General features: G+C 70.8%; 52 protein-coding genes (2 of these 52 cut by a window edge). 30 read left to right on the top strand and 22 right to left on the bottom strand.

All coding sequences use genetic code 11. The features are described from left to right. Positions 1–996 carry the start of an aminopeptidase N gene (gene pepN, locus ACGFNU_RS30635; RefSeq protein WP_392599195.1) on the bottom strand. 1,593 nt of this gene lie to the left of the window's left edge, so 996 of the gene's 2,589 nt are visible here — the first part of the coding sequence; its start codon is at positions 994–996; its stop codon lies beyond the left edge, outside the window. 174 nt (positions 997–1,170) lie between these two features. Between pepN and ACGFNU_RS30630 the strand changes: the two genes are divergently transcribed. The 8 genes from ACGFNU_RS30630 to ACGFNU_RS30595 all read left to right on the top strand — a co-directional run bounded on the left by ACGFNU_RS30630 (position 1,171) and on the right by ACGFNU_RS30595 (position 7,233). Next, positions 1,171–1,785: a disulfide bond formation protein DsbA gene (locus tag ACGFNU_RS30630; RefSeq protein WP_392599193.1), complete on the top strand. Its 615-nt coding sequence runs from the start codon at positions 1,171–1,173 to the stop codon at positions 1,783–1,785. A 150-nt stretch (positions 1,786–1,935) separates the two neighbouring features. Then, a complete protein-coding gene (locus ACGFNU_RS30625) occupies positions 1,936–2,703 on the top strand; it encodes an energy-coupling factor ABC transporter permease (protein ID WP_392599191.1) in 768 nt (255 codons plus the stop codon). Next, the gene (locus ACGFNU_RS30620; protein ID WP_392599189.1) at positions 2,700–2,996 is read left to right on the top strand and encodes a PDGLE domain-containing protein; all 297 of its coding nucleotides are present in this window, start codon (positions 2,700–2,702) and stop codon (positions 2,994–2,996) included. The genes ACGFNU_RS30625 and ACGFNU_RS30620 overlap by 4 nt, the downstream gene beginning before the upstream one ends. Next, positions 2,996–3,763 carry a cobalt ECF transporter T component CbiQ gene (gene cbiQ / locus ACGFNU_RS30615; protein WP_392599187.1) on the top strand — a complete coding sequence of 256 codons (768 nt, stop codon included), beginning with the start codon at positions 2,996–2,998 and terminating at the stop codon, positions 3,761–3,763. Before ACGFNU_RS30620 ends, cbiQ begins: the two co-directional genes overlap by 1 nt. After that, positions 3,760–4,518 (top strand): energy-coupling factor ABC transporter ATP-binding protein, encoded by a 759-nt coding sequence (locus tag ACGFNU_RS30610; RefSeq protein WP_392599185.1) that lies wholly within the window; start codon positions 3,760–3,762, stop codon positions 4,516–4,518. Before cbiQ ends, ACGFNU_RS30610 begins: the two co-directional genes overlap by 4 nt. A gap of 94 nt (positions 4,519–4,612) precedes the next feature. After that, positions 4,613–5,575, top strand: coding sequence for an ATP-binding protein (locus tag ACGFNU_RS30605; protein ID WP_392599184.1), 963 nt, complete (start codon positions 4,613–4,615; stop codon positions 5,573–5,575). Positions 5,576–5,621: 46 nt separating this feature from the next. Next, positions 5,622–6,713: a hypothetical protein gene (locus ACGFNU_RS30600; protein ID WP_392599182.1), complete on the top strand. Its 1,092-nt coding sequence runs from the start codon at positions 5,622–5,624 to the stop codon at positions 6,711–6,713. 43 nt (positions 6,714–6,756) lie between these two features. After that, positions 6,757–7,233, top strand: coding sequence for a ribose-5-phosphate isomerase (locus tag ACGFNU_RS30595; RefSeq protein ID WP_392599180.1), 477 nt, complete (start codon positions 6,757–6,759; stop codon positions 7,231–7,233). Between the two features lie 51 nt (positions 7,234–7,284). On the opposite strand, the gene ACGFNU_RS30590 is transcribed toward ACGFNU_RS30595, so the two are convergent. After that, the gene (locus ACGFNU_RS30590; protein WP_392599179.1) at positions 7,285–7,479 is read right to left on the bottom strand and encodes a hypothetical protein; all 195 of its coding nucleotides are present in this window, start codon (positions 7,477–7,479) and stop codon (positions 7,285–7,287) included. Positions 7,480–7,646: 167 nt separating this feature from the next. Here ACGFNU_RS30590 and ACGFNU_RS30585 point away from each other — a divergent pair, with 167 nt between their 5' ends. The 6 genes from ACGFNU_RS30585 (at position 7,647) to ACGFNU_RS30560 (ending at position 13,631) form a co-directional block, all read left to right on the top strand. Continuing rightward, entirely contained in the window at positions 7,647–8,762 is a 1,116-nt protein-coding gene (locus tag ACGFNU_RS30585; RefSeq protein ID WP_392599177.1) for a PP2C family protein-serine/threonine phosphatase, read from the top strand. A gap of 44 nt (positions 8,763–8,806) precedes the next feature. Next, positions 8,807–9,010 (top strand): hypothetical protein, encoded by a 204-nt coding sequence (locus tag ACGFNU_RS30580; protein ID WP_392599175.1) that lies wholly within the window; start codon positions 8,807–8,809, stop codon positions 9,008–9,010. Between the two features lie 282 nt (positions 9,011–9,292). Beyond that, positions 9,293–9,823 carry an NAD(P)H-dependent oxidoreductase gene (locus tag ACGFNU_RS30575; protein WP_392599173.1) on the top strand — a complete coding sequence of 177 codons (531 nt, stop codon included), beginning with the start codon at positions 9,293–9,295 and terminating at the stop codon, positions 9,821–9,823. Beyond that, positions 9,820–10,329 (top strand): flavin reductase family protein, encoded by a 510-nt coding sequence (locus tag ACGFNU_RS30570; RefSeq protein ID WP_392599171.1) that lies wholly within the window; start codon positions 9,820–9,822, stop codon positions 10,327–10,329. Before ACGFNU_RS30575 ends, ACGFNU_RS30570 begins: the two co-directional genes overlap by 4 nt. 143 nt (positions 10,330–10,472) lie before the next feature. Further along, positions 10,473–11,846 (top strand): ATP-binding protein, encoded by a 1,374-nt coding sequence (locus tag ACGFNU_RS30565; RefSeq protein WP_392599169.1) that lies wholly within the window; start codon positions 10,473–10,475, stop codon positions 11,844–11,846. A 96-nt stretch (positions 11,847–11,942) separates the two neighbouring features. Further along, on the top strand, positions 11,943–13,631 hold the full coding sequence (locus ACGFNU_RS30560) for a Coagulation factor 5/8 type domain-containing protein (RefSeq protein ID WP_392599168.1): 1,689 nt from the start codon (positions 11,943–11,945) through the stop codon (positions 13,629–13,631). Between the two features lie 16 nt (positions 13,632–13,647). Here ACGFNU_RS30560 and ACGFNU_RS30555 read toward each other — a convergent pair whose 3' ends face one another. Further along, positions 13,648–15,045 (bottom strand): amidase, encoded by a 1,398-nt coding sequence (locus tag ACGFNU_RS30555; RefSeq protein ID WP_392599745.1) that lies wholly within the window; start codon positions 15,043–15,045, stop codon positions 13,648–13,650. A 116-nt stretch (positions 15,046–15,161) separates the two neighbouring features. On the opposite strand from ACGFNU_RS30555, the gene ACGFNU_RS30550 reads away from it, so the two are divergent. Next, positions 15,162–16,640, top strand: coding sequence for a carboxyl transferase domain-containing protein (locus ACGFNU_RS30550; RefSeq protein WP_392599167.1), 1,479 nt, complete (start codon positions 15,162–15,164; stop codon positions 16,638–16,640). A 13-nt stretch (positions 16,641–16,653) separates the two neighbouring features. Here ACGFNU_RS30550 and ACGFNU_RS30545 read toward each other — a convergent pair whose 3' ends face one another. Next, positions 16,654–17,544 carry a LysR family transcriptional regulator gene (locus tag ACGFNU_RS30545; protein ID WP_392599165.1) on the bottom strand — a complete coding sequence of 297 codons (891 nt, stop codon included), beginning with the start codon at positions 17,542–17,544 and terminating at the stop codon, positions 16,654–16,656. 72 nt (positions 17,545–17,616) lie between these two features. Here ACGFNU_RS30545 and ACGFNU_RS30540 point away from each other — a divergent pair, with 72 nt between their 5' ends. After that, entirely contained in the window at positions 17,617–18,027 is a 411-nt protein-coding gene (locus ACGFNU_RS30540) for a nuclear transport factor 2 family protein (RefSeq protein ID WP_392599164.1), read from the top strand. Here the strand turns inward: ACGFNU_RS30540 and ACGFNU_RS30535 are convergent. Next, positions 18,024–19,262 carry a PucR family transcriptional regulator gene (locus ACGFNU_RS30535; protein ID WP_392599162.1) on the bottom strand — a complete coding sequence of 413 codons (1,239 nt, stop codon included), beginning with the start codon at positions 19,260–19,262 and terminating at the stop codon, positions 18,024–18,026. The genes ACGFNU_RS30540 and ACGFNU_RS30535 overlap by 4 nt on opposite strands. A 207-nt stretch (positions 19,263–19,469) precedes the next feature. Between ACGFNU_RS30535 and ACGFNU_RS30530 the strand changes: the two genes are divergently transcribed. From ACGFNU_RS30530 to ACGFNU_RS30500, 7 genes are all read left to right on the top strand, one after another. After that, positions 19,470–20,273: an ABC transporter ATP-binding protein gene (locus tag ACGFNU_RS30530; RefSeq protein WP_392599160.1), complete on the top strand. Its 804-nt coding sequence runs from the start codon at positions 19,470–19,472 to the stop codon at positions 20,271–20,273. Beyond that, on the top strand, positions 20,270–21,115 hold the full coding sequence (locus ACGFNU_RS30525; RefSeq protein ID WP_392599159.1) for an ABC transporter ATP-binding protein: 846 nt from the start codon (positions 20,270–20,272) through the stop codon (positions 21,113–21,115). Before ACGFNU_RS30530 ends, ACGFNU_RS30525 begins: the two co-directional genes overlap by 4 nt. Beyond that, positions 21,112–22,002, top strand: a complete 891-nt coding sequence (locus ACGFNU_RS30520; RefSeq protein WP_392599157.1) for a branched-chain amino acid ABC transporter permease — start codon at positions 21,112–21,114, stop codon at positions 22,000–22,002. Before ACGFNU_RS30525 ends, ACGFNU_RS30520 begins: the two co-directional genes overlap by 4 nt. Beyond that, complete coding sequence (locus ACGFNU_RS30515) at positions 21,995–23,143, top strand: branched-chain amino acid ABC transporter permease (RefSeq protein WP_392599155.1); 1,149 nt, start codon at positions 21,995–21,997, stop codon at positions 23,141–23,143. The genes ACGFNU_RS30520 and ACGFNU_RS30515 overlap by 8 nt, the downstream gene beginning before the upstream one ends. Further along, on the top strand, positions 23,140–24,417 hold the full coding sequence (locus ACGFNU_RS30510) for an ABC transporter substrate-binding protein (RefSeq protein WP_392599153.1): 1,278 nt from the start codon (positions 23,140–23,142) through the stop codon (positions 24,415–24,417). The genes ACGFNU_RS30515 and ACGFNU_RS30510 overlap by 4 nt, the downstream gene beginning before the upstream one ends. Before the next feature lie 151 nt (positions 24,418–24,568). Further along, positions 24,569–25,525: a sensor histidine kinase gene (locus tag ACGFNU_RS30505; protein WP_392599152.1), complete on the top strand. Its 957-nt coding sequence runs from the start codon at positions 24,569–24,571 to the stop codon at positions 25,523–25,525. Between the two features lie 114 nt (positions 25,526–25,639). After that, the gene (locus ACGFNU_RS30500) at positions 25,640–26,692 is read left to right on the top strand and encodes an alpha/beta hydrolase (protein WP_392599150.1); all 1,053 of its coding nucleotides are present in this window, start codon (positions 25,640–25,642) and stop codon (positions 26,690–26,692) included. A gap of 9 nt (positions 26,693–26,701) precedes the next feature. On the opposite strand, the gene ACGFNU_RS30495 is transcribed toward ACGFNU_RS30500, so the two are convergent. Continuing rightward, positions 26,702–28,129 (bottom strand): aldehyde dehydrogenase family protein, encoded by a 1,428-nt coding sequence (locus tag ACGFNU_RS30495; protein WP_392599148.1) that lies wholly within the window; start codon positions 28,127–28,129, stop codon positions 26,702–26,704. 173 nt (positions 28,130–28,302) lie between these two features. On the opposite strand from ACGFNU_RS30495, the gene ACGFNU_RS30490 reads away from it, so the two are divergent. Continuing rightward, a complete protein-coding gene (locus tag ACGFNU_RS30490; RefSeq protein ID WP_392599146.1) occupies positions 28,303–29,235 on the top strand; it encodes an RNA-guided endonuclease InsQ/TnpB family protein in 933 nt (310 codons plus the stop codon). Between the two features lie 5 nt (positions 29,236–29,240). On the opposite strand, the gene ACGFNU_RS30485 is transcribed toward ACGFNU_RS30490, so the two are convergent. Next, positions 29,241–30,734 (bottom strand): PucR family transcriptional regulator, encoded by a 1,494-nt coding sequence (locus ACGFNU_RS30485; RefSeq protein ID WP_392599145.1) that lies wholly within the window; start codon positions 30,732–30,734, stop codon positions 29,241–29,243. A 105-nt stretch (positions 30,735–30,839) separates the two neighbouring features. Here ACGFNU_RS30485 and gabT point away from each other — a divergent pair, with 105 nt between their 5' ends. Both gabT and ACGFNU_RS30475 read left to right on the top strand, forming a co-directional pair. Next, positions 30,840–32,195, top strand: coding sequence for a 4-aminobutyrate--2-oxoglutarate transaminase (gene gabT, locus ACGFNU_RS30480; protein ID WP_392599144.1), 1,356 nt, complete (start codon positions 30,840–30,842; stop codon positions 32,193–32,195). 59 nt (positions 32,196–32,254) lie between these two features. Then, positions 32,255–34,510: a DUF4132 domain-containing protein gene (locus ACGFNU_RS30475; protein WP_392599142.1), complete on the top strand. Its 2,256-nt coding sequence runs from the start codon at positions 32,255–32,257 to the stop codon at positions 34,508–34,510. A gap of 37 nt (positions 34,511–34,547) precedes the next feature. Here ACGFNU_RS30475 and ACGFNU_RS30470 read toward each other — a convergent pair whose 3' ends face one another. From ACGFNU_RS30470 to ACGFNU_RS30450, 5 genes are all read right to left on the bottom strand, one after another. Then, on the bottom strand, positions 34,548–35,633 hold the full coding sequence (locus ACGFNU_RS30470) for a DNA alkylation repair protein (RefSeq protein WP_392599141.1): 1,086 nt from the start codon (positions 35,631–35,633) through the stop codon (positions 34,548–34,550). Positions 35,634–35,696: 63 nt separating this feature from the next. Then, a complete protein-coding gene (locus ACGFNU_RS30465; protein WP_392599139.1) occupies positions 35,697–36,704 on the bottom strand; it encodes an LLM class flavin-dependent oxidoreductase in 1,008 nt (335 codons plus the stop codon). 78 nt (positions 36,705–36,782) lie between these two features. Then, the gene (locus ACGFNU_RS30460; protein ID WP_392599138.1) at positions 36,783–38,291 is read right to left on the bottom strand and encodes a serine/threonine-protein kinase; all 1,509 of its coding nucleotides are present in this window, start codon (positions 38,289–38,291) and stop codon (positions 36,783–36,785) included. Between the two features lie 126 nt (positions 38,292–38,417). Next, positions 38,418–38,714, bottom strand: a complete 297-nt coding sequence (locus ACGFNU_RS30455) for a hypothetical protein (RefSeq protein WP_392599137.1) — start codon at positions 38,712–38,714, stop codon at positions 38,418–38,420. 301 nt (positions 38,715–39,015) lie between these two features. After that, complete coding sequence (locus ACGFNU_RS30450) at positions 39,016–40,197, bottom strand: tyrosine-type recombinase/integrase (RefSeq protein ID WP_392599136.1); 1,182 nt, start codon at positions 40,195–40,197, stop codon at positions 39,016–39,018. Positions 40,198–40,489: 292 nt separating this feature from the next. On the opposite strand from ACGFNU_RS30450, the gene ACGFNU_RS30445 reads away from it, so the two are divergent. Together ACGFNU_RS30445 and ACGFNU_RS30440 are read left to right on the top strand one after the other, a co-directional pair. Next, positions 40,490–41,623: a hypothetical protein gene (locus tag ACGFNU_RS30445; RefSeq protein WP_392599135.1), complete on the top strand. Its 1,134-nt coding sequence runs from the start codon at positions 40,490–40,492 to the stop codon at positions 41,621–41,623. 91 nt (positions 41,624–41,714) lie between these two features. Further along, a complete protein-coding gene (locus tag ACGFNU_RS30440; RefSeq protein WP_392599133.1) occupies positions 41,715–41,990 on the top strand; it encodes a hypothetical protein in 276 nt (91 codons plus the stop codon). Positions 41,991–42,059: 69 nt separating this feature from the next. Here the strand turns inward: ACGFNU_RS30440 and ACGFNU_RS30435 are convergent, their stop codons facing one another. From ACGFNU_RS30435 to ACGFNU_RS30405, 7 genes are all read right to left on the bottom strand, one after another. Further along, positions 42,060–42,353, bottom strand: coding sequence for a hypothetical protein (locus ACGFNU_RS30435; RefSeq protein ID WP_392599131.1), 294 nt, complete (start codon positions 42,351–42,353; stop codon positions 42,060–42,062). Between the two features lie 10 nt (positions 42,354–42,363). Next, positions 42,364–42,591: a DUF397 domain-containing protein gene (locus ACGFNU_RS30430; RefSeq protein ID WP_392599129.1), complete on the bottom strand. Its 228-nt coding sequence runs from the start codon at positions 42,589–42,591 to the stop codon at positions 42,364–42,366. A 237-nt stretch (positions 42,592–42,828) separates the two neighbouring features. Continuing rightward, entirely contained in the window at positions 42,829–43,116 is a 288-nt protein-coding gene (locus ACGFNU_RS30425; RefSeq protein ID WP_392599127.1) for a hypothetical protein, read from the bottom strand. Positions 43,117–43,176: 60 nt separating this feature from the next. Further along, entirely contained in the window at positions 43,177–44,007 is an 831-nt protein-coding gene (locus ACGFNU_RS30420) for a helix-turn-helix domain-containing protein (protein WP_392599125.1), read from the bottom strand. Further along, positions 44,007–44,519, bottom strand: coding sequence for a DUF6879 family protein (locus tag ACGFNU_RS30415; protein WP_392599123.1), 513 nt, complete (start codon positions 44,517–44,519; stop codon positions 44,007–44,009). Before ACGFNU_RS30415 ends, ACGFNU_RS30420 begins: the two co-directional genes overlap by 1 nt. A 749-nt stretch (positions 44,520–45,268) precedes the next feature. Beyond that, complete coding sequence (locus ACGFNU_RS30410) at positions 45,269–46,963, bottom strand: ExeM/NucH family extracellular endonuclease (RefSeq protein WP_392599121.1); 1,695 nt, start codon at positions 46,961–46,963, stop codon at positions 45,269–45,271. 69 nt (positions 46,964–47,032) lie between these two features. After that, complete coding sequence (locus ACGFNU_RS30405) at positions 47,033–47,908, bottom strand: NAD(P)-dependent oxidoreductase (RefSeq protein ID WP_392599119.1); 876 nt, start codon at positions 47,906–47,908, stop codon at positions 47,033–47,035. 113 nt (positions 47,909–48,021) lie between these two features. On the opposite strand from ACGFNU_RS30405, the gene ACGFNU_RS30400 reads away from it, so the two are divergent. Beyond that, complete coding sequence (locus tag ACGFNU_RS30400; protein ID WP_392599117.1) at positions 48,022–51,117, top strand: BTAD domain-containing putative transcriptional regulator; 3,096 nt, start codon at positions 48,022–48,024, stop codon at positions 51,115–51,117. Here the strand turns inward: ACGFNU_RS30400 and ACGFNU_RS30395 are convergent. Next, on the bottom strand, positions 51,071–51,898 hold the full coding sequence (locus ACGFNU_RS30395; RefSeq protein ID WP_392599116.1) for a ferritin-like domain-containing protein: 828 nt from the start codon (positions 51,896–51,898) through the stop codon (positions 51,071–51,073). The two genes, ACGFNU_RS30400 and ACGFNU_RS30395, sit on opposite strands and share 47 nt — an antisense overlap. 10 nt (positions 51,899–51,908) lie before the next feature. Between ACGFNU_RS30395 and ACGFNU_RS30390 the strand changes: the two genes are divergently transcribed. Beyond that, a complete protein-coding gene (locus tag ACGFNU_RS30390) occupies positions 51,909–54,689 on the top strand; it encodes a hypothetical protein (RefSeq protein WP_392599114.1) in 2,781 nt (926 codons plus the stop codon). Here the strand turns inward: ACGFNU_RS30390 and ACGFNU_RS30385 are convergent. Beyond that, the gene (locus tag ACGFNU_RS30385) at positions 54,686–55,048 is read right to left on the bottom strand and encodes a phage holin family protein (RefSeq protein ID WP_392599112.1); all 363 of its coding nucleotides are present in this window, start codon (positions 55,046–55,048) and stop codon (positions 54,686–54,688) included. The genes ACGFNU_RS30390 and ACGFNU_RS30385 overlap by 4 nt on opposite strands. Positions 55,049–55,137: 89 nt before the next feature. Next, a protein-coding gene (locus ACGFNU_RS30380) for a helix-turn-helix transcriptional regulator (RefSeq protein WP_392599110.1) crosses the window boundary here: on the bottom strand, positions 55,138–56,296 show its end. It continues 1,694 nt past the right edge of the window; only the last 1,159 of its 2,853 coding nucleotides appear in the window; its start codon lies beyond the right edge, outside the window — the gene reads right to left on this strand; its stop codon occupies positions 55,138–55,140.

Below are 56,296 nucleotides of genomic sequence, written 5' to 3'. Positions count from 1 at the left end.
CTGGCAGAGCACGCTCATGTACGTGGCGAACGACTCGTTCAGCCAGAGGTCGTCCCACCAGCGCATGGTGACGAGGTCGCCGAACCACATGTGCGCCATCTCGTGCAGGATCGTCTCGGCGCGCCGCTCGTACGCCGCGTCCGTCACGCGCGACCGGAAGACGTAGTCCTCCAGGAACGTGACGGCCCCGGCGTTCTCCATCGCGCCCGCGTTGAACTCGGGCACGAAGAGCTGGTCGTACTTGCTGAACGGGTACGGCTGGTCGAACACCCTCTCGAAGAACTCGAAGCCCTGCCGCGTGACGTCGAGGATGGCGCCGGCGTCCAGGTGCTCGGCCAGCGAGGCCCGGCAGTAGACGCCCAGCGGGATCACGCTGCCGTCCGCGCGCCGGTACTCGTCGGTGACCTCGTGGTAGGGCCCGGCGATCAGCGCGGTGATGTAGGTCGAGACCTTCGGCGTCGGATCGAAGCGCCACGTCCCCGTGCGCACCCCGTTGACGTTGAGGCGCTCGTTCGTGATCACCTTCCAGCCGGCCGGGGACGTCACGCTCAGCTCGAACGTGGCCTTGAGGTCGGGCTGGTCGAAGCAGGTGTACATCCGGTGCGCGTCGGCCGTCTCGAACTGCGTGTAGAGGTACACGCTCTGGTCGACGGGGTCGACGAAGCGGTGCAGGCCCTCGCCGGAGCGCGAGTACGCGGCGTCGGCGACGACGCGCAGCTCGTTGTCCGCGGCCAGCGAGGGCAGCGGGATCCGGCCCTTCCCGGCGTCGTAGGTGCCCGGGTCGAGCGCGGTCCCGTTGAGCGTGACCTCACGCACCACGGCGCCGTGCAGATCGACGAAGGTCGAGGCGCCCGGCTCGGCGCAGCCGAACCGGATGAGGGTGGTGGAGCCGAAGCGCTCCTCACCGGTGGTCAGGTCCAGCTCCACCGCGTACGACTCGACGGTGAGCAGCCGGGCCCTTTCCCGCGCCTCATCGCGCGTGAGGTTGCCTGCCACATGTACTCCTTGGTCGTCATAAACCTGGTTCCTCCATGTCTACCAACCTGCCGGGGGGTCAGGGCGGCTGGCACGGCCATAGGTTTGGAGGGAAGTGGTTTTCGAGGGGGAATCGACGGCCGTCCGTCAGGGTTGAGCTTGGTAAATGATGATCTGCCCTGAGGAGAGATGGCGTTGACGCAGGAAACCCGTGAGCCGGTGGACTTCTGGTTCGACCCGTTGTGCCCCTGGGCGTGGATCACGTCCCGCTGGGTGCTGGAAGTCGAGAAGCTGCGCCCGATCGAGCCGCGCTGGCACGTCATGAGCCTGTCAGTCCTCAACGAGGGCAGGGACGTGCCGCAGAAGTACAAGGATCTGCTTGACTCGGGCTGGGGCCCGGTGCGGGTCTGCATCGCCGCCGAGCAGAAGTACGGCCCGGAGGTGCTCGGCCGTCTTTACACCGAGCTGGGCACCCGCCGCCACAACCAGAGGCAGCCGTACGACAGGGAGACCCTTGAGGCGGCCCTGACCGCGGCGGGCCTCGACCCGGCGCTGGCGGACGCCGCCGACTCCACCGAGTACGACACGGCCCTGCGCGCTTCCCACAAGGACGGCATCGACCGGGTCGGCGAGGAGGTCGGCACGCCGGTGATCTCGGTCGCCGGGCATGCCTTCTTCGGCCCCGTGGTGACGCCGATCCCGCGCGGCGAGGCCGCGGCCAAGCTGTGGGACGGCGTGCTCGCGGTCGCGCAGACCGACGGGTTCTTCGAGCTCAAGCGCACCCGGACCCGCGACCCGATCTTCGACTGACCGGACTCCGTTCGATCGAGGAGGCCGTCTGGATGAGAAGGATCACGGCCTTTTCGCGCCAATCTCGTTGTTGCGACGAACTTGCAACTGCGACGCACCCGCCCCCAAACTGGACCTGTTGCTCACAAACAGGCAGGGACGGTGGGGTGCGTGCACGTACCGGACGGATTCTTCGACGCGCCGGTCTCGATCGGCGCGGGCGTCGTCGCCGCGGCGGGCATCGGGCTCTGCCTCAAGGGTGCCCGCCGCGAGCTCGACGACCGGACGGCGCCGCTGGCGGGCCTCACGGCGGCCTTCATCTTCGCCGCGCAGATGATCAACTTCCCGGTCGCGTCCGGGACGAGCGGCCATCTGATGGGCGGCGCGCTGGCGGCCATCCTGGTGGGGCCGTACACGGGCGTGCTCTGCATCTCCGTGGTCCTGCTGATACAGATGTTCTTCGCTGACGGCGGCGTCACCGCGTACGGCATCAACGTCACGCTCATGGGCATCGTCAGCGTGGTCGTCGGCTACGGGATCTTCCGCCTGCTGATGGGCGTCCTGCCGAAGAACCGCGGCGGCGTCACGGTCGCCTCGTTCACCGGCGCGGTGGTGTCGGTGCCCGCGTCCGCGCTCGCCTTCGTGGGCCTCTTCGCGATCGGCGGCACCGCGGACCTCTCGCTGGGCGCCGTGGCCACCGCGATGCTCGGCGTGCACGTCCTGATCGGCATCGGCGAGGGCGTGATCACCGCCGTCACGGTCGGCTCGATCGCCGCCGTCCGGCCCGACCTCGTCCACGGCGTCTCCCTCGCGCCCGCGGCGCCGCTCCAGCTGAAGGGCGACGCCGGCATGCCCGTCGATCCGCTCGTCGACACGCCCCCGGGTTCGTTCACCGACACGCCCGCGGACTCGCCCGCCACCGGAGGTGCCTCGGCATGACCAAGCGTTTCTTCTTCGTCTTCCTGCTGGTGGCCGTGATCGTCGCCGGATTCGTCAGCTTCTACGCGAGCGCCTCGCCCGACGGGCTCACCAAGGTCGCCGAGGACAAGGGCTTCGCGGCCAAGGAGAAGGACCACCGGCTCAAGGACTCGCCGTTCGGTGACTACGGCATCAAGGGCGTCAGCAATGAGCGGCTCTCGGGCGGGCTGGCCGGGGTCGCCGGCGTCGGGCTGACCCTCGCGGTCGGCGGCGGCCTGTTCTGGGTGGTCCGCCGCCGGTCGTCGGCGGGCTGATGGGCGCCGGGCACGCCCATCCGCTCTATCGCGCGGGCGGGTCGGGCGTCCACCGGCTGCCGCCGCAGTGCAAGCTGGTCGCGGCCGTCGCGTTCGTCCTCGCGGTGGTGGCCACGCCGCGCGAGGAGATCTGGGCGTTCGGGTCGTACGCGCTGCTGCTCGCGATCGTCGCCGGGTTCGCCCGGCTCCCGCCCGGATTCGTGCTGCGCCGGATGGCCGTCGAGGTGCCGTTCGTGGCGTTCGCGCTGCTGTTGCCCTTCGTGGCGCGCGGTCCTCGCGTCGACGTGCTCGGCATCGGCTTGAGCGAGAGCGGGCTGTGGTCGGCGTGGAACATCCTCGCCAAGGCCAGCCTCGGCGCGGTGGCGATGATCCTGCTCGGCGCCACGACGGAGCCGAGGGCCCTGCTGCTCGGCCTGGAACGGCTGCGGATGCCCGCCCTGCTCACCCAGATCGCCACGTTCATGCTGCGCTACCTGGACGTGATCGTGGGGGAGATGCGGCGGATGCGGGTGGCGCGGGCGTCCCGCGGGTTCGAGGCGCGAGGCTTCCGGGACGTCACGGTGCTCGCCCGCTCCGTCGCCGCCCTCTTCCTGCGCTCGTACGAACGTGGCGAACGCGTCTATCTCGCCATGGTGAGCCGCGGCTACGACGGCCGGATGCCCGTGATCAACGAGAGCGCGGCGACCGTCCGCCAGTGGACGGCGGCGGCTGCGCTGCCGGGGGCGGCGGCCCTGATAGCGACCGCCTCCTGGATACTCGCAGCGTGACGACCGCCGCCTCGCTTGAGATCAAGGGCCTCGCCTACGCCTATCCGGACGGGACGCAGGCCCTGTACGGCGTCGACGTCGTCATCGAACGCGGCGAACGGGTGGCGCTGCTCGGACCCAACGGCGCCGGCAAGACCACGCTCGTCCTTCACCTCAACGGCATCCTGCACGGCGGGCTCGGCAGCGTCCACGTCGGCGGGCTCGCGGTCGACCCCAAGGACAAGCAGACCCTGCGGGAGATCCGGCGCCGGGTGGGCATCGTCTTCCAGGACCCCGACGACCAGCTCTTCATGCCGACGGTCCGCGAGGACGTCGCGTTCGGCCCGGCCAACCTCGGCATGCGCGGCGCCGAGCTGGACCGCCGGGTGACGGACGCGCTCGGCCGGGTCGGCATGCTGGAGGTCGCCGACCGGCCGCCGCAGCACCTCAGCTTCGGCCAGCGCCGCCGTGTCGCCGTCGCGACCGTGCTGGCCATGGAGCCGGAGATCCTCGTCCTGGACGAGCCGTCCTCCAACCTCGACCCGGCCAGCCGCCGCGAGCTCGCCGAGATCCTGCTGGGCCTGGACGTCACCGTCCTGATGGTCACGCACGACCTGCCGTACGCGGCGGAGCTGTGCCCGCGCTCGCTGATCCTGTCCGGCGGCGTGATCGCGGCCGACGCGCCGACGCGGGACCTCCTGGCGGACGAGGATCTGCTGGCCGCGCACCGGCTGGAGCTGCCCTTCGGGTTCGACCCGGCAAGCCGGCACAGGTGAGTTCGGGGATTCTGCTTGCTTCCGTTCCGCCCGTTCGGGACACTCGTGACTCCTGAAATTGGCAACGGTTTTCATATCCGACTCGGGGGCTTTCGTGAAGGTTGCGTTCGTGGGCAAGGGCGGCAGCGGCAAGACCACACTGTCGTCGCTCTTCGTCCGGCATCTGGCCGTCCGGGGCCTGCCGGTGGTGGCGGTCGACGCCGACATCAACCAGCACCTCGGGGTGGCGCTCGGCCTCGACGAGGACCGCGCCGCCAAGATCCCGGCGATGGGCGAGCGGCTCACCGAGATCAAGGAGTACCTGCGCGGCGACAACCCGCGCATCGCGTCCGCGGCGAGCATGGTCAAGACGACCCCGCCGGGAACGGGCTCGCGGCTGCTGCGCGTGGGCGGCGACGACCCGATCCACGCGCTCGGCCACGACCTCCGGGCGGACGAGGGCGGCCACGCCATCACGCTCATGGCGACCGGGCCGTTCAACGACGACGACCTCGGGGTGGCCTGCTACCACTCCAAGACCGGCGCCGTGGAGCTCTACCTCAACCACCTGGCCGACGGCCCCGGAGAGTACGTGGTCGTCGACATGACCGCGGGCGCCGACACGTTCGCCTCCGGGCTCTTCACACGGTTCGACCTGATGTTCCTGGTCGCCGAGCCCACGCGGAAGGGCGTCGGCGTCTACCGGCAGTACACCGACTACGCGCGCGACTACGACGTCGCCATCAGCGTCGTCGGCAACAAGGTGCAGAGCGACGACGACGTGGCGTACCTGCGCGAACACGTGGGCGACGACCTCCTCACCTGGCTCGGCCAGTCCAGCGCCGTCCGCGCCATGGAGCAGGGGCGCGAGGGCATCGGCCTGGAGCCGGCCAACGAGGCGGCGCTCGGCCGCATGCTCGCGGCGGTGGACGCCCGTGAGAAGGACTGGGACGGATACCAGAGGCAGGCCGTCGAGTTCCACGTCAAGAACGCGCGCAGCTGGGCGAACCGCGCCGTGGGCGAGGATCTGGAGACCCAGGTCGACCCGGAGTTCCGCTTTCCCGGCGTGCCCGCGTGACAGTGGGGTCTAGCGACGCTGCGTGATCCCCATTAATCTGCGCGCCATGACGACGCGGCGGGTGCTGGGAACCCTCATCGGCGCGGTGGGCCCGGTGGCCCTGATCGCCCTGCTCCTCGGGAACCAGTGGATCTACGAGAAGTTCATCAGGTCCGACCTGGCGCGCGAGAACGAGACGTTCAGCCCGCTGCTCAGCTGGTTGTTCTATCCCAACTGGCGGCTGACGACCCAGGGCCGGTTCCGCGACTTCAAGTGGGTCGCGGCGCAGGACCTCAGCATCCTGCTGATGTTCGCGGTGCTGGCGATCCTGGTCGTCGTGGCCGCGCGGACGCTCGACCCCGACCGGGGCGCCCTGAACGTGGTGATCCTGGGCTGGTGGGCGACGGTGGTCGCGGGCGGCGTCTCCGGGTTCGTGAACGGCGTGCTCCAGGACGTCATGCTGGACTACCCGACCGGCTACGGCGACTCGTCCATCTACTGGCTCGTGATGTCGCGGGGCGGGACGTTCGGGCTGCTGTACGGGTGGCTCGCGGGTGTCGGCGCGCTGGTGGGCTACCAGCTGACCCGTCCCAAGACGGGCGCGGGCGCGATGCGGCCCGGGCAGCCCGCGCCTTCGGTGCCGGGAGCACCGGCGCCGATCCCGGCGGGCCATCCCGCCGCGACGCCGTACGTGCCGCCCGCCCAGTCGCCGTACGCGCCCGGCCAGCCAGGGATGCCGGGCCAGCCAGGGATGCCCGGTCGGCCGGGGATGCCCGGCCAGCCCTACGCGCCGGGTCAGCCGTACGCGCCCGGCCAGCCGCAGCAGCCGTGGAGCGGCGGCCCGGGCCAGGCCCCTCCGCCCGGACCGGCTGCTCCCGCCGGATACGCTCAGCCGCTCGGCTACCAACCGCAACCGCAGCCGCAGCAACCGCCGGCCGCGGCGGAGGCGCCCGCGCCGCCCGCTGAGGTGCCCCCTCCGTCGCCGCCGCCGGCGGAACCCGAGAAGGACGCCGACGTGACTCCGGCGCCCGAGCCCGCCGACGCCGACGACACGCCCGAACGCGCCGACGCGGCCGAGAGCGAGCCGGAGAAACCAGAGGACGGCCCTTCTCCCAGCGACGAGACCAGGACGGACGGCGGGCTGCAGCCGCCACGGTGACCCGGACGCCCGGCGGCGCGCGATACCTGGGAGAATCAGCCCCATGCGCGTGTTTCTTGGTAGCGACCATGCCGGCTTCGAGCTGAAGGAGCACCTGGTCTCCTGGCTGAAGGCGAACGGCCACGAGGCCGTCGACTGCGGGCCGCTCGTCTACGACGCCGTCGACGACTACCCGCCGTTCGTGTTGCGGGCCGCGGCGAAGGTCGCGGCCGAGCCCGGCAGCCTCGGCATCGTGATCGGCGGCTCGGGCAACGGCGAGCAGATCGCCGCCAACAAGGTCAAGGGCGTCCGCGCCGCGCTGGCCTGGAACGACGACACCGCGAAGCTCGCCCGCGAGCACAACGACGCCAACGTCATCAGCATCGGCGCCCGCCAGCACGACCTCGACACCGCGACCCGGTTCGTGCAGATCTTCCTCGGCACGCCCTACTCGAAGGAGCCGCGGCACACCCGCCGCATCAGGATGCTCAGCGAGTACGAGCACACCGGCGAACTCCCGCCCCTGCCCAGCGAGAGCTGACGCGGCAGGGCCGGCGCCCGGCCGGGAACGCCGAGGCCGGGAACGCCGGCGTCAGGAGCGGCGCGGGGGAGCGCCGCGCTTGCCCAGGCGGCGGCGTTCGCCCTTGGGCGGCTTGGCGGGTTTGCCGCTCTCGGCGTTCTTGGGCGTCCCGTTCGCGGGCGGCTCCTCGCCCTCCGCGCGCGGCCGCGACACGTCCCGTGCCCGCATCGCCGCGTCGACAGTGATCCGCATGCCAGGTTGACCCACGTGGCGCACCTCCCGGTCACTCAGGACACCATTGGACACCACGGAGCGGGGTTCCGCGCAAGAAGCGTCCGCGATCGCTGACGGCACGTGACTGGAACGTTGCAAAGTGTCATGGGTGGCGCGGATGCCCTTCGATCGGCACGGATGCTCGATACAGTTCCTGAGTCATGCTGCAACGTCTGGTCCACCTGCTTCCGCCGAGAGTGCGCGCCTTCCTGCGCAGGATTCCGATCCTCGTGCGGATCTACAGGTGGCTCCGGCGGGGCAAGCTGACGCGTGAACGCTACGTGTTCGTGGCCCTCGCGGTGCTCGCGATCGCCATCGGGCTCGCCGCGACGGAATCGAGCGCCTGGGCGCCGTCCGGCGCGCTCGTCCTGACCGTGCTCGGCGGCGGCCTGCTCCTCAAGGTGCGCACCCTGCTGGCGTTGCTCGGCGTGGTCGTGGTCATGCTGGCCTACGACGCGTGGCACGACCGTTCGGCGGTCGGCCCCGGGGTGATCGCGACGCTCGTCATCACGGCCGTGCTCGCCGTCACGCTCGCCCGCACCCGGCAGCAGCTCGGGGTGCAGGGGCTGCGCGGCGACTCGATGCTGCTGGAGCTGCGCGACCGGTTGCGGCGGCAGGGCCAGATGCCCGAGCTGCCCGAGGGCTGGGACTCGCAGGTCGTGATGTTGCAGGCCGGCGGGTCGTCGTTCGGCGGTGACTTCGTGGTCTCCACCTGCCACGGCGACACCCTCGAAGTGGCGCTGGTCGACGTCTCCGGCAAGGGCACCGACGCGGGCACCCGGGCGCTCATGCTGTCCGGTGCTTTCGGTGGATTGCTTGGATCGATCCAGAGTGACCGTTTCCTCCCGGCGTGCAATGCCTATTTGCAGCGGCAGCGCTGGGACGAGGGCTTCGTCACGGCGGTGCATCTGGTGATCGACCTGGCCACCGGCGAGTACAGCGTCGAGTCGGCGGGGCACCCGCCCGCCGTCCAGTTCGACGCGGGCACCGGCACCTGGCAGGTCAGCTCCGCCAAGGGCGTGGTGCTCGGGGTCGTTCCCGACCTGCGCTCCGAGCCCGAGCGCGGCCTGCTCCGCCCCGGCGACGCGCTGCTGGTCTACACCGACGGCCTGGTGGAGATGCCGGGCCGCGACCTGGACGCGGGCATCGACCGGCTGCTGGGCGAGGTCGAACGGCTCGTCCCCAAGGGGTTCCGCGTCGGCGCCCAGGAGCTCGTCGAGCGCATGGCCGCCGCCCGCGACGACGACTGCGCCCTAGTGCTCATCTGGCGGACCTGACCGATGCCGGATCTCGTCCTCGACCACCTCGCCTACGCCCGCTGGTGGCATGGGCCGCGGGCGAGGATCCCGGGCCGGCCGCCGACATGTCCCGGCTGCGGCCCGACGGCGAGCCGCTGAGCCGGCGGCTCACCGCGCCGCGGACGGGCGTGCTGCCGTTCCTGATCGACTGGGGCGGGACGGACCACCCGGCGATCGCGCTGATCGCCCGCCTGGACGGGCCCGTGGGGCCCGTCACGCTCGGCTGAGCGGCGCCCGGCGCGTCCGCCCAAGAGGAAACGTGATCGTCATTTTGATGTTTCACCCCGTGCACAGACGGCGGGCAGAGTGAGGGGCAGATCGGCAACCGGCCGGCCCCGCCGGACCCTCCTCGGCGGGCGGGGCGACGACGGTTGGCGGCACCGAAGGCGATGTCCGCGCGAACGGCACCCCAGGGGTGGGAGGCGCCGCCCGCGCGGACATCGGCCTTTCCGGGGTCCGCGCTTTTTCCCGACAAAACCTATTGACTTGGTATGGATCTGGGGATCAGGATGGGGACCGTGAGCTTCGTGGTCATCATCGGCAACCCCCGGTCCGGCTCCCGCACCGCCACCGCGGCGATCGCCGCGGCCCGCGCCGTCGCGGCGGCCGCCGGGATCGCCGCCGACCCCGAGATCATCGACCTGTCCGCGCTGGGCCCCCGGCTGTTGCGGGCCGAGCCCTCGGCCGCCGTCGAGGACGCCCTCGCCCAGGTCCTGTCCGCCGACGTGATCCTCGTAGCGAGCCCCACGTACAAGGGCACCTATACCGGCCTGCTCAAGGTCTTCCTCGACCGCGTGCCCGGCGGCGCGCTGGCGGGGAAGGCCGCGCTGCCGCTGCTCCTGCTGGGCGCGCCACGGCACGCGCTGGCCGTCGAAGTCCACCTGCGACCGCTGCTCGTCGAGCTCGGCGCCTCCGTCCCCACCCCGGGGCTGGCGTTGCTCGAAACGCAGCTGGACCGGCTCGACTCCCTCGTGGCGGAGTGGGCCGCCCAGATCTCCCCCGCCGTAAGGGGCGCTCTCACGGCGGGGGCCGCCCGGTGACCGGGGCGGCGACGGCACGGCCCGTCCCGGTCACCGGCGACTCGTTCCGCGCCGCGCTGGCACGCCACGCGGCCGGAGTCGTGATCGTCACCGCCCGGCCCGACGCGCAGGCGCCCGCGGGGCTGACGGCCACCTCGTTCACGTCGGTCAGCGTCGATCCGCCGCTGGTCTCGTTCTACGTGGCGGCCTCGTCGACGACGCTGCCGCGCCTGCGCGCGGCGCGGACGTTCGCGGTGAACGTGCTCGGGCCGGACCAGGCCGAGCTCGCCGCGCGGTTCGCCAGCCGCGAGGCGGACCGGTTCGCGGTCCCGACGCGCTGGTGGCGCGGGCCCGGCGGCGAGCCGATGCTCGCCGGGGCGGCCGCCCGGCTGCGCTGCGACTGGCACGCCACGCACCGGATCGGCGACCATCTGCTGGTGGTCGGCCGGGTGATCGGCGTGGACCTGGGCGCGGCCGACGCGCCGCTGCTCTACCACCGCGGGCGGTTCGGGCGTTTCGTGGCCTGATGGCCTCCCCTGGCGCCGGGCCCAGGTTTCGCCGGGCACCGTTCGGTAACAACCACATCTGCTGATCGTTCGCAGGTTCAGGCCGCGTAGCCCCCCACGTGGACGCCGTACGGCGTGCTGTCGGGGAGGGGGTCGCCGGGGCCATGGCCGTCCCGAGGTTGCGCTGGCCTCCGTCCCGCTGGACCCTGCAGACACAGGTGACGGTGGTGTCGATCGCCGCCGTGGGCTGCCTGCTGGTCCTCGGCGTCACGGTGTTCTACGTCGCCGTGCGCCGCGCGGTCTACGACGGGCTGAACGAGCGCGGGGCCATGGCCGTCGAGCGGCTGGTGGACGACGTCGAACGGTCCGATCCGCACGGGCAGGCCGCGCTGGCCCCCGACGTGCCGGGGTTCTCCCTGCTCCAGGTGGTGGACGACCGGGGCGTGGTGGTCGCGGCCAGCCCGATCCTCGCCGGCCGGCCCTCGATGACGCCGCGCCGCCCGGCCAAGCCGCACACGAGGCAGGCGCAGACCCTCAGCGTGCCGGGCGTGTCGAACCGGGTCTACGTCATGAGCGAGCGGGTGCCGAGCTCGCACGGCTGGCGGACGATCCAGGCCGGCTCCCCGATGGCCGACTTCGAGCACGCGCGGGGATTCTTCCTGGGCGCGCTCGGCGTCGCGGTGCTGCTGATGGTCGGCCTGGTCGGGCTGGCCGTCGGGCGCTCGGTCCGGCGGACGATGCAGCCCGTGTGCGTGATGAGCGCCGAGCTGGCGGCGATCACCGGCGGCGAGCCGATCCGGCGGGTGACCGTGCCCGACAGCGGCGACGAGGTCTCCGAGCTGGCCGATTCGATCAACCAGACGCTGCGCCGGCTGGAGGGCGTGGTCGAGCGGCAGCGGGGGTTCGTCGCCGACGTCTCGCACGAGCTGCGCAGCCCGCTCACCGGCCTGCGCGCCCAGCTCGAAGTGGCGTTGCAGCATCCAGAGGACGAGGACTGGCCGGCGGTCGTCCGCGCCGCGCTGGCCGACGCCGACCGGCTCCAGAACATCGTCACCGACCTGCTCATCATGGCCAAGCTGGAGGCCGGCCTGCGGATGGAGCGCCAGCCCGTCGACCTGGGCGAGCTCGCCCGCGCGGAGGTGGCGCGGCGGCCCCGGCGGGTGCCGGTCGAGGTCGAGGCGGACGACGGCGTCGTCGTCCAGGGCACCCGCATGCATCTGGTCCGGCTGCTCACCAACCTGCTCGACAACGCCGAGCGGCACGCCGCGTCCCTGGTGCGGGTGACGGTCCGCGCCGACGGCGGCACCGCCGTGCTGGAGGTGGCCGACGACGGTTCGGGCATTCCGGACCGGGACCGCGAGCGGGTGTTCCGGCGGTTCCAGCGGCTGGACGAGAGCCGCGCGCGCGACAGCGGCGGCACCGGGCTGGGGCTGCCGATCTCGCGGGAGGTCGCCACGGCGCACGGCGGCACGCTGGTGGCGGCCGACAGCGACCGGGGTGCCCGCCTGGTACTGCGGTTGCCGCTGAAAGGTCAGTAGGAACTGAACGTGAATGCCACTCACTTTCGGTGCGAGCGCGTGATATCGATCTTGAGAAGGTGAGAATCGCTCGCTCACTGAAAGGTCCCCCCGCCCATGTCCCGCACGCATCCCCTCGTCAGGGCCGCACTGGCCGTCCTGACCGGCTCGGCTCTCCTGGCCGGCCTCGCATCGATCGCCCCGCCTGCCGCCGCCGTCCCCGCCCTGCCCGCCACCCGCTCCGCCGCGCCCGCCACCCTTCCGGGGGACGGCGTGAACGTCACCGGTGAGCCTTTCCGCGGGACGACCGCGAACGGCGAGGTGCGCGGGTACGTGGACGCGCACAGCCACCTGATGTCGTGGGAGGGGTTCGGCGGCAGCGTCCTGTGCGGCAAGTCGTTCGACCCGCACGGCATCGAGGCGGCGCTGCGCGACTGCGACGACCACGGCAAGGACGGCTCGCTCGCCTGGTTCGAGAACTTCACCAGCAAGGGCACCCCGTTCGGCACCCACGACACCACCGGATGGCCGACGTTCAAGGACTGGCCCAGCCAGCAGTCGCGCACGCACCAGCAGGCGTACTACACGTGGCTCGAACGGTCCTGGCGGGCCGGGCAGCGGGTTCTGGTCAACCAGCTGGTCTCCAACCGCACGCTGTGCGAGATCTACCCGCTGAAGAAGTACCCGTGCGACGAGATGGGCTCGATCCGCCTGCAGGCGCAGCGCACCTACGAGCTGCAGGATCTCGTCGACAAGGAGAACGGTGGCCCCGGCAAAGGATGGTTCCGGGTCGTCCGTGACGCGGCCGAGGCCCGCCGGGTCATCGAGCAGGGCAAGCTGGCCGTCGTGCTCGGCGTGGAGACCTCGGAGCCGTTCGGATGCCGCCAGGTCGGCGGGCTGCCGCTGTGCACCAAGGCGCAGATCGACCAGGGCCTGGACGAGATGAAGCGGCTCGGCGTCAGCTCCATGTTCCTGTGCCACAAGTTCGACAACGCACTGTGCGGCGTGCGCTTCGACTCCGGCACCACCGGCGTGATCATGAACGCAGGCAACTTCATCGGGAGCGGCCGTTTCTGGCAGGCCGACACCTGCACACGGCCGGAGCACGACAACCCGATCACGCCCTCGAACGACCTCACCGCGCTGCTGGCCGGGCCGCTCGCGCGTCTGCGCCCGCTCGGAATCACGCTGCCGCTCTATCCGAAGGCACCGCACTGCAACATCAACGGCCTTACCGACCTGGGCGCGTACACGGTCCAGGGCATGATGAAGCGCCAGATGATCGTCGAGATCGACCACATGAGCGTCAAGGCCGCCGACCGGACCCTGTCCCTCCTCGAAGCGGCGAAGTACCCGGGCGTGATCTCCGGGCACAGCTGGATGGACGGCGGCTACGCGCCCCGCGTCTACCGGCTCGGCGGGATGATCACCTCGTACGGGCACCGGGCCGACGGCTTCGTCGAGGACTGGCGGCAGGCCAAGAAAGCCCACGGCGAGGGGTTCTTCGGCTTCGGATACGGTCTGGACGCCAACGGCCTCGGCCCGCTGCCGCCCGCCCGTCCGGACAACGGGTCGAATCCGCTGCGCTACCCGTTCCCCTCGCCGTTCGACGACGCCGTGACGCTCGACCGGCAGCGCACCGGCGAACGGACGTGGGACGTCAACAAGGAGGGTGTCGCCAACTACGGCCTGGTCCCGGACTGGATCGCCGACATGCGCACCATCTCCGGCGACGAGATCATCACCGATCTGGGCCGCGGCGCGGAGGCGTACCTGCGCATGTGGGAGCGCGCCGCGTCCTCCTGAGCCGTGACCTGCCGAGCTACTCGGCGAGTGCCGGGCGGCGATCCGCGTGGTGGGTGGCCTCTTCGAAGGCGTGGCCGATCTGCAGGACGGCGAAGTCGGCGCGATGCGGGCCGACGATCTGCAGGCCGACCGGGAGCCCGCCCGGGGTGAAGCCGCCCGGCACCGACAGCGCCGGGCACCCCGTCGCGGAGATGAGGTAGGCCGAGGCCATCCACTCCAGGTAGTCGAGCATCTGCCGGCCCGCGACCTCGGCCGGGTACTCCAGGGCGGTCGCGAACGGCACGACCTGGCTGACCGGCGCGAGAAGCACGTCGTAGCGTTCGAAGAACTTCCGCACGCGGTGGAAGAGCGCGGTGTGCAGCACCTCGGCGCGCGCGATGTCCGGCCCGGTGAGCGACCGCCCGACCTCGATGTTGTCGGTGAGCGACTTCTTGAGCTTGTCGGCGGGCAGCGAGCCGAGGGCCAGCTCGAACTGCCACGCCCGGAGCGTCCGGAAGACCTCGTCCGCGCCGCGCAGGTCCGGGCAGGCCTCCTCGACGACGCAGCCCAGCTCGCTGAACACCTTCACGGCCCGTTCGAGGACCTCGATGACGGCCGGGTCGGCGTGCGCGCGGCCGCCCAGGTCGGGTGCCCAGGCCACGCGCAGCCCGCGCAGGTCGCGATCGAGCGGCCGGGCGAACGTCCCGCCCGGCGTCTCCAGCGCGATCGGGCTGCGCGGATCGGGTCCGGCGATCACCGACAACATCAGCGCCAGGTCGCCGACGGTGCGGGCCATCGGGCCCTGGACGCCCATCGTGGCCCAGGCCGCCCGCGCCGGCCACGACGGAACGCGTCCCGGCGACGGGCGGAGCCCTGCGACGTTGCAGAACGAGGCGGGGTTGCGCAGCGAGCCGCCCATGTCGCTGCCGTCCGCGATCGGGTGCATGCCGCAGGCCAGCGCGGCCGCCGCGCCGCCGCTGCTGCCGCCCGCCGACCGTTCGGTGTCGTAGGGGTTGAGCGTCGCCCCGAACAGCGTGTTGAACGTGTGCGACCCGGCGGCGAACTCGGGAACGTTCGTCTTGCCCAGCGTGACGACCCCTGCCGCCTTCATGCGTTCGATGATGAGCTCGTCGCGCCTGGGCACGTTGTCGGCCAGGATCGGCGATCCCCACGTCGTCAGGATGCCGGCGGTCTCGTGGGTGTCCTTGTGCGCGACCGGGAGCCCGTGCAGCGGCCCCGTCTCCGCGCCGGACGCCAGCCGTTCGTCGGCCGCCGCGGCCTGCTCCAGCGCCCGCTCGGCGACCAGCGTGACGATCGCGTTGACCTTCGCGTTGGTGCGTTCGATCTGGGCCAGATGCGCTTCGGTGACCTCGCGCGCCGACACCTCGCCGGAACGCATCAGCCGGACGAGCTCGCGGGCGGAAGTAAATTGGATCAAAACGTCCTCCGAGGGATCGTACGGACAAACTACTCCCGGCCCGGCGCCGATGTGGGGCGTACCACCATCGGGGCGGCGATCGTTCCGTGTGCGCCCGCTGACAGGATGGCAGCATGGCGACGACCCGTGCGGGGGACCTGGTGCGCCGCGTCCTGGACGGCGGCGCCTGGACGTCCTGGGACACCGAGCCGGTCCAGGTCGCCGAGCCCGGCTCCGCGTACGCGGCTGAGCTCGCGGCGGCCCGCGAACGCAGTGGCTGCGACGAGGCCGTCATCACCGGCGAAGGTCTCCTGCGGGGCCGCCGCGTCGCCTGCGTGGTCTCGGAGTTCGGGTTCCTGGCGGGCTCCATCGGGCTGGCGACCGCCGAACGCGTCGTCGCCGCGATCGAACGGGCCACCGCCGAACGCCTGCCGTTGCTGGCCGCCCCGTCCTCCGGCGGGACGCGGATGCAGGAGGGCACGGTCGCGTTCGCGCAGATGGCCCGCATCACCGCCGCCGTGACGCGGCACCGGGCCGCCGGGTTGCCCTATCTCGTCTACCTGCGCCATCCCACGACGGGCGGAGTCTTCGCGTCGTGGGGCTCGCTCGGCCACGTCACCGCCGCCGAGCCAGGTGCGCTGATCGGGTTTCTGGGGCCGCGCGTCTACGAGGGCCTCTACGGCGAGCCGTTCCCTTCGGGTGTGCAGGTGGCCGAGAACCTCGCGGCCAAGGGCCTGGTCGATGCCGTCGTCGGTCTGGACGATCTCCCCGGCATCGCCGCTGACGCCCTCGACGTCCTCGCCGCCCGCCCGCCCGCCGAGGCGGAGCTCGCCTACGAAGGGCCCGGCGTGCCGGCGGAGACGTCGGCGTGGGAGTCGATCGAACGATCCCGCGAGCCCGACCGGCCGGGCGTCCGCGAACTGCTCCGGTACGGCGCCACGCGTGTCACCCCGCTCTCGGGGACGGGTCAGGGCGAGGCCGATCCGGGCCTGCTCCTCGCGCTCGGCCGCTTCGGCTCCGTCTCGTGCGTCCTGGTGGGCCAGGATCGCCGCAGCCAGCGCACCGGCCACGCCCTCGGCCCGGCCGGTCTCCGCGTCGCCCGCCGGGGGATGGGCCTCGCCGCCGAACTCGGCCTCCCGCTGGTGACGGTCGTCGACACTCCGGGCGCGGTGCTCTCCGCCGAGGCGGAGGAGGGCGGTCTGGCGGGCGAGATCGCCCGCTGTCTCGCCGACATGCTGACCCTCGCCGCCCCGGCGGTCTGCCTGCTCATGGGGGAGGGGACCGGTGGCGCCGCGCTGGCCCTGCTCCCGGCCGACCGCGTTCTGGCGGCCCGTCACGCCTGGCTCTCGCCCCTCCCGCCCGAGGGCGCGTCCGTCATCGTCCACCGGACCCCCGAGCGTGCGCCCGAGATGGCCGAAGCTCAGGGCGTGCGCTCGTCGGAGCTGCTTCGGAACGGCATCGTTGACGAGCTCGTGGACGAACGCCCGGACGCAGCCGAAGAACCCGAGGCGTTCTGCCGTCGCGCTGCCGCAGCCCTGGAGCAATCCCTGTTCAACGTGCGCGCCGCCGACCCCGCCGCCCGGCAGGCCCGCTTTCGCGATCTCGGTCGCTGACCTACTCCGGCCGTCAGCGCAGTCTGCGGCGGAGTTCGGCGGCCAGTTCGGCGGCGGAGTCGCGGAGGGCCTCCACGAAGGGACGCCGGAGGGCGCCGTCGCCGGGCGCCTGAGCGATCGCCGTCGTCCGTACCGCCGAAGGATGATCGATGCGCACCAGGGCGACCGTGGGCGGCACCATGGGCACGGCGAGGCCCGGAACCACGGTGACGCCCAGTCCGGCTGCGACGAGCCCCAGCTTGGCGACCCAGTCGCGAGCCACGAACGCGACCTCGGCGTCGTCCGTCCACGCCCCGAGGAGGGTGGTGCCCGGATCGGTGCTGCCGGCGATCCATCGTTCGTCGCGGAGCATGTCCGGCGTGACGCTGGCCCTGCCCGCGAGCGGGTGATCCAGGGGGACCGCCACCAGCAGGGGGTCGTCCAGCAGCGGGATCAGCTCGATACCGTCGGGGGTCTTGCGAGGAGGGGTCACCACCGCCAGGTCGAGGCGTCCCCTGGCGATCGCCGACAGCAGGCGCGGGCTCAGGCCCTCGCGCAGCGGCACGCGCAGGTGGGGGGACGCGGCGATCGCACGCGGCACCAGTGCCGCCATCGCGGTGGAGAACGCGCCGACGCGCAGGCGCCGGGGCCGGCGTGCGCCGAGATCCGCCAGCTCCTGGCGGGCCGTGTCGAGCTCGGTGAGAACCGCCTCGGCGTGCTGGAGAACGAGGCGTCCTGCCTCCGTGGGCTGGACGCCTCGTGCCTGACGTTCGAACAGCGGGCGCCCGGCGGCCTGCTCCATGAGCGCGATCTGGCGGGAGACGGCCGACTGCGTGTAGCCGAGCCGCTCGGCGGCCGTCGAGAACGATCCGTGCCGGGCCGCCTCCCGCACGACGCGCAGGCCGACCACCGTGAAGTCACTCATGCGGTATAGGAATATCAGATATGCGAGACAGTCGTTTGTGGCATGTCTGGTCGGCTGCCTAGCCTCGTCCACATGAGTGCTGAAGAGAACAAGAAGCTGCTGCGGGATATCTTCGACCAGATGGCCCAGGGCAATACCCGGGCGATGAGCGATGCCATGGCCGACGACTTCCGGTGGGTCTTTCCGGGCGACTGGTCATGGTCAGGGAGCTGGGGCCCCAAGAAGGTCGCCCTCGACGGATTGCTGCGTCCCCTCATGGAGCAGTTCGCCTACTACCGCAGCGAGGCGGACCTCATCCTCGCCGATGGCGACCGGGTGATGGTCCAGGCGCACTCCACCGCGACCACCACGCGCGGCGAGCCCTACAACCAGACGTACTGCTTCATCTTCCGTGTCGCCGGCGGCCGCCTCACCGAAGTGGTCGAACACTGCGACACGTCCCTGGTGGAACGCGTCCTCGAACCAATCCCGGCGAGGGGTTAGGCCGTCGGCCTGGTGCCGGTCACCAGGCGGGCGGCGTCGAGGGCCAAGGCCAGTTCCACGACGTCCCTCGGGCGGTGCAGGGAGCGGGAGGTGAGCTGTTCCAGGCGGCGGAGGCGATTGAAGACGGTGTTGCGGTGGCAGTAGAGGCGGCTGGCGGTGTGGATGGCGGAGCCTTCGCAGTCCAGCCAGGTGGCCAGGGTCTCCAGCAGGATCTCCCGGTCGGACGGGTCCAGGTCTGCTAGAGGGCCCAGGACTCGGGTGCCCAGCAGGTCGCCTAGCTCGGGCTGGGCTACGACCAGGGCTGCCGGGAGGTTGCCGTCCAGGCGGACGATCCGGTGGTCGCCCGGACGGCAGGTGCCGAGGGCCACCTCCGCCAGCCAGCGGGCCCGGCCCAGGCCGGCGAGGCCGTCGATGACCGCGCTGATGCCCGCCTCCCCCCGGACGAGGGGCTGGAGGGCGGTGACGACGTCCTCGACGTCGTGCTCGCCCAGGGAGACCACGCCCACCTCGGCATCGGTGCGCATCCGCCAGATGAAGCGCATCCCGTCGATGTCCTCGGGGCGTTCGAAGCCGCTGTCGCGGACGGACACGCGCAGGACGACGACGGCGTAGCGGCCGTGCTCGGGCAGGTCGAGGGCCGCTGAGGCGGCCTTGGCCAGGCCCGGGTCGGCGCCGCGGCCTTCCAGGAGGGCGTCCAGGAGGGCCTGGACGCGCTCCCTGCTGCGCCGGAGGAGCTCGGACTCCGTACGGCGGTACGACTCGGAGACGACGGTCGACTGCTGCTCGATCGTGTGCCAGACGGCGCTCGCGTAGCGCAGGAGGACCTGCAGGGATTCGGGGTCCTGCTCGGAGACCACCTGGATCAGGGCCTCCCAGATGATGCGGCCGCCCATCCGGTAGCTGCGCAGGAGGGACTCCAGGGGAAGCCCCTGCTCGCAGCGGCGCCGTCCGATGCGTTCGGCCACGGACAGATCGGCGCGCTCGCCGGCGATCTTGCGCCGCATCAGCTCGATGCCGGCGTCCAGGCTGTCGCGGGCCGACTCCCAGAACTCGTCCTTGGGCACGAACTCCCCGTAGGACGGATCCTCTGCCAGAACCTCGGCGACGAGGCTGTCGGCGAGGTCGGGCACGCGCTGCTGGAGTACGCCGCTGGCCGAGGCGGCCAGGGCGTTGGCGGCCTTGAGACCGGGGTCCTGGACGCGCGTCACGAGGGCATCGGCGCTGGTAGGCGGCATGGACGTCCTCCCATCAGTGATCCGCATCACCTTGTCACGGGTCGCCCCGGAATCACCAGGTGTGAGTGCGGATTCACCCCCATCCTGTGCACCCCGCACAACCCGAATGCCGTTCCGTTGGACGCCCGCCCCGACTTGGTCCCGCCCCATGGACGCTGTTCGGTGCCGCGTGTTGTGGTGCCTGCCACACGACGATGGGAGGCGCCTATGGCGAGCGGAGCGCTCGCTGTCCGCGATCTTTCGGTCAGCTATGGCAAGGCCGTCCGGGCGCTGCGCCGGGTGTCCCTGGAGGTGCCCGAGGGGTCGGTGACGGCCGTCCTCGGGGCCAACGGAGCGGGCAAGACCACGCTGCTCAGGGCCATCTCGGGCACGCTGTCCTTCCACCGCGGCGCGGTGGCGGCGGGCACCGTCAGCCTGGGCGGCCGGCCGCTGACCGGGCTGCGCCCGGCGGCGGTGGTGGCGGCCGGGGTGGTCCAGGTGCCCGAGGGCCGGCGGGTGTTCGGCCGGCTCTCCGTCGAGGAGAACCTCAGGGCCGGCGCGCTGGGCGCGCCGGACCGGTCGGGCGCGGCCGAGGCGCGCGGGCGTGTGCTGGAGCTGTTCCCGGTGCTGGCCGAACGCGCCAGGCAGCGGGCCGGGCTGCTGTCCGGCGGCGAGCAGCAGATGCTGGCCATCGGGCGGGCGCTCATGGCCCGGCCGAAGGTGCTGCTGCTGGACGAGCCGACCCTCGGGCTGGCGCCGCTGATGGCCGAGCGGATCAGCGAGACGATCACCGAGATCAACCGGCAGGGCACGGCCGTGCTGCTCATCGAGCAGAACGCGGCGCTGGCCCTGGAGCTGGCGACCACCGCGCACGTCCTGGAGGTCGGCGAGGTGACCCTGCACGGTGACGCCGCCGAGCTGGCCGCCAGCGACGAGATCCGGCGCCGCTATCTCGGTGTCGCCGCCGATGGGGAGGGCGGCGAGGAGCTGCGGCTGGAACGTCCGCCCACGCTGGAGAGGTGGGTCTCGTGAGCGAGCTCGTCGTCGAGGGGCTGACGGTCCGGTTCGCCGGGCTCACGGCGCTGGACGCGGTCGACTTCGCGGTGCCGGCGGGCAGCGTGCACGCGGTCATCGGGCCGAACGGGGCCGGCAAGTCGACCTGCTTCAACGTGCTGTCGGGCGTCTACCGCGCCACGGAGGGCAGCGTGCGGTTCGGCGGGACCGAGCTGACCACGCTGGCGCCGCACAAGATCGCGGCGCTGGGCGTGGCCCGCACGTTCCAGAACATCGCGCTGTCGGCACGGCAGAACGTGGAGAACAACCTCATGCTCGGGCGGCACCGGCTGACCCGGGCGGGGTTCGCCTCGGCGGGGCTGCGGCTGCCGCACGCGCGGCGCGAGGACGCGCGGCACCGGGGGCGGGTGCGGGAGATCGCCCGGTTCGTCGGCGTGAGCGAGTACCTGGACGCCCCGGTCGGGATGCTCCCGTACGGGGTCCAGAAGCGGGTCGAGCTGGCCAGGGCGCTGGCCATGGAGCCGCGGCTGCTCCTGCTGGACGAGCCTGTGGCCGGAATGAACGGCGACGAGCGGCGCCGGATGGCCGAGGTCATCGTCGCCGCCCGCGCCGATCTGGGGCTGTCGATCCTGCTCGTCGAGCACGACATGGGCATGGTCATGAAGCTCGCGGACCGGGTGACGGTCCTGGACTTCGGCCGCCGCATCGCGGGCGGCACCCCGGCCGAGGTCCAGCGCGACCCGGCGGTGATCCGCGCCTATCTCGGCGCCGCCCACACCGTCGACGCCGAGGAGCTCACGGCCGAGGCCGAGGGGCTCGCGGCGGACGCCGAGCAGCAGAAAGCGGAGGAACGGGCTTGACGACCTTCATCGAGCTGGTGGTCAACGGGCTGTCGGTGGGATCGGTGTACGCGCTGATCGCCCTCGGCTTCGTGATCATCTTCAAGGCCACCGAGGTGGTCAACTTCGCGCACGCGTCGCTGCTGCTGGTCGGCGGCTACGTGACCGCGATCCTGCACGACGACATCGGCTTCCTCCTCGCGCTCGGCGCCGGCATCGCCACCGCGGCCGTGGTGGGCGCGCTGGTGGAGTTCCTGGTGCTGCGCCGCGCCGCCGTCGAGAACCACGCCGTGCTGGCGATCGTCACGATCGGCGTCGACATCATGCTCACCACCGAGCTGACCCGGCGCATCGGCACCGAGGTCCTCACGCTGGGCGACCCCTGGCAGAACGGGATCCTCACCATCGGCGGGGTCAGCATCGCGCACACCCGGATCGCGGCGCTGGTCACCGCGTCCGTGCTCATCACGGCGTTCCTGCTGGCGTTCCGCTACACCTCGTGGGGCGTGGCGATGCGCGCGGCGGCCGAGGACAGCGAGACGGCGGCGCTGATGGGCATCCGGCTCTCCCGGGTGTCGCTGGGCGCCTGGGCGGTGGCCGGGGCATTGGCCGCCGTGGCCGCGCTGTTCCTGACCGTCTTCCCGACGCCGGGCCTGGACCGCAGCACGTCGTTCGCGGCGATGAAGGCCTTCCCTGCCGCGATCCTCGGCGGGCTCGACTCCACCACCGGAGCGCTGGCCGGCGGCCTGATCATCGGGCTCACCGAGTCGCTGGTCACCGGCTACCAGGGCGAGCTGGCGTTCATGGGCCGCGGCATCGGCGAGGTCGCGCCCTTCCTGGTGATGCTCGCGATCCTGCTCATCCGGCCCGCCGGGCTCTTCGGGACGAGGGAGCTGACCCGTGTCTGACCCGTCCGTTCCCTCGCCCGCAACCGCGCCGAGCCGGCTCGCGGCCCTGCGCCGTCCCGCCGTCCCGCTCGCCGTGGCAGGCGCGGCGGCCCTGCTGGCCTTCCCGTTCTACCTCGACTCGTTCTGGCTGCAGACCGGGCTGTTCGCGATCTCCGCCGCGATCGGCGCGATCGGGCTCAACCTGCTGACCGGCGCCACCGGCCAGCTGTCGATGGGCCACGCGTTCTTCCTCGCGGTCGGCGCGTACGGATACGTGTTCCTGGCGTCGGAGTCCGACACCAAGCTCACCGGGCTCGGGCTGCCCACGCCGGTCGCGTTCGCCGGCGCGATCGTGCTCGCCGGGATCGCGGGCGGGCTGTTCAGCCCGATCGCGGGACGGCTGCGCGGCACCTATCTCGGCATCGCGTCGCTCGCCCTGATCTTCATCGGGCAGCACGTGCTGTTCAACGCCGAGAGCGTCACCGGCGGCTTCAACGGCCGCGACGTGCCGCCGCTGGAACTGCCCGGGATCGTCTTCGACGACTCGCCGGAGCTGGTGCTCTTCAACGTGCCGCTCGGCGCGCTCGAACGGCTCTGGTTCCTCGGGCTCGTCCTGCTCGCGCTCGTCGCCTGGCTCGCCCGCGGCGTGCTGCGCGGCCGGCCGGGCCGGGCGCTCAACACCATCCGCGACCACGAGGTCGCCGCGGCGGTGATGGGCGTGCCGGTGGCGCGCTACCGGGCCGGCGTCTTCGTGCTCTCGTCGATGTACGCGGGCACGGCGGGGGCGCTGCTGGCCCTCATCTTCCGCCGGACCGTGCCCGAGTACTTCGGCATGTTCCTGTCCCTCGACTACCTGGCCATGATCGTCATCGGTGGTCTGGGCACCGCCGCCGGGGCGGTGATCGGCGCGGTCTTCGTGTCGCTGCTGCCCCAGCTGCTCACCCGTTACAGCGACGGCCTCCCGCTGGTCGCCGCACCCGGCTCCGGCGGCGTCTCGCCCGCCGAGGCGTCCCGCATCCTGTACGGCGCCGCCGTCGTCGCCGTCGTCCTGTTCCTGCCCGGCGGGCTGCTCGGCCTGGGAACCCGCCTCCGCCTGGTCCTGGCCGCCCGCCGGACCCCCCGTACCCTCCCCCGACTCGAAAAAGAGGAACAACCAGCATGAAGAGCAGAGTGCTGAAATCCACCGCGCTGCGTACGACGACGGCGGCGCTGGCGATCGTGCTCGCCGCGGCCACCGGGTGCAGCGACAAGGCCACCGGCGGGTCCGGCGGCACCGGGTCCGACGGCGTCAAGCTCGGCCCGGGCGTCACCGCCGACAAGATCAAGGTCGGCATCGTCAGCGACCTCACGGGCGTCTACGCCCCGCTGGGCAAGAGCCTGACGCAGGCGCAGCAGCTCTACTTCGAGGAGCTCAACGCGGCGGGCGGGGTGTGCGGCCGCAAGGTGGAGGTCGTCGTCCGCGACCACGGCTACGACGTGCAGCGGGCGATGGCGGCCTACAGCGAGCTCCAGGCGGACGTCGCCGGTATCCCGCAGTTCATCGGCTCGCCGATGGTGACCGCGCTCAAGGGCCGGATCAACACCGACAAGATGTTCGTGATCCCGATGGCCTGGTCGACCACGCTGCTGGGCAGCGAGTCCATCCAGGTCAGCGGCACCACCTACGACATCGACATGATCAACGCGCTGGACTTCCTCACCAAGGAGAAGGGCGTCAAGCGGGGCGACAAGATCGGGCACGTCTACTTCGAGGGCGACTACGGCGAGAGCGCGCTGCACGGCGCCAAGTACGCCGCGGGCAAGCTCGGCCTCACGATCGTCGAGCAGAAGATCAAGGCGACCGACAACGACATGAGCGCCCAGGTCGCCGCGCTCAAGAACGCCGGGGTGACGGCGATCCTGATGAGCGCCGGTCCCAAGCAGTCGGCGTCGCTCGCCGGCGTCGCCCGCGCCAAGGGCATGATGGTGCCGATCGTGGCCAGCAACTCCGGCTTCGCGCCGCAGTTGCTGCAGACCCCTGCCGCGCCCGCGCTGCTCAAGGACTTCTACCTGGCCAGCGCCGGTGCCCCGATCGGCGCCGACCTGCCCGCCCAGAAGAAGCTGGCCGACGCCTACGCCAAGAAGTACCCGGGCCAGCCGCGCGACAACGCGGTCGTCAACGGCTACACCTCGGCCCTCTTCTTCGCCGACGCGCTCAAGAAGGCCTGCGCGGCCAAGGACCTGAGCCGCGCCGGGATCATCAAGGCGCACCGGTCCGGCGGCGTCCACGACGACGGCTTCGGGACGCCGATGGACTTCAGCCGGTTCGACCAGCCCGGCACCCGCAAGACCTACATCCTGCGGACCGACGCCAAGGTGCTCGGCGGCCTGATGATCCAGCGCCAGGCCACCGAGTCGGACATGGCCAAGTCGTACGAGGTCCCCGCGGGGTCGTAGCCCGGCCGGCGCCGGCGCGTTCCACTCCGCACGACCGGACGCGCCGGCGCCCTTCGGCTTCTCGCGGTAGGCCGCGTACTACGGGCGACGTAGGGCCAGGACGGTCCGCTGGCAGGATGTCCCGGCCGCGCGCCCTCGTTACGTTCGAGGCGTGAAGAGGCTGAGGCTGGACAGGGAGGCCGCCTGGGCGGGCGCGCTGGCGGTCGCCATGGTGCTGGGCACGCTGGCCGTCCCTCGCTCGGACGGGCGCGTCCACGGGCTCGATCCGCTGGGGGTCGCGCTCCTCGTGATCCCGGCGCTGGCCATGGCGCGGCAACGGCGGTTCCCCCTCGTCGTGGCCGCCGCCGGGGTGTCGACGGCCACCGCGTACTACGCCCTGGACTACCCGGGGGTCTTCGCCCCGGCTCCGGCCATCATCTCCCTCTACGCCCTCGTGACCGCCGGCGCGCGGCTGGCCGCGTTCGCCGCCGAGGCCGAGCGCGCCCGCGAGGAGGCCGCGCTGCGCCGGGCGGGCGAGGAACGCCTGTGGATCGCCCGGGAACTGCACGACACGCTCACCCACAGCATCTCGATCATCAACGTGCAGGCGGGCATGGCCGTCCACCTCGGCGACCGCGATCCGGCCCGCAGCCTCGAGGCGCTGGCGGTGATCAAGGAGGCGGGCCAGGAGGCGATGCGCGAGCTGCGCCGCACGCTGGACGTCCTGCGCCAGGTCGACGGCGACGACGCGGCGCCCGGCCTCGACCGGCTGCCCCGGCTGCTGGAACGGGCCCGGGCGGCGGGCCTGGCGATGACGTACGAGATCCACGGCGAGCCGCGCCCGCTGCCCGCGGAGGCCGACCTCGCCGCCTACCGGATCCTCCAGGAGGCGCTGACCAACGTCCTCCGCCATGCCGGGCACGTTCCCGTGACGCTGACCACCGAGTACGGGCCCGACACGATCACCCTCGCGGTCGTGAACGACCGGGGTGCGACCGCGCCGGCGACCTCCGGCACGGGCACGGGCGTGATCGGGATGCGGGAGCGCGCGATGGCCGTGGGCGGCTCGCTCCGCGCGGAGGCGGGGCCCGGCGGCGGGTTTCGGGTCCGGGCGGAACTCCCGCTGTGATCCGGTCGCCTACGCAGACGGGTACGGACTTCTCAGGGTGAAAGGTGCGGATCCCCTTTCCTCATGAAATCCGGGCATTGGTTACGATCGGCGCAATATTCGACTGGAGGTCCAATGCCGCAGCCGACCGATCTGATCCCGCCGCAGGCCGTGAACCTCGCCGTCCGCGTCCTCTACGCGCTCCCCGCGCCGCTCCGCCGGTTGATCGCGGGCCGCCAGGTCAGCCGGGACGGCCAGCGGCTCGCCCTGGAGGCACAACTCCTGCTCGCCCTGGCCAAGGTGGAGGGCGCGGGACTCAGCGACCGGGACGTGAACGTCGCCCGGCGCCGCCTCGAACGCAGCCAGCGGCTCATCGAGGGCAGACCGGTCGCGGGCGTCGGCACCCGCGAGCTGACCTTGCCGAACGGCGACCACGGCATCCCGGCGCGGCTCTACACCCCGGCCGGCCTGGCCGCCGGATCGCCCCTGCTGGTCTACTACCACGGCGGCGGGTTCCTGCTCGGCAGCCTGGACACCCACGACTCCCTCTGCCGCCATCTCGCCAGGAACGGGGCCGCCCGCGTGCTGTCGGTCGACTACCGGCTGGCGCCCGAGCACCCGTTCCCGGCGGCGGTCGACGACGCGGTGGCCGCGTACGAGCACGCCCTCAAGAACGCCGAGTCGTTCGGCGCCGACCCGGACGCGGTGGCCGTCGGCGGCGACAGCGCGGGCGGCAACCTCGCGGCCGTCGTCAGCCAGCAGACGGAGCGGAAGCCCGCCTTCGCGCTGCTCTTCTACCCGGTCACCGATCTGTCGGGCCGCCGCCGCTCCCGGGATCTGTTCGCGGAGGGCTTCTACCTGACCGACCCCGACATGGTCTGGTTCTCCGACCAGTACATCCCGGTGGAACGGCGGACGGAGACCAAGGCCTCACCCCTGCTGGCGGACGACCTCACCGGGTTCCCGCCGACCTATCTCGCCACCGCGGGCTTCGACCCCCTCCGGGACGAGGGCGAGGAGTTCGCGCGGAAGCTCGCCGACGCCGGTGTGCCGGTCGTGCTGCGTCGGCACGAGGATCTCATCCACGGCTTCGCGAACATGAGCGGCCTCGGCGGGCGCTTCGCCGAGGCCGTCACCGAAGCGGCGGGCGCCCTCCGCATGGGCCTGGCCATCGCGCGCCGCAAGTGACGCTCCAGATCAGAGGGGCAGGCCGGTGAGGACCATGACCTTCTCCTCGGTGTAGTCGGCCATCGCCGAACGGAGCCCTTCGCGGCCCACCCCCGAGTCTTTGACGCCGCCGTAGGGCATCTGGTCGGCGCGGTAGGACGGGACGTCGCCGATGATGACGCCGCCGACCTGGAGCTCACGGTGGGCGCGGAAGGCGATGTCGAGGTTGCGGGTGAAGACGCCCGCCTGCAAGCCGAACTTGGAGTCGTTCACGCGCTCGAACGCCTCGTCCACCCCGTCCACCGGCTGGACGAGCAGCACCGGGCCGAAGACCTCCTCGCGGGCGACCTTGGCGTCGGCGGGCACGTCCGCCAGGACGGTCGGGGCGTACGCGGCGCCCTCGCGGGTGCCGCCGGCCAGCACCTTCGCGCCCGCCGCCACGGCCTCGCCGACCCAGGCCTCGACCCGCTCCGCGGCGTCCTGGCTAACCAGCGGGCCGACCTGGGTCTTGTCGTCCCACGGGTCGCCGGTGACCAGCCCGGTCACGGTCTCGACCAGCTTGGGCACGAACTCGTCGTAGACGCCGCGGTCGACGTAGACGCGCTGTACCGCGATGCAGCTCTGGCCCGCCTGGTAGTTGGAGAACAGGCCGATGCGCGACGCGGCCCAGTCGAGGTCGGCGTCCGGCAGGACGACCGCCGCGCCGTTGCCGCCCAGCTCCAGCGTGACGTGCTTGCGCGGCACCTGGTCGTTGATCGACCAGCCGACCGGGACCGAGCCGGTGAACGAGACGACCGGCAGCCGCGGGTCCTCGACCAGCGCGCCCGCGCGGTCGTTGGGCACCGGCAGCACCGAGAACATGCCCGCGGGCAGGTCGGTCTCGGCCAGGATCTCGCCCAGGACGAGCGCCGAGAGCGGCGTCGCCGGGGCGGGCTTCACCACGATCGGCGCGCCGACCGCGATCGCCGGGGCGACCTTGTGCGCGGTCAGGTTGAGCGGGAAGTTGAACGGCGAGATGCCGAGCACCGGGCCCTTGGGCACGCGGCTGATGTAGGCCATCCGGCCGAGGCCGCCCGCCTCGGTGTCGAGCCGCTGGGTCGTGCCGCTCCAGCGCCGGGTCTCCTCGGCGGCGAACCGGAACGTGGAGATCGCCCGCTTCACCTCGATGCGCGCCCACATCAGCGGCTTGCCGTTCTCGCCCGTGATCAGCTTGGCGATCTCCTCGGCCCGCTCGTCCAGCCGCCGCGACACATGGGTGAGGGCGTCCGCGCGGACGTGGATCGGCAGGGCCGCCGCCTCGGCGCGTACCGCGTCGGCCGCCGCCAGCGCCTCCTCCACCTGGTCCGGGGTCGGCACGGAGACCGTGGCGACCGCGCGGCCGTCGTACGGGTGGTCAACGGTGAGCTCGCCGTCGCCGGTCGCGGCGCGTCCGGCCAGCCAGAAAGGGGTCACGTTCATCTGTCACCTGCGGCGTGGAGACCCCGTCCTTCAGGACGGGGAGGAAACGCGGCGCTGGTCCGCATGGTGATCGTCCTTTCCGGTTCGCCGTCCGTGACCTTGTTGATCACGGTCCGGCGGCCAATTGGTTGCGTTGAGTGATTGTGTCGGTGGCTTCCGTTACGGTCTGGGGTGTGAAGCTGGTGGTGCAGGTGAAGCTGCTGCCGACGCCTGAGCAGGCGGCGGCGCTGGCGGCGACCTCGCACGCGGTCAACTTGGCGGCGAAGCGCGCGTCCGCTGTCGCCTACCAGGAGTTCGGGTTGAAGGCGCGGCAGGTGCCGTTGCACCGCGCCGTCTACGCCGAGCTGAGATCTGGTGGGCTGAGTGCGCAGGCGGCGGTGCGGGTGGTCAAGAAGGTGGTGGACGCCTACGCGACGCTGCGCGGTGCCGTCAAGGCCGGGAACCTGGGGCCGGAGGACTCGCCGCGCCGGGTCAAGGCCACCTCCAAGCCGGTCACCTCCGACGGCCGCACCATGCAAGGGGGCGGTCTTGCCAGGTACCGGCGCCGCATGGCCAAGGTGCGGGCGCAGTTGCAGGCCAAGAGCACCAAGTCCGCCAAACGCAAACTCAAGGCACGTGCGCGCAGGGAGGCGCGGCACGCCACGCATGTGAATCACCGGATTGCCAAGACGGTGGTGGCCGATGCCGAACGCACCGGACGCGGGATCGCCCTGGAAGACCTCCACGGCATCCGCGGCCGGACAAGGGTTGCACGGCACCAGCGGGCCACCCACTCGTCCTGGCCATTCCACCAGCTTGAGGAGCACATCACCTACAAGGCCCAACGCGCCGGGGTGCCCGTGCTGACGGTGGACGCGCATTACACATCGCAGACGTGCCCGCGCTGCGGGCACGTCTCCCGCCGCAACCGTCCCACCCGGGACGCCTTTTGGTGCGTGGTCTGCGGGCTCGCTGGCCCGGCCGACCACATCGCCGCCGTGAACGTGCGCACACGCGCACGGCGAGCGTGGGTGCACGTCAACACGCCCCATGCGGCCGTGTCACCGTCCTCTCCGTCAGGGATAGTCACGAGCTGCAAGCCCGGCCCTTCAGGGCCGGACAGTTGACGCCTTCACGCTATCTCCGGATCCGGCGGGTTCCAGTGGCCAGGGTGTCCAATCGGGTCCGTGTCGTTGGCCGTCACGGCGAGCGCGATCCAGAACTCCGCCCGGACCGCCGGATCGTCGAGATCGCGGCCGAGAAGCCGGGCGATCTTCTGGATCCGCGTCCGCAGAGTATGCCGGTGGACGCCCAGGGCGCGCGCGGCCGTCTCGCCCTGGCCGTTGGCGGCGATGTAGGCGCGGAGCGAGGTGATCAGGATGTCGCCGCCGTCGGCGGTGAGGGGCGCCAGCAGCGTCTCGGCGAAGCCCTGTGCGAGCTCCGGATCGAGGACGCCGAGGAGGCCCTGGCCGGGCAGGTCGGAGTAGCGGGTCGCGGTGCGGTGGCGGCGGGCGGCGGCCAGCGCCTGCCGTGCCTGGCGGAGGGCGGGGCCGAGCGAGTCGAGGTCGGCCGGGTCGCTGGCGCCGACCGGGCCGCTCAGCCGGGCCACCGCCATGAGCTGCTCGGTCGCGCCGGCAGGGATGATCACGGCGACGGTGCCGTCCGGGAGGGGGACGGGAAGGCAGCGGTCGTCGTCGCCCAAGGCGTCCAGCACCGCGGCGCCGCCCGCGCAGGCCAGGACACGGACCGGGGCGGCGGGGAACGCGGGGCCGCCGGGCGGCAGGCCGAGAAGGAGGCCCGCCAGCGCCGACCGCAGGTCGCGGGTGGTGCCCGGCGACTCGGTCCGGAGGGTGAGGAGCGCCACCGCGGAGCCGACGATGGTGTGCGCGACGCGGGGGAGTTGCTCGGCCGTCCCGACCGCGAGGAAGGCGCGCGGGCGGCCGGAGACGCCGATGCCCTGGACGACCACATGATCGTCCTGGCCGGAGAGCGTGATGCTGGCCGTGCGCGTCTCCCGGGCGAGGCGGGCGAGGTCCGGCGCGAGCTCGGCGGCGCGCCGCCGGACGCGGTCCAGATCCGGCGCGGGCCGCCCGGCGGACGCGGCGTGCCGGATCTCGCCGGACGGGTCGAGCAGCAGCGCCCACCCGCCCAGCTCGCGGGCCAGGCGGGTGATCAGCGGACCCGGCCCGCGCAGCGCCGCGCGCGTCAGCTCCCGCTGGGCCTGGAAGGCACGCGTGTCGTCCTCGTACCATTCGGCCGCCAGCAGCCGGGAGACCGCCTTGCCGATCGCGATGAACGGGACCGGCTCGGGCACCTCCAGCAGCGTGAGCCCCTGGTCGCGGGCCGCCTCGACCAGCTCGGGCAGGGTGACCGGATGGATGACCCCGGCCGCGAAGCCGAGCCCCGCGACGCCGCGTTCGACCAGCCGCGACACGTACGGCACGGCGTTGTCAGGGGTGAGCCGCATCCCGGTGGTCAGCACCAGCTCGCCGCCCTCCAGCCAGGGCGTCGGATCCTCCAGCTCGCTGACGGCCACCCAGCGCACGGGCAGGCCGGCGCGTACCTCGGTCAGTGCGCGCAACCCCAGCTGGGGCAGCGCCGCGACGGCGGCGAGCGTGGGCGGCATGGCGGTCCCGGGAGCGTCTCGTTGTGCAGGCTGTCCAGTCGGGCGGTGATGATTCGCCGCTCCGTACAGTTCAGCCTACGGGGCGTTCCGGCTTATGTTCGCGCCATGACCAGCCAGATCACCGGCAGGCCCGAGCGCCTGAAGCAGGAACGCCGCGTCATCACCGAGATCCCGGGGCCGAAGTCACGGGAATTGCAGGAGCGCCGCGTCGGCGCCGTACCGCCGGGGATCGGCAGCGTGCTGCCGGTCTACGTGACCGACGCGGCCGGCGGCGTGGTCGTGGACGTCGACGGCAACTCGCTGATCGACTTCGGCTCCGGCATCGCGGTCACGAGCGTCGGCAACGCCAGCCCGCGCGTCGTCGAACGGGTGAAGGAGCAGGTGGAACGGTTCACCCACACCTGCTTCATGGTCGCCCCGTACGAGTCGTACGTCGCGGTGTGCGAGCACCTCAACCGGATCACGCCCGGCGACCACGAGAAGCGGTCGTTCCTGGTCAGCAGCGGCGCGGAGGCGGTCGAGAACGCCATCAAGATCGCGCGGTACGCCACCGGGCGGCAGGCCGTCGTCGCGTTCGACCACGGCTTCCACGGCCGCACCCTGCTGACGATGACGCTGACGGCCAAGACCATGCCGTACAAGCAGGGGTTCGGCCCGTTCGCGCCGGAGGTCTACCGGATGCCGGGCGCCTACGCCTACCGCTGGCCGACCGGGCCGGACGACTGCGGGCCGCAGGCGGCGGCGCAGGCCATCGACCAGATCACCAAGCAGATCGGCCCGCTGAACGTGGCCGCCGTCATCGTCGAGCCCATCCAGGGCGAGGGCGGCTTCATCGACCACGCCCCCGGCTTCCTCCCGGCCATCGCCGAGTTCTGCCGGGCGAACGGGATCATGCTCGTCGCCGACGAGGTTCAGACCGGGTTCGCGCGGACCGGCGACCTGTTCGCCTGCGAGCACGAGGGGATCGTGCCCGACATCATCACCATGGCCAAGGGCATCGCGGGCGGGCTTCCGCTCGGCGCCGTGACCGGCCGCGCCGACCTCATGGACAAGGTCCACGGCGGCGGGCTGGGCGGGACGTACGGCGGCAACCCGCTCGCCTGCGAGGCGGCGCTCGCGGTCCTGGAGGACATCGAGGCCGGGGGGCTCGTCGAGCGGGCCAAGTGGATCGGCGAGGTCATGCTGCCCCGGCTGCGCGCCCTCGCCGAGAAGCACGACGTGATCGGCGACGTGCGCGGGCGCGGCGCGATGATCGCGATCGAACTGGTGAAGGGCGGCGGATCGAAGGAGCCGAACCCGGAGCTCACGGCGGAGATCGTGCGGCGCTGCCACGCCGCCGGGCTGCTGGTCCTGACCGCGGGAACGTACGGCAACGTCGTGCGTTTCCTCCCGCCGCTCGTCATCCCCGAGCACCTGCTGGTGGAGGGCCTCGGCATCCTGGAGGGCGCCTTCGGGGGCTGATTGTTCGTCCGGCCTGGACGTGGTGGAACGCGGGGCGGTGGCCGAGCGTCTAGGGGATCATGACGAAGCCTCCCGCAGCCCCTGTCGAAGACGCCCCCGCGGACGTTCTGCCGCGACTGCTGCTCGCCCCGCCGTGGACGGTGAACGAGTCGGCCGAGCCGGTCGTCCTCAAAGGACTCAAGCGCCCCAAGCAGCCGACGATCCTGACCTGGCAGCCGGGCGAGCGCGAGGAATGGCTGGAGTTTCCCTACAACGAGGAGAAGCGGGGCCGCTGGGTTCCCCAGCTCACGAGGCAGCCCGACGACACCGACTGGGAGGCCCTGGCAGAGTCATTCCTGAGCGGGCGCGCGCTGTCGGAGTACGACGACAAGGCCCAGCAGCTCAAGGTGATCGAGCTGCTGATGCAGGGGCCGGAGGAGTACGGCCGCGAGCTGCTCGACGACGAGCGCTACTCGGCCCACTTCGAGCGTCTCTGGGTGGCCAAGGGACTCGCTGCGCGTTACGAGATGGCCGCGCTGCCGATGCTGAAGCGCCTGGCGAAGCGGAAGCTCGGCGACATCGCGCAGCTCCTGCCATTCCGGGACGCGGAGATCGCCCAGCTGGTGCTCAAGGAGTGGGACAACCACTACCGCGGCGATGACGCCCGGGCCTGGTTCGACCGGCACGGCCCGGACGGGGTCGCGCTGATCATTCCCGACGTGGTGCGCAGGCCCGGGCCCAAGCGCGAGGTCGCGGAGCAGGCCCTCCGCATGGTCGCGCAGAAGCACGGTCACGACGCCGTCGTGGCGGCCGTTCGCGTCTACGGCGACGAGGCGGCGGACGCGATCGCGAAGATGAGAGTGGAGCCGCTCGACCTCTACCCGGACCCGTTGCCGGAGCTCGCCGAGGACCACGACCCGGCGCGGCTGCCGCGGATCCTGCTGCGCGGCCGGAAGCAGGCGCTGCCCGCCGACGCGACCCGGCACTTCCTCACCATGTTGTCGATCTCCGAGCCCGGCGCCCCGTACGCGGGCGTGGACACGGTCGTCGACCTGTGCGATCCGGAGTCGCTGGCCGAGTTCGCCTGGGCGGTGTACAAGGCGGACCAGTCCTATCCGAGGTGGGCCTCGCCGTGGGTCGAGTTCACGCTGGTGCGGCTGGCCGACGACGAGACCGTCCGCCGCCTCGCGCCGGTGGTCATGCGCTGGTCGCGGCAACGGGTCTGGGACGGTCGCGGCGTCACCGCGCTGGACGTGTTCAGCGCGGTCGGTACCGACGAGGCCTTGCGGCTGCTGCACCAGCTCGCGCAGAAGGCTCAGGACAAGGAGCGCATCCGGCCGTGGGCCGAGGGGAGGCTGAAGCGGGCGGCGGAGGAACGCGGGCTGACGGCCGAGCAGCTCGCCGACCGCCTCGTCCCCGGTCTCGGGCTCGACTCCGGCGGCGGCATGACGCTCGACTACGGGCCGCGCCGCTTCACGGTCGGCTTCGACGAGCAGCTCAAGCCGTACGTGGCCGACGAGGACGGCAAGCGCCGCAAGTCGCTCCCCAAGCCGGGGGCCAAGGACGACGACGTGCTCGCCCCCGCCGCGTACCAGCGCTTCGGGGAGCTCAAGAAGGAGGCGCGGACCGTCGCCGGTGACCAGATCAAGCGCCTGGAGAAGGCGATGGTGACCGCGCGCCGGTGGACGCCGGAGGAGTTCCGCGGGATCTTCCTCGACCACCCGCTGCTCTGGCACATCGCCCGGCGCCTGGTCTGGACGGCCGAGGAGGAGGACGGGAAGACCACCACGTTCCGCGTGGCCGAGGACCGGACGCTGGCCGACGCCGACGACGACGTCTTCACCGTCTCCGCCACGGCGCGGATCGGCCTCCCGCATCCGCTGCTCCTCGGCGACGAACTGGCGGCCTGGTCGGAGCTCTTCGCGGACTACGAGATCCTCCAGCCGTTCCCGCAGCTGGGCCGGGTGACGCACGGCCTGGCCGAAGGGGAGGGCGACGACGGGCGCCTGCGCCGCTTCGAGGGCAGGGACGTGCACTTCGGGACGGTTCTGGGCCTGACCAGGCGCGGCTGGACGCTCGGCGAGAAGGAGACCGGCGGCTACCAGCGTTTCGTCTCCCTCAAGCTCTCGGAGGAACGCAGCGTCGTCGTCGACCTCGACCCCGGGATCCGGGTGCTCACGCCCGACGAGCACCCTGTCCAGCGGATCGAGCAGGTGGGGCTCTTCGCCGCGCGCTACTCCCGTGCCGCCCACCCGTTCGGAGGGCTGGACCCGGTCACGCTCTCGGAGACGCTCGCCGACCTCGCCACCCTCACCGAGATCACCGAGCCCCGCTGAGGGCTGCCGAGGGCCGTCGCCCGCTGCGGGCTCTGGCTCAGTCTCTGGCGGGACCCGCGTCGACCAGCGTGAAGGACGCCGTGGCGCGGGTCTCGCCGTTGACGATGATGTCGAGCTCGCGCGGGCCCGGCGGCTCGGCCCGGGTGGTGACGGGGCGGAACGAATGGGACCTGGTCACCGTGAACGTCTCGCCCGGGACGGCGGCCTCGCGCTCGGCCAGATGGAAGACGCGGCGGGAGCCGTCGCGGCGGACCGCGTACTTGAGCAGGAGCGGGCCGGCCGCGGCGGCGCTGACGACGACGGTGAACGGCAGCTTGCCGCCGATGGCGACCTCGTCGCCCGCGAGGCTGAGCGACTCGACCGCGCCGTTGCCGGGCGCGGCGCCGAGCAGGATGAGGGCCTCGGGGTGGCCGGCGCGGACGAGGCCGCGGACGGCATGCCGGACGACGCGTTCGACGTGCGAACCGCCCTCGGAGCGCCACCGGCCGAGCAGGGCGAGGGCGGCATCCGGGTGGTCTTTGGCGATGTCGTTGACGTGGTTGGCGACGGATCGCCGCACGTATTCGCTCGGGTCGTCGCGGAGCCGGTCGAGGATGGGCAGGGTGGGGCCGGGCTCCATCAGCCAGCGCACCCGGGTGGCCCACGGGAGCCGTGGCCGGGAGCCCTCGGAGGCGAGCCGGCGCAGGTGCTCGTCCTCGGCCCCGGCCCAGCCGTCCATGATCTTGAGCGCGTCGTCGCGGTATCGGTCGAGATAGGGCCGGACGGCGAACTCTCCGGTGGAGAAGGGCGTCAGCACCGCCAGAGTCGTCATCGCGTCGTCGAGATGATCGTGGCCGTGGGCGCCCACGAAGTCGGTGGCGGGCCAGCCGCTCCACATGTCGAGCCGGACGCGGGTCGTCGCCTCGCGCAGCACGGCGGCCGCCCTGGGGAAGGGCAGCTCCAGCGTCTCGTGCAGTGCCAGTGACACCCGCCTGACGCGGTCTTTGAGCTCCAGCCCGCCGAGATCCGCGAGCGCGGTGGCGACGAAGCGGTCGCGGGGGAACGGGGCGTGCGCCGCCGCGACGCCGTCGGCGAGGAGCCCGACGGACGTCCGGTTGACCATCTCTTTGAGCGGTTGTGCCACGGGCGCCAGAGTGCCAGACACGTCCGACAGTTCCGCGCCCCGCCGCCGCGCGGCGTCCTGCCGCTACACGCTCGACGCGACCGGGGAGCCCGCGGCGTTCAGGTCGTAGAGGCCCGCGAGGATGTCGTACGAGCGGAGCCGGTCGGCGTGGTCGTAGACCATGGTGGTGACCATGACCTCGTCCGCCTTGGTGCTCTCCAGCAGCGCGTCCATCTGGCCGCGGACGGTCTCGGGGCCGCCGACGACCTGGGAGTCGAGCCGCGCCTGGATGACCTCGCGCTCGAACGGGGTGTACGGGTGCTCGGCGGTCTCCGCCGGGCTCGGCAGCAGGCCGGGACGGCCCTGGCGCAGCCGCAGGAACGACAGGGCCTGCGGCTGGGCGAGCTCGCGGGCCTGCTCGTCGGTCTCCCCGGCGGTGACCGACACGGCGATCAGCGCGTACGGCTCCTGGATCGCGCCGGGCCGGAACGACTCGCGGTAGATCCGCAGTGCGGGGAGCGTGTTCTCGGCGCTGAAGTGGTGCGCGAACGCGAACGGCAGGCCCAGCAGACCGGCGAGGCGGGCGCTGTAGCCGCTGGAGCCCAGCAGCCACACCGGCGGCTCGTTGCCGGCGGCCGGGGTGACCTTGCTCTGCGCGCCGAAGTAGGCGCGCAGCTCGTGCACCTGCTCGGGGAAGTCGTCCGCCGACAGCGCGTCCGGCGAGCGGCGCAGGGCGCGGGCGGTGGCCTGGTCGGTGCCGGGCGCGCGGCCGAGGCCGAGGTCGATGCGGCCGGGATAGAGCGCCTCCAGCGTGCCGAACTGCTCGGCCACGACCATCGGCGCGTGGTTGGGCAGCATGATCCCGCCCGACCCCACCCGCAGCCGCTCGGTGGCCGCCGCGACCTGGCCGATGAGCACGGCCGTCGCGGAACTGGCGATCCCGGGCATCGCGTGGTGCTCGGCCAGCCAGTACCGGTGGAAGCCGAGGCCCTCGGTGTGCCGCGCCAGATCGAGGGTGTTGCGCAGGGCTTGGCCGGAGCTCGAGCCGCTCACGACGGGGGACAGGTCCAGGACCGAGAAGGGGACGCTCATGAACGGTGACAACCTCCCGGTCATCCGCCCTCTTCCCGGCGGACGGGAAGAGAGCGGAGCGTCACACCGGGCGATCGCTCAGTAGCCGTCGCCGCATCCGGGGGGCGGCGGGTAACCGGAGCAGGAGCCGCTGCCCTCGCCACCGCCGCTGGTGGTGGTCGGGGAGGGCGTGGGCGTCGGCTCTTCGGTGTGCGTGGGCGTCGGGGTCGGCGTGGGCGTCCAGGTCCGGGTGTGCGTGGGCTCGGGGGTGGGGGAGTAGCCGCCGGTCTCCGTCGCGGTGTGCGTCGGTGAGGGGGTCGTCTCCGGGGTCTCCGAAGGCTCCACGGACTGGGACGTGGTCGCCGTCGGGAGAGGCGTCTGGTTGTTGGTCGTCCTGCCCTTGGCGTCGCGTTCGAACTGCGGGGCCAGCAGGACCAGGCCGGTCAGCAGGGCCGCCAGCACGGTGGCCGACACCGCCCACAGCGCGGTCTTGCGGTTCTTCTTCGGCTGCTGGGCCCGCAGCGGGTCGATCGTGATCTGGTGGGCGACCGGCACCTGGTGGAACGCGGCGGCCGCGGGCGCTGGCCCCGGCGGCGGCGGAGCGTAAGGCGGGAGCGGGTTGGGCGGGAGCCCGTGGGCCGGGGCCGCGTAGGGCGGGAGCGTGGGCTCGGGCGTCCGCTGCGCCGCCAGGTCGTGCCCGGCCTGGAGCATTCCGGTCATGGCCGTCTCGTCACGTCCGGCCTCGTACGGGACGGGCGGCGGCGGCGCGGCCTGGTGGTGGGCCGGGGGCACGGACGTGGCCGGTGCGGCGTCGTGGCCGAGCAGGGACATCAGGACGTCGCGCGCGTCGGGACGGTGGGCCGGGTCCTTGATGAGGCAGCGTTCGACGATGGTGCGCAGCGGCCCGTCCAGGTCGCCCAGGTCGGGCTCGCCGTTCAGGACGCGGTGGATGACGGCGGGCAGGTTGTCGGCGCCGAACGGCGTCCTGCCGGTGGCGGCGAACCCCATGGTGGCGCCCCAGGCGAAGACGTCGATGGAGGGCCCGGCGCGTTCGCCCCGGACCTGCTCGGGCGCCATGTAGACCGGCGTGCCGACCATGCCCGCGGTGTTGGTGGTGGCGTCCAGCGCCCGGGCGATGCCGAAGTCGATGACGCGGGCCCCGGCCGAGCCGAGCAGCACGTTGCCGGGCTTGAAGTCGCGGTGCACGATGCCGGCCTGGTGGATCGCCACCAGCGCCGTGATCGTCCCGACCGCGACCCGCTGCAGCGAGCCGCCGGTCAGCGGGCCCTCCGTGGAGACCTGCTGGTGCAGCGAGGGGCCCGAGACGTACTCGCTGACGATGTAGGGCCGCCCGTCCTCGACGTCCACGCTGAGGACCTGCGCGGTGCAGAACGGCGCGACCCGCATGACGACCTCGAACTCGCGGAGGAACCGCGAGCGGGCCCGCTCGTTCTCGTTCAGCTCCGCGTGCAGCAGCTTGATCGCGACCTGCCGCCCGGTGGCCGGGTCGCGGCCCAGGAAGACGGCCCCCTGACCACCTTCACCGAGCCTGCCGACCAGCTCGTAACCGCCCAGCCGGGCCGGATCGTTCGCGCGCAGAGCCGCCATTCCGTGTGCCCCGTCCCGCCGGGTTCTCGGGGCCGCCGCTGGACGACGCCAGCGATCGGACGGCCTACCCGGTCTCCCTTCCTTCGATGCGTGGGACGGGCGGTCTGGTTCGCGGTGATTTCCTCCCTAGCGGGAGTTGAACGCGATCACGACACCGGTGCCGATCGCGACCGGGATCAAGGGAAGGACCGAGACGCACAGCCACGACCACAGAACCATCGTCCTGGCGCGGCCGGGGTTGGCCTCGAACGTCTCCTCGGACTTGGCGTAAAGGATGGCGCCGGGGAACAGGAGCGGGAAGAAGGCGATCATCGTCCACAAGCCGAGCAGAAAGGCGACGACCTGGGCGCCGCGCGTATAGGTCCCGTCGGGACCGATGCCGAGTCCGAGGCTGGCGGGTGCGGTGGGGGCGGCCGCGTTCATCTGTGACCTCGCTCACATAGGGTAAGCGTGATCATATGCTCACGAACCAGATTCGGGATAGCCCCCGGAAACGGCGAAGCCGGGCGATCCCGAAGATCGCCCGGCTCCGGCCATGATGCGGCTCAGCGCAGCCGCAGCCCGATCAGGACGGGGTCGTGGTCGGACGAGCGGAACGCGTCCGGCTGGTAGAGCGCGGGCGGGTTGTACTCGGTGTTGTAGTCCATAGTGATCAAGGGACCCCCAGGTAGATGACCAGAGAGACCAGGCCACCAACCCCACGGGGAAACCCAGGGGAAGTACGTCAGGCTGCGAACCTGGCGAACAGTCGATCCGTACGGCTCCACAGCCGTTCGTCGGGACGCTCCCAACGGTCTCCGTACTCCGTCATCGTGATCATGACGTCAGAGTGGTTGAGAGCCACCTTGACCTCACCAGGCGAGGCGCCGTCCTCGATCATCTTGACCGCGAAGTAGTGCCGGAGGCGGTGAGGACCGTTGCCCTTACGGGACCAGCCCAGAGAGTCCAGCATCTTGTTCCAGTGAGACAGGAAGAGTTGGCCGTACAGAACGAGCCCTGTCGCGGACACGGTGACCATCTCGACAGTTTCCGCTGGCTCGATCCCGCCTTCCCACTCCACGGTCATCGTGACGGAGTTCTCTCGATGCTTCTTGAGGGCCTCCACGGCTGCCGGATGCAGCCGGATGGTGAACGGACGTAGGGTCTCGCCCTTCTCGCCCTTGAGGCGGCAGAACTTGCCGTACTGCACCTGACGATCTATGTAGGCGGTTCCCTTGTCGAGATCGATCCGATCCCACGTCAGGGCGAACGCCTCGCCACACCTGATACCCGTGGTGGCCATGATGAGGACCATAGGTCGGAAGCGATGATCGACGGCCTTGAGAATGAGATCTACTTCCTCATCCTCGAACGGATGGTTCTTGCTCTTCGGCTTCGGAGGAAGCTTGATGTTGTTCTTCCTGCCGATCGGCAGGTCAGTGATGACTCGGTCCCGCTTGGCCTGGTAGAACAGCGCAGCTACGTAGCCCATGAACATGCGCACTGTGCCCGGTGACCGGAAACTCGTCATCCAGTTGACGAACTCCTGAACGTCGGACGGTGTGATCTCGTCCATCCAGCGCCCCTCGAAGTGAGGGATGAAGTAGTTCCGGATGATGTTCTTGGCGTTCTTGACCGTGTTCGGCTTGCCGGTTGCTTGAAGCTCGATCCAGCGTTCGCCGTAGGCCTCAGCCTTAGCGCGCTTGCGCTCCTTCTGCTGCTTGACGAAGTAGTCCGGATCGTTGATCTCCCGATCCTTCGCCTTGATCTGCGACTCGCAGATCTTCTTGGTGCTGAACGTCCCACCTGACAGAAGGCGAGGCTTGCCATTCTGCGTGGCAGTCTCAGAGCCCGGTTCCTCGTACTTGAAGAACCACTTCCTATTGCGCTTATACGGACCGAAGGTGTTGTAGTTCTTCTTCGGCACGAGACGTCCTTTCGAGAGGACGTCCCTCCGTTTCCCTGTTGACTTGTCAAGGATCGTGATCCCCAGCGAGGGGAGCCTCATCGTAGCGGCAGAGGGCGGGCCCTCCAAGCCTTGATCCTGAGGTTCCCCAGGTGAGCACAGGAGGCGCTCAGGCCCGCTGTGCAGGGCCGTCTAGGGTACTTGGACGTGTTCCAGGTAGCCTCAGCCCGAGCACAGTCCCCACGACCCCCTGAAGCCTCACTTGGTCCCCCCGCAGCCAGGACAGGCCTTCCTCATGCAACAGAGGTAATGCATGTCGAAAGAAGAAGACGTTCTGGCCCTTGCTCGTGCGGTCGCCAAGCACGGCGGTAACGCCCTCTTGATCGCAGAGAACAACACCTATGCGGGATGGGTGAGTATCGAGGAAGCGGTGAAGAGCGGTAAGGCATTCGCGGTCGAGCCCAAGCCTGGCTTGGTTGCGTTGGACCTAGATAGCGCTGAGCTTGCCGCTAAAGGCCTGAAGGTGAAGGCGTGGGCGGAGGAATACCTTCAGGCTCAAACGGTCCTTGTGGCCTCAGGGAGAGACAGGCACAGACATCTGTGGGTTCGTCTGCCATCTGGAATGACCAAAGAGGAGTTCAGGAATCTCCTTGGCCAGAACTACGAGTTCCCTTACGAGAATCTTCGCCATACGCAAGCGACGAGACCCCCGCTTTCTCCACACAGGTCGGGTCTTCCCGTGTACCTCGTCGATCCGGCCTCCGTTGAGGAGGCCCTAGAACGCCTGGGGCCAGCCGACGGTGCCGGGAAGGCACAACTCCCCAAGGGACTTACCGGCAAGTGGGCGAGGCTTCTCAAGGACGGCGACACAGAAGGTAAGTACGAAGGGCGTCACCAGGTAGAGGCCGCCATCGCACAGGCGGCCGTCAGGGCTGGCCTCTCCAAGGAGTGGTTCATCAGCGAGGTGACCGACCGACGTAACAAGGGCGGTGCCAAGTCCCAGGAGATCGAAGAGAGGCATGGCCGACAGGTCGCCTTCAAATCTGCTGGTAAGACCTACGACAACGCAGCCCGTTGGGTGACTCAGAATGATGTCACTCCCACCTTCGATCTAGAGACCTTCAAGGAGAAGATCAGAGCCTTCCGAAAGGCGGCTGAACAAGCCGCCTTCACCCGAAGCACAGACAGAGATGTTCTGCTAGCTCTGATCAGACATGGAGAGAAGCACTCCTCCTACTCGCCCATGGCGAGTGTAAGAGACCTAGAGGTGGAGTCCGGCAGGGCTATCGACACAGTACGTAGAGCACTTCAGAGACTCGTAGAACAAGACTGGCTCACTAAGGGTGAGCCAGTAGGAGAGACTGACACTTACACCTTCAACCTAGAAATGAGTGATAAATCTAGTACATACTCATCTCTAGGGGGGGACAGAAAGAGTATGTACTAGTAATGTTGCACATCCTCTGTTCACGTCCTCCAAGGGCCTGACTGGTAGACCTGCCGAGGTCTGGGCCAAACTACCGACGTCTTTCGTCGGTATGAGTGACGCGGTGAAGCTGACAGGCCTCAAGTCTCACCAGATTCGAGCGGCGGTAAAGAAGCTTGCAGCCTTCGGCCTCGTTGAGATTGAGAAGGGAACGGGGCCTAAGGGCGGAAACCGCTACCGCAGTGTCGACGTCAGCTCGGAGCATCTGGACCAACTGGCCGACGAGTTGAACATCCATGAGGATCAGTACCTCAAGAAGGTGCGCATCGAGCGTCAGAGGGCCGCTTATTCGGCCTCTGGGGATTCGGCTAACCAAGCGGCAGGGTGAACATCTCCTGAGGCTCCTGGGTCCTCCGTGGCCTTCTCAGGGCCACGGAGGGTGCCCTGAGTCGTCTGGTCAGCTCGCCTCTTGAACAAGTGAGAAGGCTGCGACTGTGAGTCGTTGCCTGTCCGGCAGGCTCAAGCTCGATGAGTCGTCTATGCCCTCCTGGTGAGCCAGGAGGGCGGCAACCGTGTTCAGCTTCCGTGCCCACTGCTCATAGGCCATGGCAACCGCCACACCCTCAAGGCCTACGGGGTGCTGAACAGAGGTACTTATGTCCAGGAAGCTAATGCCATGCTCGGCCATCAGCCTCGCGAGAATTGCGAAGATCTCTTGGGCCTCTGCAACGGCCTGATCTAGCTGCGACATCCGAACCGTCCTACCGGCCGTCTCCGCCACGAAGCGTTGCGACGAACTGTCGCCATCCACTCCGGCCTACCAGGACCACGGGGCCATCCTGGTCTGTCGAGTCGCGTACGGCTATGAATCCCGATCCGTTCGCCACCTCTACACACCCGTCTTGGTCCAGTGCCTCACATCGCGAGGACTTGCGGAATTTCAGGGTCGCCAACGTTGGCCTTCTTTCTTGGGAGCTGGGGGCAGGCACAGGCGAACGCCACGTACGCAATGCCGAACACTTGGACTGAGCACCAACCGGCGTCTATGACACTGATTGCCCATTGGTAGCCCGCACGGTCCCCGGTCTGCTGGCCGTCGTTCACGAGGAAGTCTCGAAGCACAGAACGTGCTGACTCCCTATCCATCCGTTCCGGCGTTGTCTGTATATGACCGCTGCGCGTGGTCATGACGTGCCAGTGGTCAGCAACGCCGGGGAAGGGCCTCATTAGCCCGTAGCCCTCTCGGGAGTCAGGACGAAGGCGATCCGATCGGCCGCGCTTTCGATGTGCCTCACAGGGCAAATGGGCCCACTCCAAGACCACATGTAGAACAGTTCACCGTCCCACATTGAGCAACTGATGTCCTCGGCCAGTTGAGCAACTTGCTCATTGACAATCCGGACATACGAGTAATCAGTTGTGGCATGGATGACCCCTGCCTTGAAGCCCCGCTCGTCCATGATTCGTTCCAGGGCTTCAAGGTGAGCCGTCACGCTCACTCCGTCGATGCGCATACAGCAACGCTAGAGAGAGGTCTGTGTCACCTCAATCATTATTCTCGTTCCCGCATAAACTCAGTCGCGGAAGGATCGAGCCCAGGCGGCCAGGAGAATTCTCGCATCGTCATTGAAGGATGCGAGTCCTCCAAAGAGGGAGAACAGTTGACGGTGATACGCAACGTCCTTCGGATCACGCATGATGATTGCGCCGTTGAACGTCTCGGCGGTGGCCAGGCGGTTGTCATACACGGTGAAGGTGTTCATTGGCCCTCTAGGCGAATGAACGCCAAGCGGGATTACGCCTATCTGGACATTTGGCAAGTGGGAGAGGGAGGCCAGCCTGTCAATCTGTAGGGCCATGAGGGTGGGAGGCAGGATTGCCCAGCGGATGGCAGATTCTACGATGATGAAGTTGAACGACTTCGACTCGTCATACAGAACCGTCTGACGTTCCAGCTTCTTCGCCACGGCTTTTGAGGTGTCTGCCGGTGAATGACTGAGGCTGGCCCGGATATATTCCGGTGTGGCGATGAGTGCAGTTATCATCGCGGGCAGAAAGAAGCGCAACTCCTGGGCGCCTGTTTCGAGGCTTGCCAGCTCGTGCTGTCGCTTCTCCAATCCCTTGCGGAGGAGTGAGCGAACGTCCCGAAATTCTGTGTTGGCCATCCTGGTCAGGGCGACGACTTCGGCTACTAGATCTTGAGGAGCATTGACAGCTCGAAGAATGCGTTCGACATCGACCACAGAGGGTAGAAGTCTGCCCGTCTCGATCTTAGAAACCTTGCTTTGGCTCATGGCGCACTTCAAGGCCAGGCTCTGTCCGGTGAGCCCGGCCTCTTTGCGAAGTGTCCGCAGGGTGGCGGCTAGATCGCTCTTACGTTGCCCTAGTTCTTCCGGTTCGAGCACTACCCTTGCCAGTACTCTGGGAATGGGATCGCGCCGTCAAGTGCAAGATCCCGGTATCGTTTGTACTGCTCTATGTCTGGATTGTCGATCAGTTCGCGGCCGATCTGTGTACCGTCTGGCCGATATAGCATCTTCACGACCTGCTTCTCATCGAGCATCCAGAAGTCGTGATCTGGCAATCCTGGATCGGGTCTGTCTGTGAGGTCGAGAATTCGGATGTCCTCACCCGCCTTGCAGTGAGGTCGGTAGTATTCGAACTCGAATCTCAAGTAATCGGTGAGAGGTCTGCGTACTACATGTACGCGGCCGATGGTGCGGCCAGAAGCTATGTGGCCTGCAACCCGTTCCATCCATCCCGACCAGTAGTCGTCAGGAAGTCTTTCTCCTGCGAGATATCTCGCTAGCCCGTCTGTCTCCTGCGGCATGGTATAGACCGGGTGCAACTCCAGCCGCCATGCGGAGTGCTTGTAGCTGTCGAAAAAGTCTCGCCAGTCACTTCCCTCCAAGCGCACGTGCTGCCTCCAGGATGAGATTCGCTGGGATGCGGACTATCATTTCTCCGTCCGGAGTGGGAATGTGCGTCTGATGGTAGCCCTGAACGTCCACCATGCCATCGGGAGCGATAGCTATCTGGGGACAATCATCCTCAGTGCAGTCGGGACCCGCGATGATCCGTCCTAGCTCCATTTCTCTCCCTCTCGTCCGGCTCTGAGCACGAAATTAGGCTCAGTATCCCCGCAGGTCAACACTGCACAGGAATATTCCCGTCCTTGAATATCTGGGGTGGTGTGGCGTCCTAGCTCAAGTCCCAGACCCGTACAGAGCGGGAGAACCCTGCCCCAGGCGGGGCCTATGGGGTTGGGGACCGGGTATTACCCCACCTCCCGAGGAACGGGGGACTTTGGGGGATTTGCTAGGGGCGACTCTATGAGGGAGGTGGGGCACTGGCCTTAAATCCACGGGGTCAAGTGGGTGTGCGGTGCCGGAGTCGGGGCACCTGCTCTCCCTCTCTGGTTCGGGCGGTAGATCGTGAGGAGCCGTACGGGCGGGGCGTCGTCTGGGACGTCCTGAGATCGTCTCTCCCTGACGTTCTCGGTCACCTGGTGGCATGAGAGAGCCCCGCACGGTTGAGGCCGTACGGGGCTCTGGGATCTCCGCCTCTTGAGGGAAACCTCGGGGAAACGGAGAGACGTAGGTCGGTTTGATCTAGGTCAGTTGGTTGGTCGGTCGGGTGTTGCTCGTTGGCTTGCGTTTGTCCTGGTCAGCGCAGCCGCAGCCCGATCAGGACGGGGTCGTGGTCGGACGAGCGGAACGCGTCCGGCTGGTAGAGCGCGGGCGGGTTGTACTCCTGGTTGTAGTCGAGGATGGTCGGCTCGTCGCTGTTGATGTGCCAGATCGTGGCGTCGGACACGCGCCGGGCCAGGCCCTTGCCCGCCAGGGCGTGGTCGAGCTCGCCGGACAGGCCGTCGAAGACGTAGCTGTAGCGCTGGGCCGGCTTGACGTGGCGTTCGGTCAGGCCGACCAGGCCGCTCGCGGTGAGGGTTTTGATCGGGTCCTCGGCGGTGTAGGCGTTGAGGTCGCCGAGGACGAGCGGGTTGGTCTCGGTCTTGGCCAGCTCGGCGATCGCGTTGGCCTGGGTGACGCGGCGGGCGTTGAAGCAGCTCTGGCCGTCGCCCTGGTCCTGGTCGGGGCCGGTGGCGCCGCCGCAGCCCTTCGACTTGAAGTGGTTGACGATCATGGTGAACGCGGCGCCGCCGGTGGGGCGGCGGAAGGTCTGGACGAACGGCGGGCGCTCGAAGACCGGTGCGGTCGAGGAGCGGGGCGCGCCGACGGGCGTCAGCTTCGCGGGCTTGTAGATCAGCGCGACGTGGATCTCGTCGGTGCCCGGGTTGGGGTGCTTGATCCACGAGTAGGTGTTCGCGCCGACGGCCGCGTTGAGCCGATCCACGAGGGCCTTGACGGCGGTGTCGCCGTTGTTCTCGACCTCCATGAGGCCGACGGCGTCGGCGTTCAGGCCCTTGAGCGCGGCGACCAGCTTGGTGAGCTGGCGCTCTTGTTCAGTGGCGGTGTCGGCGCCGCGCTTGTCGAGGGTGGTGAACCAGTTGAGCGTGTTGAAGCTGGCCACCTTGACGTCGCCGCCGACGTTCTCGGGCTTGGCGGGACGCGGGTTCGTGCGGGCGAAGCGCACGGACTGGGTCGGCTGCAGCCGGTAGGTGTTGAAGCCGTAGCTCAGGACGCCGGTGAGGTTGCTGGTCGAGTCGCCGATGCGCAGCACGCGCGGGCTCGTGAACGGGACGGGCTCGGGGTTCTGCACCGTCGAGCCGTCGTCGAGCAGGAGGCGGCGGGCCTCGTTGGCCGGTTGGGTCGCGCCATGGCCGTCGGTCGGCTGGAAGAGCCGACCCTTGGCTGAGAGGGACACTTCGCCGTACTGGCCGAGCCGGTAGGTCTCGGTCGCGGTGAGCTTCTGCTGGAAGCGGACCAACACCCCTTCGTACGACTCCAGGCTTGCGCCCTTGGGCAGCGGGAGACGTGCCTTGGCGGGCTTCACCCTGCCGGTGCCGCACACGTCCACGGCGGTGACAGGAGAAAGCTCGGTGAGACCGTTGAACTCGATGGCCTTGCCAGTGGCGAGCACGCGGTCGCCGACCTTGACGTCCTTCGTCGAGTAGACGAACAGGCCGTCGGAGGTCTTCGCGTCCTTGTCCGGGGTCGCGTCCTGGATGAAGAAGCCCTTGAGCTGGTCGGCCGCCTGGAAGTCGCCCGTGACGACCCCCTCCACCCGGACCGTCTGGCCACTGACGGGGCCGGCGTCACCGGCGCCCTGGACCTGGGCGATCTGGTGGGTGGCGGGGGTGGAGCACGCGTCGGGCTCCGCCGCCCGGGCCGCATGGAGGCCGGCGGTCGTGACGAGGCCGGCCGCCAGTGCGGTCGTGAGTGCTGCTGCTGTTCGGCGCATGGGCCGGACATTAGGGCGGATGTGGCGCGGAACGGAAAACGGTTGGCGAAGATGTCACCAATTTGTCATTTACGGTGTGTTTTGGGGTGTCGTGAGGAGTTCAACGAGGCGGGCGAGACCGTCCGCGCCGTGGCCCTCGGCGACCGCGCGATCGAGCAACGCCTGGAACGGGACGAAGAGCTCGGGGCTGACGCCCTGCTCCCTGCTCGCCTCGATGAGGTTGGGGAAGCCCGCCGCGTTGTTGGTCAGGCTGGAGACGTCCGTCACGTAGTCGCCGGAGTCGATGTCGGCCGCCTGCCCCGGGAGGCCGGCCATCATGGCGGTCATCCACGACCGCACCATCGGCGTGAACTCCGACGCCTTGACGCCCTCCGTGCGGAGGAGCGCCACCGAGTGGTAGTAGCCCGCGAACATCCCGTACATCGCGGTCAGCAGGCCGAGGTCGTAGAGCGCCGCCAGGCCCGGGTCCGTGCCGACGTACCGCGCCGCGCCGAGGCCGCCGAGCACGTCCTTGTGCGTGTCGAACGCCTGCCGCGACCCGCTGTAGAGGATCAGCGCCTCCGGCTGGGAGATCATCGGCGGGACGGCCATGATGCCGCCGTCCACGTACTCGCCGCCGCGTGCCGTCACCAGTTCCGCCAGTTCGCGGGCCTGCCGGGGCGTGCCATTGGTGAGGTTGACGACCGTCTTGCCCGCGAGCGTCTCAGCGGCGGTGCCCAGCACCTCCCGGACGTTCTCGTTCACCGACAGGCAGACGACGATCAGCGGGCTCGCCGCGATCGCCCCGGCCGGCGTGGCCGCCCGGCTCGCGCCCTTGGCCACGAGGGTGCCGGCCTTGGCCGCCGACCGGTTCCAGACGGTGGTGGTGCGGCCGGCCTTCAGGAACGCCTCGGCCAGCGCCGTGCCCATCAGCCCCAGGCCCATGACCGTCACATCGTTCGTCATTGAGAGATCTCCTCTGATCGCGTGGCGTTCATTCGCCCGCCACGGACCTCACCTTCGGCGAGCGGGCTTCGGGTGGGATTCGGGTGTCCTTCGGCTGCAATACGGTGAGTGACATGCGCTTCGGGGTGCTCGGTCCGTTGGAGGTGCGGACGGAGGACGGCGAGCGGGTGCGCGTGCCCGACCTCAAGGTCCGCGCCCTGCTGGCCGATCTGCTGGCGCACCGGGGCCGGCCGGTCCCGGCGGACCGGCTGATCGACGACCTGTGGACGGGCGGGCTCCCGGCCAACCCGGCGGCGACCTTGCAGGCCAGGGTGTCGCAGCTGCGCAAGGTCCTGGCGGAGGCCGAGGACGGCGCCCGGGAGCTGGTCGTCTCGCGCCCGCCGGGATACGCCTTGCGGGCGGAACCCGGAGCCGTGGACGCCGAACGGTTCGAGGAGCTGGTCAGGCGGGCGCGCGAGACGGGCGACCGGCGGGCTTGGGCGGAGGCACTCGGGCTCTGGCGCGGCGACGCGTACGCCGACTTCGGCGACGCGGAGTTCGCGCGCGCGGAGATCGACCGGCTTGAGGAGCTGCGGCTGGCCGCGATCGAGGAGTGGTCCGAAACCGATTCCGAGGCAGCCTCCGGGGCGGGCTTCGGCGCCGCCGCGCTCGGCGCCCTGGTTGCCGCGCATCCGCTGCGTGAACGGCTGCGCGCCGCGTACATGCGCGCCCTCTACCGCGCGGGCCGCCAGAGCGAGGCGCTCGCGAGCTTCCAGGACCTCCGGGAACGCCTCCGCGACGAGCTCGGCCTCGATCCCGGCCCGGAACTCGTCGCCCTCCAGCGCTCGATCCTCCACCACGACGCCCGTGCCCGGACGAACCTGCCCGCGCCCGTCAGCGCGCTCGTGGGCAGGGACGAGGCCGTACGCGACGTCCGGGCTCTGGTCGGTGAGGGGCGCCTCGTCACGCTCACCGGTCCGGGTGGCGTGGGCAAGACCCGGCTGGCGGTGGAGAGCGCGCGCGGGCTGGAGGAGGAGTACGGGGACGGTGTCTGGCTGGTCGAACTGACGGCCCTCAGCGCTCCGTCCGTCGAGGATGTGGCGTCGGCCGTCAACGCGAGCCTCGGATTGCGCGACGAGGCCGCCGAGCGCTCGTCGCCCGCCGGCCGGCTCGTCGACGCCCTCGCCGGGCGCCGGACGCTGCTGATCCTGGACAACTGTGAGCACGTGATCGAGCCGGTCGCCGCGCTGGCCGCGCGGTTGCTGCCGGCCGCGCCGGAGCTGCGCCTGCTCGCCACGAGCCAGGAGCCGCTGGGGATCTCCGGCGAGCAGGTTTGGCCGGTTCCGCCGCTGGAGACGCCTTCGGCGGTGGAGCTCTTCGTGGCGCGGGCGGCGGCCGCCGCGCCGGGATTCCAGCTCGGCCCGGACGGTACTGAGTCCGCCGAGGCCGTCGCCGCCATCTGCCGGCGCCTCGACGGGCTTCCGCTGGCCTTGGAACTCGCCGCCACCCGCGTCCGCGCGATGGACGTGACCGAGCTGGCCGGCCGCCTGCACGACAGGTTCCGCCTGCTGTCGGCGGGACGGCGCGACGCGCCGGCCCGCCAGCGCACCCTCCGAGCCATGATCGACTGGAGCTGGGAGCCGCTGCCGGAGCCGGAACGGGCCGTCCTGCGCCGTCTCGCCGTGCATGCCGGCGGGTGCACGCTGGAGGCGGCCGAGCAGGTGTGCGCCGGGGGCGGGATCGAGGCCGGGGACGTCCTCGGCCTGCTCGCACGGCTCGTCGACCGGTCGCTGGTGGTCCGGGCGGACGGCCGCTACCGCCTGCTGGAATCCGTCGCCGCGTACTGCGCCGAACGGCTGGACGAGGCGGGTGAGCGGGCGGCGGTGCTGCGGCGGCGCGACCGCTACTACACCGAGCTGGCCGAACGGGCCGCGCCGCGGCTGCGAGGACGTGACCAGCGGCGATGGCTCGACCGGCTGAACGCCGAGACCGCCAACCTGCGTGCCGTCCTGCGCGAGGGCCATCCGGAGCCGGCGTTGCGGCTGGTGAACGCGCTGAGCTGGTACTGGTTCCTGAGCGGACGCCTGGACGAGGCGCGCCGGGCGCTGACCGCCGCGCTCTCCACGGCGGGCGGCCCCGCGCCCGCCCGCGCGAGGGCGGCCGCGTGGCTGGCCGGTTTCACGATGCTGGAGGGGGAGGGCGCCGACCGTACGGCACTGACCGAACGGGCTCTCGACGGCCTGCGGGACGGACGGGCCGAAGCGGAGTGGCTGCTGGGCTTCGCCCGGACCGGTTTCGGCGACGTCCCCGCGATCGACGAGCTGCTCACCCGCGCCCTGACCGGCTTCCGGGCCGAAGGCGACCGCTGGGGGCAGGCCGCCGTGCTGGTCACCCGCGCGGGCCAGGCCATGGCCCGCGGTGAACTCGCCTCGGCGTCGCGCGACGGCGAGCGGGCCATGGCGTTGTTCCGCGAGGCCGGCGACCGCTGGGGGCTCCTCCAGGCGACCGAGGTGCTCGGCGTGCTGGCGGAGGCCGTCGGCGACTACGAACGCGCCGGACGGCTGCACCGCGACGGGCTGGCCATGGCCGAGGAGCTCGGTTCGTACGCCGAAGTCTCGTACAAGCTCTCCAGGCTCGGCCGGATCGCGCTCCTCACCGGCGACTACACCGAGGCCGCGGAGCTGCACGAACGCGGTAGACGGATCGCCGCCGGGCGGTCGCACAAGCGGATGGAGCAATTCGCCGAGATCGGCCTGGCCCTCGTGGCCCGGCGGCGCGGCGACCTGGACACCGCCGAACGGTATCTGCGCACGTGGGTCGGCTGGATCCGGGAGGTGGACGGCGTCCCCGGCCTGGCACTCGTGCTCGCCGAGCTGGGCTTCGTCGCCGAGCAGAACGGCGACGCGCGTACGGCGGAGGAGCTCCACTCCGAAGGCCTGGCCGCAGCCCGTTCGACCGGAAACCCGCGTGCGGTCGCCCTCGCCCTCGAAGGACTGGCCGGGGTGGCCGCGCTCGATGGACGGCCGGCCGAGGCCGCCCGTCTCCTCGGCGAGGCCGCCGCCGCCCGCGCCGCGGCCGGCGCCCCGCTCCCTCCGGCCGAACGCGGCGACGTCGACCGGATCACCGCGACCGTCCGCGCTGCCCTCGGCGACGAGGAATTCACGGCGAGCTTCGCCGCCGCATTCACCAGCGGCTCCGGATCAGAGCGGACGCCTTCCCGGACTCCTTGAGGATGTCGGCGACGAAGCGGCGGCGCCGCACGCCCAGCGTTCCAAGCGCCCGGCCGTGATCGGCCGCGACGATGATCGCGGCGCCGAACACCAGGACCCGCCAAAGGGCGATGACCGTCCGGCTGGTCTTTCGCAAACGATCGCAATGGAACGGGATGTGCCGTTCTTCGTCGGCGTGGATCCGGCGTGCGACCTCGGCCGTCAGCGGGTCGTCCGTGCCGTCCCGGAGGGCCTGGTAGTAGCGCAGCGCGACCAGCTCGGCGACCATCAGCACCAGCAGCTCGACCCGCAGGCCCATGGCGCGCCGCACCGTCACGAAGATCGCGTCGCTCCAGTGGTGCGTGATCGTCGGCGCGCCCGCCGCCTGGAGGAGCAGCCCGAGCAGGCGCGCGTGGTTCTTCTCTTCGGCGATGAAGAGCCGGGCCGCCGCCGAATAGTCGGCGTCGCCCGCCTGTTCCGCCTTGCGGATCAGGTTGGCGCCGTCGCCCGCCTCGCCGACCTGGAAGCGCTGCAGGCTGTGGACGAGTGCCGAGTTCAGCCGTGCGCCGCGCGTCCAGTCGGGGTCCGGAGTCCGGCTGCGAGCGGCCGCCGCGTCCTCGAAGCGCCGGCGCCAGCCAAGCACTTCATCCGTATTTGTGAGCTTTGTAGAAACCGGCATGGTGTCCTCCTGTTTCGGGGCGTTGCCGGTCCTACTCAATTCGCCATATGTGGAGCGCTCGCCCTCGAATCGTGGAGAGACTGTGCAGAAAACCATTTCTGCTCGATTACCGAAGTCGGTCATGATGTCGGGAATGAAACTTCGACTCGCGGGCGGCGTGGTGGCGGGGCCGGGCCTCGACGCCTGGACGCCCCGGCCGTCCGGCCCCGCGAGGATCACCACGGCGGCCGGCGTGCCGCCGGGCACGGCCATCGCCCTCGGCCCCGAGGGCGCCGCCGACGAAGCGGTGCGGGACGCGGTGGCGCGGCTGGCCGGGCTCGTGGAGGCCGGTGGCGTCGTCGCGGCGGGCGCCGGGGTCGACCTGGGCGAGGGCTTCCGGTCCGCCCGCCTCGACGGGGCCCGCGGAGATCAGCGCGATGCCGTGCTGGCCGCCCTCAAGGTCCTCGGCGTCGAGGAATCGGGGCGGCTGGGCCCGCGAGCCGGCGTCCTGGTCGCCCTGTTCGGGCCCGACGCGACCAAGCGGGTCGGCGCGGCCGCGACCCGGGCGATCGCGGACGGCCGCTGGGCGGCGCTCCATCTCGCCTCGGCCGCCAGCGACCTGCTCGGCCCGGAGCAACTGGAGCAGGTCCTCGCGCTCACCGAGCCGGAGTGCGGCGGCCTCATCCCCGGTGGCCTGCCGTCGATGCTCGCCGCCAACCTCCGTCCCGTGCTGGAGCCGATGCCCGGTCCCCGCCGCCTGCAACTACTGCTCGGCCTGTGGGACGCGGTCTCGGCCCACGTGATGGCGCGTCACCTCGCCCGTGTACGGCGCGAGCGGCGGCTCGCGACGCAGGCGCGCCAGGAGCGGCTGGGTGACCTCCGGAAGCGGCGGAAGGCCTACGAGGACGAGCAGATCCTCTTGCAGGTCAAGTACTCGCTGAACGACATGAACCCGTCGATGGCCGACATCGCGCGCTGGTCGCCGCCCCACCACTACTGGTACCTCGTCCTCAAACGGCTGCTCAACGACGCGCTGGCCGCCACGGCCCTGCTGCGCACGGCCTCGGCGGTCGGGGACCACGGCATGGCGGAGGGGCTGGCCCGCTCCCGGACGATCCTCGACGCCGCCGCCTCCAGCTTCACCGACGAGCACATGGAGACGCGCAAGTCCACCGGCCTGCCTCCCCGCCCGCTCCGCTACGTGCGCGACATCCAGCGCGAGCTGCACAAGGGGACCCCGCGGTCGGAGGCCCGGCTCGCGGGCTACGCGAAGCAACGCCTCGCCCGTGCCCGGGACTACGCGCAGGTCACCATCGAGTCGATCAAGGACCTGCTGGACCGGGAGCTGCCGGTGCCCGACGACGTGCTGGCCAAATGGGTCACCTTCGGCCTGGACGGCTGGCGGGAACTGGCCGGCTACGTCCGGCCGCCCGCCGAGTGGGACGGGCAGCAGCCCTGGGCGGGTCAAATACCGGGCCTGGGCGCGCCGCTCGCGACCCGCCTCGCCGACGACCCGGCGGCCACGGAGGTCGTCGGTGACTTCCTCTGGTACGCCGACCTGATCGACGAGCTCGCCCGCCTGCACGGACACGACGCCGCCGCGATCGACCCGAACCACTATCCGTGGTTCGATCATGACCCGCCGCCCCCCGAGCCGGAGCCGCTGACGCCGCGCCTCGACTCGATCCCGCTCGCGGTCTCCGGCGCCGCCCAGCTGGTGGGGCTCGGCGCCGCCGCTCACGGCGCGAGGACGTGGCAGGCCCTGGTCGACGGTCTCCGTTCGGGCACCACGATCGCCGAGGCACTCAACGGCGAGTTCACCGTTCCGCCGCCCCTCGACGCCGTGGACGGCACGCCCGTCCCGGGCACCGGAGCGCGCGTCCGCGTGGCCCGCACCGCCCGGACGCTGGCCGAGTGGTCCGACTACATGGGCAACTGCATCGCCAGCACGCACTACGTCGAGGCCGCCACGGCAGGACGAAGCGCACTCCTCGCCCTCTACGACAAGGACGACCGTGTCCTCGTCAACGCGGAGCTCGTCCCCACGCGCTCCGGCTGGCACGTCCGCGAGGTCGCGGCGCGCTTCAACGACACGCCCGACGCGGCCCTCGAAAAGCGCTTCCGCCGCTGGGTCTCGGCCCTCCCCGGCCTGACCCGGGACGAGCCCGAGCCGCCGTCCCCCGACTGGGCGCCGCCGGCCCGCCGCCGCGTCCGTCCCCGCCTCGCCCAGGACGTCGGGCCCCGCCTCGGCGAGCTCGCCACCCGAGCGTGGAAAGACCAGGTCACCCCGTCCATCATGGCCACCCTGGCGGCCGTCGCCGAGACCACGCCCGAGGCCGCGCTCACGGAGCTGCGCCGCATGTCGGCCGCCCAACTCCAGAAGGCCTGCCTGCGCGCCGACGCGGCCGACCTCTGGGCGGCGACGTCCGTCCGCCCGCTCGAAACGGTCGTGTCCGAGCACTTCGACCAGCTCGGCCTGCTCCAGGAGCACAAGCCGCTGCCGCGAGCGTTCCGCCAGCTGGTGCGCCTGCCCGCGGTGGCGCCCGCCTACTCGCTCGGCCTGGTCTCCCACCGCATCCGCGCCGCCATGGGCGATCTCGCGTGCCGGGACGAGCTGACCCTGCCCCGGCGCACCCCGGCCCCGATGCTCTGCGCGCTCCTCGTCGCGATCACATGCCGTACCCCCGCGATCGACCTGACCCCCATCACGCCGCCGCGCACCGTCACGATCCCCGGCTTCCCCGTGACGGCCCTCGGCGACGAAGAAGGCCCGTGGCAGAGGGCCTTTCCAGAGGCTCGCGAGCTCGGCGCCGACACGGCCGTCTTCTGGGAACGCATCGCCGAGCACGGCCTTCGGATCCCCGCTCGCTGGCTGGGTCCGGGAGGCTGGCCCGTCCTGTGGGCGAGCGCTAATTCGCCGCGTCGGCAGCGCTAGTTCGCCGCGTCGGCGATGACCTCGACGACCTGCCGCGCGGTCTCGGTCGGCAGGGGCGCCCTGGCTCCCCGCCACTTGCGCCGCGCCGCGATCCCCGCGACGGCCGCTCCACCACCGAACGTGGCGGCCGCGACGAACGCCGCCGCCTCCGGCGGCAGCCGCTTCTCCAGCAAGAGGACACCCAGCCGGTAGGACGCGGCGGCCGACAACATCCCGAGCCCACCCGCGACAGCGCCGAGCCTCAACGCGGGCACATGCTCCCTGGCCTTCTCCGCCATCTCCCGCTGCGCCGCGCCGACCACATAGTGGGCGAGCTCGAACCTGTCACCGGCCTCCTCCACCTGACGTGACTCGCTCATGGCCGTGCTTTACCCCGCCATTCCCCTCGAACACGCATTCCCGCCCATCTCCGGCGCGCCAGGGTGGTCGTCGGCGACAGAGGGATCGTTCAGTCGAGTTTGATGCCCAGGCGGCGGGCGGTGGCGGCGGCTTCGGTGCGGTTGGCGGCGTCGAGCTTGGCCAGGATGTTGCTGACGTGGACGCTGGCCGTCTTGGCGGAGATGAAGAGCCGCTCGGCGATGTCGCGGTTGGAGTGGCCGAGGCTCAGATGGCGCAGGACCTCCAGCTCGCGGGCCGTCAGGCCGTGGGACGGCGTGCGGTTGCCCGAGCCGACCCGGCCGGCCAGGTCTTTGGCGGCGGCGCACAGCGCCGTCGCGCCGAGGTCGGTCGCCAGGGTGAGGGCTTCGTCGAGTCGGGTGGTGGCGCGGTCGCGGTCGCCGTGGGCGGCGTCGGTCTCGGCCGCGCTCAGCAGGGTCAAGGCGAGGGAGTACGGCTGGCCGAGCTTTCGCCAGCCGTCGATGACGGACTGCCAGCCGGGGTCATCGCCGCGCAGCCGGGCGGCCTCCGCGTAGAACGTGGCGTGCTGGACCTTCTGGAGGGCGCCATGGACGGCGGTGGCGTCGGCGCGTTCGACGAAGGGGGCGAGGGCGTCGGCGGAGCCGGCCGTCCTGGCAGCGACGATCAGGCCGGGCCAGGCGTAGCGCGCGTCGTCGGGGCGGCCGGTGAACCTGAGCAGCTCCATGAGGTGGGCCAGGGCCTCGTCGGGCTTGCCGTCGGCCATGAGCAGCTCGGCCTCCAGCCGCACCATCGGCAGGTATTCCTGGAGACGCTGGTCGATCTCCCAGGCCTTGGTCTGCCGGCACAGCGCGGCCCGCTGGGCGGCACGTTCGAGGTCGCCGCGCGCGAAGAGGATGTCGCCGGAGAGCCCGAGCAGGCTGGCCTTGTGAGGACGCGGCGGATCGCTCTCCAGGGCCAGCTCGATGCCGGTGAGCGCCTCGTCCCACCGGCCCAGCGAGTACAGCGACTCGGCGTAGTTGATCGCGAGGAACGAGCCCTGGGTGCGGAACCGGCCCCATTCGCGCGCCAGGTCCATGGCTCGGCCCGCCGTCTCGACCGCCTCGGCGTGCCGTCCGGTGCCCTCGAGGAAGTGGGAGCGGTTGATGGCCGCGCGGAGCCGCTGCTCCTCCAGGCCGTGCTCGACGGCGAGCCGCTCGGCCTGGTCGAGCAGCGGGAAGTCGTGCGTGTCGTAGGTGAGGGAGTCTTCGAGG

The organism is Spirillospora sp. NPDC048911, from assembly GCF_043198015.1.
GTDB lineage: Bacteria > Actinomycetota > Actinomycetes > Streptosporangiales > Streptosporangiaceae > Spirillospora.
This window is presented reverse-complemented; position numbering and strand designations above follow the sequence as displayed.

Excerpts from the sequence above, each read along its gene's own strand:
- gabT (WP_392599144.1), top strand. The coding sequence starts at position 30,840 with ATGACCAGCCAGATCACCGGCAGGCCCGAGCGCCTGAAGCAGGAACGC.
- ACGFNU_RS30455 (WP_392599137.1), bottom strand. The coding sequence starts at position 38,714 with ATGAACGCGGCCGCCCCCACCGCACCCGCCAGCCTCGGACTCGGCATC.
- ACGFNU_RS30535 (WP_392599162.1), bottom strand. The coding sequence starts at position 19,262 with ATGCCGCCTACCAGCGCCGATGCCCTCGTGACGCGCGTCCAGGACCCC.
- ACGFNU_RS30440 (WP_392599133.1), top strand. The coding sequence starts at position 41,715 with ATGAGTGACGCGGTGAAGCTGACAGGCCTCAAGTCTCACCAGATTCGA.
- ACGFNU_RS30445 (WP_392599135.1), top strand. The coding sequence starts at position 40,490 with ATGTCGAAAGAAGAAGACGTTCTGGCCCTTGCTCGTGCGGTCGCCAAG.
- ACGFNU_RS30510 (WP_392599153.1), top strand. The coding sequence starts at position 23,140 with ATGAAGAGCAGAGTGCTGAAATCCACCGCGCTGCGTACGACGACGGCG.
- ACGFNU_RS30565 (WP_392599169.1), top strand. The coding sequence starts at position 10,473 with ATGGCCGTCCCGAGGTTGCGCTGGCCTCCGTCCCGCTGGACCCTGCAG.
- ACGFNU_RS30395 (WP_392599116.1), bottom strand. The coding sequence starts at position 51,898 with ATGACCGACTTCGGTAATCGAGCAGAAATGGTTTTCTGCACAGTCTCT.
- ACGFNU_RS30460 (WP_392599138.1), bottom strand. The coding sequence starts at position 38,291 with ATGGCGGCTCTGCGCGCGAACGATCCGGCCCGGCTGGGCGGTTACGAG.
- ACGFNU_RS30400 (WP_392599117.1), top strand. The coding sequence starts at position 48,022 with ATGCGCTTCGGGGTGCTCGGTCCGTTGGAGGTGCGGACGGAGGACGGC.
- ACGFNU_RS30485 (WP_392599145.1), bottom strand. The coding sequence starts at position 30,734 with ATGCCGCCCACGCTCGCCGCCGTCGCGGCGCTGCCCCAGCTGGGGTTG.
- ACGFNU_RS30560 (WP_392599168.1), top strand. The coding sequence starts at position 11,943 with ATGTCCCGCACGCATCCCCTCGTCAGGGCCGCACTGGCCGTCCTGACC.
- ACGFNU_RS30620 (WP_392599189.1), top strand. The coding sequence starts at position 2,700 with ATGACCAAGCGTTTCTTCTTCGTCTTCCTGCTGGTGGCCGTGATCGTC.
- ACGFNU_RS30530 (WP_392599160.1), top strand. The coding sequence starts at position 19,470 with ATGGCGAGCGGAGCGCTCGCTGTCCGCGATCTTTCGGTCAGCTATGGC.
- ACGFNU_RS30405 (WP_392599119.1), bottom strand. The coding sequence starts at position 47,908 with ATGACGAACGATGTGACGGTCATGGGCCTGGGGCTGATGGGCACGGCG.
- ACGFNU_RS30545 (WP_392599165.1), bottom strand. The coding sequence starts at position 17,544 with ATGAGTGACTTCACGGTGGTCGGCCTGCGCGTCGTGCGGGAGGCGGCC.
- ACGFNU_RS30435 (WP_392599131.1), bottom strand. The coding sequence starts at position 42,353 with ATGTCGCAGCTAGATCAGGCCGTTGCAGAGGCCCAAGAGATCTTCGCA.
- ACGFNU_RS30575 (WP_392599173.1), top strand. The coding sequence starts at position 9,293 with ATGGGGACCGTGAGCTTCGTGGTCATCATCGGCAACCCCCGGTCCGGC.
- ACGFNU_RS30550 (WP_392599167.1), top strand. The coding sequence starts at position 15,162 with ATGGCGACGACCCGTGCGGGGGACCTGGTGCGCCGCGTCCTGGACGGC.
- ACGFNU_RS30595 (WP_392599180.1), top strand. The coding sequence starts at position 6,757 with ATGCGCGTGTTTCTTGGTAGCGACCATGCCGGCTTCGAGCTGAAGGAG.
- ACGFNU_RS30390 (WP_392599114.1), top strand. The coding sequence starts at position 51,909 with ATGAAACTTCGACTCGCGGGCGGCGTGGTGGCGGGGCCGGGCCTCGAC.
- ACGFNU_RS30500 (WP_392599150.1), top strand. The coding sequence starts at position 25,640 with ATGCCGCAGCCGACCGATCTGATCCCGCCGCAGGCCGTGAACCTCGCC.
- ACGFNU_RS30465 (WP_392599139.1), bottom strand. The coding sequence starts at position 36,704 with ATGAGCGTCCCCTTCTCGGTCCTGGACCTGTCCCCCGTCGTGAGCGGC.
- ACGFNU_RS30585 (WP_392599177.1), top strand. The coding sequence starts at position 7,647 with ATGCTGCAACGTCTGGTCCACCTGCTTCCGCCGAGAGTGCGCGCCTTC.
- ACGFNU_RS30410 (WP_392599121.1), bottom strand. The coding sequence starts at position 46,963 with ATGCGCCGAACAGCAGCAGCACTCACGACCGCACTGGCGGCCGGCCTC.
- ACGFNU_RS30600 (WP_392599182.1), top strand. The coding sequence starts at position 5,622 with ATGACGACGCGGCGGGTGCTGGGAACCCTCATCGGCGCGGTGGGCCCG.
- ACGFNU_RS30540 (WP_392599164.1), top strand. The coding sequence starts at position 17,617 with ATGAGTGCTGAAGAGAACAAGAAGCTGCTGCGGGATATCTTCGACCAG.
- ACGFNU_RS30495 (WP_392599148.1), bottom strand. The coding sequence starts at position 28,129 with ATGAACGTGACCCCTTTCTGGCTGGCCGGACGCGCCGCGACCGGCGAC.
- ACGFNU_RS30475 (WP_392599142.1), top strand. The coding sequence starts at position 32,255 with ATGACGAAGCCTCCCGCAGCCCCTGTCGAAGACGCCCCCGCGGACGTT.
- ACGFNU_RS30425 (WP_392599127.1), bottom strand. The coding sequence starts at position 43,116 with ATGCGCATCGACGGAGTGAGCGTGACGGCTCACCTTGAAGCCCTGGAA.
- cbiQ (WP_392599187.1), top strand. The coding sequence starts at position 2,996 with ATGGGCGCCGGGCACGCCCATCCGCTCTATCGCGCGGGCGGGTCGGGC.
- ACGFNU_RS30385 (WP_392599112.1), bottom strand. The coding sequence starts at position 55,048 with ATGAGCGAGTCACGTCAGGTGGAGGAGGCCGGTGACAGGTTCGAGCTC.